Origin of the sequence: Micromonospora sp. NPDC048947, assembly GCF_040649495.1 — a bacterium.
Taxonomy (GTDB): Bacteria; Actinomycetota; Actinomycetes; order Mycobacteriales; family Micromonosporaceae; genus Micromonospora; species Micromonospora alfalfae.
The window spans coordinates 204021-245328 of sequence record NZ_JBEZFO010000001.1 but is presented as its reverse complement, the minus strand read 5'-3'; the positions used below and the strand labels follow the sequence as shown (position 1 = coordinate 245328).

The following is a 41308-nucleotide window of genomic DNA, read 5'->3' as shown; positions in this document are numbered from 1 at the left end:
ATCTATTTCTGGGGGGGGGGGGGGGGGGGGGGGGGGGGGCGCCCCGCGCCGCCGGGGGGGGGGGGGGGGGGGCGGCCCCCCCCCCCCCCCCCCCCCCGCCCCGCTGGCGTACGGCTCAGTGAATCGCGGCCTTTGCCGCCGCCTCCTCCTGGGCGCGTCGTTCGTCCCCGCTGAGGGTGTGCAGCGGCTTCTCCTTGATGAACAGCACGACGATCAGCGCGAGCAGCGCGATCGGCGCGCCGACCAGGAAGAGGTCCGCGGTGGCGATGCCGTACACGTCCTGCACGATGCGCAGCACCGGCTCGGGCAGGGTGGACAGGTCGGGCACCTCGGCGGAGCCACCGCCCGCGGTCGCCGCCGGGCCGAGCCGGTCGGTCGTCAGCGAGGTCACCCGACTCGCCAGGACCGCGCCGAGGGCGCTGACCCCGATCGCGCCGCCCATGCTGCGGAAGAACGTCAGCACGGAGGTGGTGGCACCGAGTTCGTGGGCCGGCACGTCGTTCTGCGCGGCGAGCACGAGGTTCTGCATGAGCATGCCGACGCCGACGCCCAGTACGGCCATGTAGATCGACAGCACGAGGACGCTGGTGTTGGCGTCGATGGTGCCCAGCAGCAGCATCCCGACGGTCATCACCGCGGCGCCGGCCACCAGGTACGCCTTCCACCGGCCGTACTTCGTGATGAGCTGCCCGGCCACCGTCGACGAGACGAGCAGACCGAAGATCATCGGGAGGCTCATCAGGCCCGCGACGGTGGGCGACTTGCCCAGCGAGATCTGGAAGTACTGGGACAGGAAGACGGTGCCGCCGAACATCGCGACACCGACCAGCACGCTGGCGATGGTGGCCAGGGAGACCGTGCGGTTGCGGAAGATGCTCAGCGGGACGATCGGCTCCGCCGCCCGCGACTCGACGAACACGGCCAGCGCCAGCAGGACCAGACCGCCGATGACCATCACTGCCGTCCAGCCGGAGGCCCAGTCGAACTTGTTGCCGGCCAGGGACGACCAGATCAGCAGCGTGGAGACGCCCGAGGTGATGAGCAGGGCCCCCAACCAGTCGATCTTCGCCTTACGACGGACGACCGGCAGGTGCAGGGTGCGCTGAAGCAGGGCGATGGAGATGATGCTGAACGGGACGCCGATCAGGAAGCACCACCGCCAGCCCAGCCACGACGTGTCGACGAGCAGGCCGCCGATCAGCGGACCGGCGATGGTTCCCACACCGAAGACCGCGCCGAAGATGCCGGCGTAGCGGCCCAGCTCACGCGGCGGGATCATCGCCGCCATGACGATTGTGGCCAGCGCCGTCATGCCGCCGGCGCCGATGCCCTGGACGACCCGGCTGAGCAGCAGAACCTCGACGTTCGGCGTGAAGCCCGCGATGAGTGAACCCACCACGAACAGTCCCAGCGACAACTGGATCAGCAGTTTCTTGCTGTACAGGTCGGCCATCTTGCCCCACAGCGGCACCGTCGCCGTCATGGCGAGCAGTTCGCTGGTGACGATCCACGTGTAGACGGTCTGGCTGCCGTTCAGATCCGCGATGATCCGCGGCAGCGCGTTCGCCACCACTGTGGAGGCGAGGATGGACACGAACATGCCGACCATCAGGCCGGAAAGGGCCTGGAGAACCTCCCGACGCGACATGCGCGTGCCGACCTCGGCGGTGTCGGCGGGCGGGACGGTGGTGGTCATTGACGCTCCCTTGTCGGGTTTCTGGCGGAGTGGCTGGCCCCGGAGCTGATGCGGCGGGGAAGAGACTGGCGGGTCAGGAGATGGCCGGTGGATCCGGCAGGCCGGCGGCGATAGCGGCGAACGCCTCGTCGACGAAGTCGTGCAGCGGCCGGTCGTCGTCACCGGCGGCCCAGCGCAGCATCGCGGTGCGGAAGGCAGCACCGGCGACGGCGACGACCAGCGGCGGATGGCCGTGGTCGAGTCCGACGCCGAGGCGGGTGGCGACGACCGCCACCATGGCCTGCTCGGTGGCGCTGTTGCCGGCCACCAGCCGGGGCAGCAGCGCGGGGTTCTGGGTGATGACCGTGAGTCGCAGCCGCCACAACTCCCTGTCGGCCTGGATCGAGTCGACCGACTCGTCGAGGGCGACCCGCACGGCCTGCAACGCCGACACCTGGGCGGGGGCGGCTGCCAGACGCGCCACGACCGGGTTGCCGTCGAGCGCCGGATCGTCGGTGAGCGCCTCGTCCTTGCAGGTGAAGTAGTTGAAGAAGGTCCGTGAGGAAACGTCCGCGGCCTCGCTGATCTCCTCCACCGTGACGTGCTCCAGGCCGCGTTCGGCGACCAGCCGCAGCGCGGCGGCGGTCAACGCCGCCCGCGTCTGCGCCTTCTTGCGGTCGCGACGCCCGGGCGAAGCGTGGTCGGTGTCGGTCACGCTGGCGAGATTAGGAGTGAACTTTCACAGTCTGCAAGTTTTTAGAGTGTGAAGTGATCTTCCTGACTCGTGACCTGGACGGAGACCGAGGGATCCGGTCGCTCGGTGTGGGGCACGGCGCCGGTGGTCTCCAGGATGAGCGCGGCGACCAGGTCCGGGTCGTCGCTCATCGGCACGTGCCCGCAGCGGGGCAGCGTCACCACCCGCGCCGCCGGCAGGCCCGCGCGGGCCCGCTCGGCCTGGTGGACGCCGAAGATCCGGTCGCGGTCACCCCAGCCGATGGTCACCGGCACCGTCGCGTCGGACAGCCGAAGGCAGTCGAAGCGATAATCGCGGGCGGCCCGGGCCACGGCGTTGAAGCCGACCCCGCGTCGCAGGGCGAGCGCGTCGCCCAGCGCGCGCTCGACATCCAGCAGTGTCGGGCGGGCCATCAGCGGCGCGAAGCACAACGCCCGCAGGTACGCCGAGCGCAGCGCGACCCGCATGATCGGCGTGGGCAGGTACGAGTTGGCCCGCAGCATCCGGAGGATGGCCAGCGCCCGTCGACGCTCCGCCGGGGTGAAGAAGCCGGCGGGGGAGAAGGCGGTGGCCGAGGCGACCGCCCCGGTTGCCGCAAGCTCCAGGGCGATCGCCCCGCCGAGGCTGTAGCCGGCGACGTGCGGACGCTCCAGCCCCCACTCGGTCAGCGCCGGCAGGACCCCGGCCACTGTGGTGGCCATGTCGGCGGGCATGCCGGTGCCGGGCACCGGGGAGTTCCCGAAGCCGGGCAGGTCGAGCGCGATCACCTCGTGGTGGGCGGTCAACCGGTCGAACACCGGCTCCCACGCCTGATGGCGGTGACCGATGCCGTGGATGAGCACGAGCGGCTCGCCGCTGCCCGCACGTCGGAAATGAATGCTCATGGCCGCTCTCCCACCGAGGTCCTGCCGAAGGAACGCCCGAGCTGGCGTACCTCGTCTTCCATCTGGCCGACCATGGTCCGGCCGCCGAAGCGGGTGATCAACGCGTCCGAGAGGCCGCTCAGCACCACCGGCCGCAGCGCCTGTACCAGGGCGAGCGCCCGGGGCACGTACACGGTGCGCTTGCGGCGTTCGATGCCGTGCAGCAGGGCCTCGACGCACTGCTCGACGGGTACGACGGTGGACAGCGGCCACGGCAACCGGCGCAGCGTGGTGCGGAAGGACGCCAGGTCGGCACGGATGTCACGGACCAGGTCGGTGTCGGTCCAGATCGGATGCGCGGTGCCGACCGTGACGCCGCGTGAGCGGGTCTCCAGGCGCAGCACGTTGGCGAACTGCTCCACACCCGCCTTGGACGCGCAGTAGGCGGCCATGCCGGGCATCGCAGTGAAAGCGGCAGCCGACGAGACGACCAGGACGTGACCACGGGCGGCGGTGACGTGGGGCAGCGCCGCGCTGACAGTGCGGATCGCGCCGCAGAGGTTCACCTCGACGGTACGGACCAGCGCGTCGACCGGCCCCACGGCGACTGTGCCCAGGTTCGCGATGCCCGCGTTGGCCACGACCACGTCGATGCCACCGAAGCGATCCACAGTGGAGGCGACGGCGGCGTCCAGCGCGGCCTGGTCGGTGACATCACACTCGTACCAGTGCGCGTCGAGGTCGGCGCTCAGCTGCTGGAGCAGCTCGCCTTCCAGCCCGACGAGGGCGACCCGGGCTCCACGGGAGACGGCCGCACGGGCCAGCTGCGCCCCGATGCCGCGCGCCGCGCCGGTGATGAACAGGGTCCTGCCCGTCAGGTCATACCGCATCGGCGTGCTCCCGCTCCGGTTCGTTGGGGGTGCCGCCGGTCGAGGCGACCTGGTAGTCGGCCGGGCGGAACCGGCGCAGCCGCATCCGGAAGCTGGTGGCGAAGCCCGGCCAGATGGTGGTGTTACGGCCGGTGGCGTCGAGGTACCAGCTCGAACAGCCGGTCTGCCAGACGGTGCCGGCCATCTTCTTGTCGACCCGCTCGGTCCAGCGTCGTTGCGCCAGCGCGGTGGGCTCGATGGCCGTGATGCCCCTGGACCGCATGTGACGCAGGGCCGCCAGCACCAGATGCAGCTGCGCCTCGATCATCAGCACCACCGAGGTGTGCCCGAGCCCGGTGTTCGGGCCGAGCAGGAAGAACAGGTTGGGGAAGCCGGCGATGGTGGTGCCCCGGTACGCGTGCATGCTGGGGGTCCACGCGTCGCCCAGGCTGCGCCCGCCCCGACCGTGGATGCGCCGGACGACGGGGGAGTCGGTGACGTGGAAACCGGTCCCGAGGATGATCGTGTCCGCCCGGTGGTGGACGTCGTCGTCGGTGACGAGACCATCCGGCACGATCCGGGCGATGCCGGCGGTGACCACGTCGACGTTCGGTCGGGTGAGCGACGGCCAGTAGTCGTTGGAGATCAGGACCCGCTTGCAGCCCATCGCGTAGCGAGGGGTGAGCTTGTCGCGCAGGTTCGGGTCGGGAACCTGACGCCGCAGCGTACGCACCGACAGGCGCGAGGCGAGGCGGTTGACCGCCGGGTGCAGGAAGCCCAGGCCCATGCTTTCGCGGACCAGATAGAGCCCTGCCCGGGCGGCCCGCTGCGCACCGGGCACGGTGCGGAACGCGGCCTGCTCGACCCCGCTGATCCGGCGCGACAACCTCGGCATGATCCAGGCGGGACTGCGCTGGAAGAGCGTCAGCCTCTCGACAGTCGGCTGGATCTGTGGCACGAACTGGACCGCCGAGGCGCCGGTGCCGATCACCGCGACCCGCCGGCCGGCCAGGTCGTGGTCGTGCCGCCACCGCGCGGAGTGGAACATCGTCCCGGCGAACTCGTCGATCCCGGGCAGGTCGGGGATGGCCGGGTCGCTGAGCGGGCCGGCGGCACAGATCAGGACCCGGGCGCTGTGGTCGCCGCCCGAGGTGCGCAACAGCCAGCGTTGGCGCTGGTCGTCCCACCTCGCCTCGTGCACCTCGTGGCGCAGACGCAACTTCGGGCGGATGCCGAAGCGGTCGACGCAGCCGCGCAGGTAGTCCCAGATCTCCGGCTGGCCGGAGAACGTGTTCGACCAGCCGTGGTTGGGGGCGAAGGAGAACGAGTAGAGGTGCGACGGGACGTCACAGGCGCAGCCCGGGTAGCTGTTGTCCCGCCAGGTGCCGCCGACGTCCGCACCCCTGTCGAAGACGAGAAAGTCGGTGAAGCCGGCCCGCTGTAGGCGGATGGCGGCGCCCAGGCCACCGAATCCGGCGCCGATGATGGCGACGTCTGTTTCCATTCACTCCTCCGTGGGCTCGGGCGCGGCAGGCGGGCCGGCCTCTGGCGGCCAGGGCGGATCGCCCACGCCGGTGATGCGTACGCCGCCCCACGGATCGATCTCGGCCAGTCGGGCCGCCCGGACGCGGTCGGCGATGCGCACCTCGACGTCGCGCCGACCGGAGCGCAGCAGGTGGGCCACCCGCGGCTCGGGCTCGATCCGTCCGCCCCAGTGGAAGCGGCCGTCGACGGGCTCCCACCGCCCGCTGAGGTGCACCCGGACCGGGGTGCCCTCGACACCCGCCGGGCCGTGGTATCTCACGGCACGATCCGCTCGTGGGCGCGGGTGAGCTCGTGCGGCAGGTCCGCGCTGGCCCGCACCCCCTCGATGCCGCTCCACAGCAGGGTGGTCAGGTAGTCGGTGAGGGCCGCCCGGCTGATCGGCTGGCCGTGTGTGGTCCACCAGTCGCCGACCGCCTGCACGAAACCCACCAGGCCGTACGCCCAGGGCTCGGCGGGACCGGCGTCCAGGCCCAGCGTGCGTAGCCGGTCGCCGATCACCCGGGCGAGCCCGGCGGCCACCTGCCGGCTGGTGCCCGCGATCACCTGGTGGATGCCGGGGTCGCCGGACTGGTGCATCAGGAACCGGTAGAGCCTCGGCTCCGACTCGATCACGCCCAGGTAGGCGTCGATCGTCGCTTCGACCAGGCCACGTTCCTCGCGGACCTGTTCGATGGCGGGCGCGATGGTGTCGACCATCCGGGCCGCCACCACCTCGCTGACCGCTACCCAGAGCTGCGACTTGTCGGCGAAGTAGCGGTACAGAACCGGTTTGCTGACGCCAGCGGCGGCGGCCACCTGTTCCATGTCGACCTCCGGCCCGTGCCGCAGCAGCGCCTGCATGGCGGCCCCGACCAACTCCTGCCGTCGTTGCTCACGATGGTCTGCCCAGCGGTCTCGGCGGCCGTTGCCCTTCGCCTTCGGGCTGCCGTCGGGAGGGATGGCCGACGGGTCGGACGCATTGACATCGGTGAACGGCGATTGCATGCTACTACTCGTAACAGTTACCGATCGTCACGTCAATATGGAGGAACCATGGAGGCGGCGGAAACCGAGCGTGCGGCGGTCGCCGAGCGACTGCTCACGTCCTCACTGCGGACCAGCTACGACCCCACCGTCGAGATCGACTGGGACGCCCCGCACACCCCCGGCGCCTACTGGCTCCCGCCGCAGCGCAGCAGCCTCTACGGCACCCCGTTGTGGGAGCAGCTCAGCGAGGAGCAGCGCGTCGAGCTGACCAAACACGAGGTGGCCAGCGCGGCCAGCGCCGGGCTGTGGTTCGAGACGATCCTCATGCAGATGCTGATCCGGGAGTACTACCGCGCCGACCCGACCAGCCGGCAGGCCCAGTACGCGTTGACCGAGGTCGCCGACGAGTGCCGACACTCCATCATGTTCGGCCGGCTGATCGAGGCGATGGGTTGTCCGGTCTACCGCGCCAGCGCCACCGACCACCACCTCGGGCGCTTTCTCAAGGCCACCGCCAGCGGCCCCAGGATGTTCGCCGCGATCCTCATCGCGGAGGAGATCCTCGACGCGTTCCAGCGCGAGATCATGGCGGACGAGTCTCTCCAGCCGCTCATCCGGATGGTCTCCCGCATCCACGTGGTGGAGGAGGCGCGGCATGTCCGGTTCGCCCGCGAGGAACTGGCCGCGGCGGTCGCGGCCACCGGCCCGCTGGGCATGGCGTACGCCCGGCTGTTGGTCGGTCGTGCCGCTTACACGATCGCCAACCGCCTGGTCCACCCCGACGCGTACGCGGCGGTGGGCATCCCGCCGGCTGTCGGTCGTGCCGCTGCCCGCGCCAACCCGCGCTGGCGTGCCACCCTGCGCTGGTCGGCGGCGCGTGTGCACGCCAACCTGGCGGACGTCGGCCTGGTGGCGGGGCCGGGGCGTCGGCTCTGGGCCCGGGCCGGGCTGATCTGATCGTCGCCCCGCGGGCGGGAGCGGCATGGGGCGGGGACCGTCTCCGGCCGGACCCCACGCCGCCCGTGTGGGCTCACTAGCTGCGGGCGAAGCCACCCTTCGGCGCGATGATCTCCAGGTTCGTCCCGTCCGGGTCGTTGAAGTACGCGACATCGGTGCCGACCGCCGCCGGCGGCTCCACCTCGCCGGACGCGAACGTGTACGGCTGGCCGAGGAACTCGAACCCGGCCTCGCTCATCCGGTCGTAGACCGCGCGTACGTCGTCCACGTGGAAGCACAGGTGCATCGAGCCGGGCCGGTTGGCCGCCACCTGGGCGGCGTCGCCGATCGGCTCCTGGAACTGGATCAGGTCGATGCCGAGGTTGTCGAGGTTGAACGTGGCGTACCGCAGCTTCGTCGTCGGCAACCCCTGTGACTGCGCGAACCCCGCGCCGTGCATGCTTTCATCCCGAACGACCGGTTCCGCGCCGAGCAGGGCCTGGTAGAACGCGACCGAGCGGTCGAGGTCACTCACCGCGATCCCGACGTGCGCGGCCTTCTTCAGCCCAATGGACACGGTCGAGGGATTGGGGAATGCCATCCTGACTCTCCTTACCAGCGCTCTTCGTCGCCTGTGTTGATGCTGATCTTCCTGGCGTACCCAGGGCGAGATCAGTTCATGCGACGTGGCTGTCAGGCCCGCTCGACCCGCGCCTGCTGGTGATCTGTCAGCCGCAGCCCCACCCCGCGCACGACATCGATGGTGGCCCCGGTGCCCAGGTCGTGCAGCTTGCGGCGCAGCCGCTTGACCAGCGACTGCACGTCCGCCTTGCGCTCGCGCCCCTCGTCACCCCAGACCGAGCGGTGCAGCTCGGCGTAGCTCCAGACCCGGGCCGGCTCGGTGATCAGGCAGGTCAGCAGGTCGTGTTCCAGGCGGGTGAGGTCGATCTCGCGTTCCCCGCAGCGGGCGCTGGAGCGGGCAGAGTCGATCACCAGGGCGGCGACCGGCGCCGGTTCGGACGGGGCGGCCACCTGCTGCGGAGCGGCGATCAGCCGGCGCAGCTCGTCGAGGTCGGCGACCAGCAGCAGCGGCGCGATGCCGTCCAGAAGCTCAGCGAGCCGGATGCGCTCGGCGGGCGACGGGGTCACCGCGATCAGCAGTGGGAACGGCTCGTCGGCCGGCTCACTCCTGTTCACCGTTGCCTCGTCCTCGGCCACCGCACCACCCGGGATCGATGGGCATCCCTGCCCAACTCTCGTCACGGTCCTGACAATGATTGGCAAGCGTGCCGCCAGCCAGGGCAACTCTTAGCGACAAGTTGCTCACGGCAAGTTCTTGATCGTCCGTTCTTCTCGATCATAGTGTCCACTCGGGCAACCGGCGTGACCCGCGCGGTGCATGGGGAGGTCCACCATGGCCCACTACACCCTGGGTCGTTCTGAGGGAGGCAGCACCGATGTTCAGACGTCCACAATGGCGGCGCGCGGCCAGATCGCTGGTGAGCGCCGGCGCGGCGACGATCCTCGCCGCGACATGCTTGGCCACTGTCAGCTCCGGCGCGCAGGCCGCGCCGGGCGGTGCGATGGGGGCGGGCGCCCCGACCGGGGACAAGATCCGACCGGAGCTCGCCAAGCAGCTCCAGGCCAAGAGTGAAGGGGACTTCTGGATCCGGTTCAAGGACCGGGCGGACCTCAGCAAGGCCAGCGCCATCAAGGACTGGTCGAAGCGTGGCACGGCGGTGGCGGACGCGCTGCGCAAGACCGCCGCCGCGAGCCAGGGCAAGATCCGGGCCGACCTCGACAGCTCGGGCACCAGATACCAGACCTTCTGGGCCACCAACGCCATCAAGGTGAACAGCGGTTCGCTGGCGATGGCCCAGAAGTTCGCCGGGCACTCGGAGGTCGAGGGCCTCTACGCCCCGGTCGCGTACAAGGTGCCGGAGACGACCAAGGGCACCGACGAGAAGACGGTGAACGCCCTGGAGTGGGGCATCGCCAACATCAACGCCGACGACGTCTGGTCCCAGTACGGAGTCAAGGGCGAAGGCATCACCATCGCGAACATCGACACCGGGGTGCAGTTCAACCACCCGGCGCTGGTGAACTCCTACCGGGGCAACAACGGCGACGGGACGTTCGACCACAACTACAACTGGTTCAACGCCGCCAACGCTACCGGGGCCTGCGCCACCGCCCCCTGCGACGGCGATGGCCACGGTACGCACACCATGGGCACCATGGCCGGCTCCGACGGCGCGAACCAGATCGGTGTCGCCCCCGGGGTCAAGTGGATCGCGGCGAACGGTTGCTGCCCCAGTGACGCGGCTCTTGTCGAATCCGGTCAGTGGATGCTCGAACCGCTCGACCTCAACGGTCAGAACGCGGACGCGAGCAAGCGACCGAACATCATCAACAACTCGTGGGGCACCCAGGACCCGTCCAACGAGCCGTTCATGGAGGACGTGACGGACGCCTGGGCCGCGTCCGGAATCTTCGGCACCTGGTCCAACGGCAACAGCGGGCCGGCCTGCCAGACCAGTGGCTCGCCGGGCAGCCTCGTCAGCAACTACTCGACCGGCGCGTACGACGTCAACAACAACGTCGCCGGCTTCTCCTCCCGCGGGGCCGGTCAGAACGGCGAGATCAAGCCCAACATCTCCGCGCCGGGCGTGAACGTCCGGTCGAGCATCCCCGGCAGCGCCTACGGCAGCATCAGCGGCACCTCGATGGCCGCACCGCACCTCGCGGGCGCGATAGCGCTGCTGTACTCGGCGGCACCGTCGCTGGTCGGCGACGTCAACGCCACCCGCGCGCTGCTCAACGGCGCCGCGATCGACAAGGCCGACGACCAGTGCGGTGGCACCGCCGCCGACAACAACGTCTACGGCGAAGGTCGACTGGACGCCCTCGCGTTGCTCAACGCCGCCCCGACCGGCGACATCGGCACGCTGGCCGGCACGGTCACCGACGCGACCTCCGGCGCCCCTGTCGCCGGCGCGACACTGACGCTCACCGGCGCGTCCGCGCGTGAGCTGACCACCGGCGCCGACGGCAAGTTCTCCACCCAGCTCCCCATCGGCGACTACCAGGTCGCCGTCGCGGCGTTCGGGTACGCCAGCACCACCAGAACGGCAACGGTCGCCAAGGCCGCGACCACGACGCTCAACGTCGCCCTCACGGCGGTGCCGAGTGTCAACGTCACCGGAGCGGTCACCGACGGCTCCGGCCACGGCTGGCCGTTGTACGCGAAGGTGACAGTGACTGGCGTGTCCGGTGTCTACGACTACACCACCCCGTCGAACGGCCGCTACAGCATCAAGCTGCCGGCCGGGCAGACGTACACCCTGAAGTACGAGCCGCAGTACCCGGGCTACCAGACCGTCACCAAGCAGGTGGTGGTCGGCTCGGGCAACGCCACCGCCAACGTCGCCGTGCCGGTGGACAGCAGCGTCTGCACCACCGCGCCCGGATACACGACCGGCTCCGACGGTGAGTACGAGACCTTCGACGCCACGACCACGCCGGCCGGCTGGACCGTCGTGGACAACGCGGGCAGCGGTCAGGTCTGGAAGTTCACCGACGACGGAGACCGGGGCAACCTGACCGGTGGCACCGGCAACTTCGCGATGGTCGACAGCGACGCCTACGGAGCGGGCACCAGCCAGGACACCGCCCTGGTCAGCCCGGTGGTCGACCTGACCAGCGTCACGGCCCCGGTCATCCGGTTCAACCAGGACTTCAACCAGCTCAACGACGACACGGCCGACGTGGACCTGAGCATCGACGGCGGTGCCACCTGGACCAACGTGCTCCGGCAGGAGACCGACGTCCGGGGACCGAAGCTGACCGAGATTCCGATTCCGCAGGCCGCCGGCCAGGCGCAGGTGCAGGTCCGCTTCCGCTACTACGACGCCTCCTACGAGTGGTGGTGGGAGGTCGACAACGTCCTGATCGGCAGCCAGGTCACCTGCGTGCCGGTCGACGGTGGTCTGGTCGTCGGCAACGTCCGCGACAAGAACGACGGCAGCTACGTCAACGGCGCGACCGTCACCAGCAAGGACCGGCCCGCCGAGAAGGCCGTCACAGTGGCGACCCCGGACGACCCGGGGCTGGCCGACGGCTTCTACTGGATCTACTCGTCGCTCACCGGCGAGCACCCGTTCACGGCGACCGCCGGCAACTACGTCAGCCAGACCAAGTCTGTCGACGTCGAGGCCGACTGGGCGACCACCGCGAACTTCCAGCTCGCGGCCGGTCGACTGGCGGTGACGCCGACGCAGCTGAGCGCGACGCTCCAGATGCCCAACGGCAAGACCAGCAAGTCGTTCACGGTGACCAACACCGGCGGCGCGCCGGTGGAGGTCAAGTTCGGTGAGCGGGACAACGGGTTCGAGCTCCTGCGGGCGGACGGTTCCACTGTGACCCGGCAGCAGGTGCTCGGGTCCGGTGGGGCGCCGGAGCAGCGGCTCACCGTCCCGACGTCGTTCGCCGCCAAGGCGTCCGGCAAGGAGGCCAAGGCGGCTGCCGCGGCGACCGGCCCGCAGGCGGCGCCGTGGACCGACATCGCCAACTACCCGGCCACGATCATGGACAACCGGGTGGTGAACCTGGACGGCAAGGTGTATTCGCTCGGTGGCGGCGACGGTGAGGCCTCCACCACCAAGAACTACGCCTACGACCCGGCCGCGCAGACCTGGACGGCGATCGCCGACCTTCCCGGTGCGCGTAACGCAGTGACCGCCGGCGTGGTGAACGGCAAGATCATTGTCACGGGCGGCTGGGGCGACGCGGGCCCGGACTCCGCCACCTGGTCGTACGACCCGGGGGCCAACACCTGGACCGAGCTGGCCGACAACCCGGCACCGCGGGCCGCGGCCGGTCAGGCAGTCGTCGACGGCAAGCTGTACGCGGTCGGTGGCTGCACGACGGCGGCCTGTCTGCCGATGTCGAACAGCGTCGTCCGCTACGACCCGACCGGTGACAAGTGGGAGACGCTGGCCAACTACCCGAAGTCGGTGGCCTTTGCCTCCTGCGGCGGGATCGACGGCGTCCTCTACTGCACCGGCGGCAATGACGGGTCCGCGGCGCAGAAGTCCAGCTACGCCTTCGACCCGGGTGCCAACACCTGGACCGCCATCGCCGACGCGCCGACCGACAACTGGGCCAGCTCGTACGCGGTCGCCAGCGGCAAGCTCCTCGTCGTCGGTGGCTCGCAGGGTGGGGCCATCAGCAACGCCGGCTTCGCCTTCGACCCGGCCGCCGGGTCGTGGTCCAACCTGCCCAACTCGAACACCGCGCGGTACCGCGGCGGCGCGGCGTGCGGCTTCTACAAGATCGGCGGCTCGTCCGGCAACTTCAACGCGGCCCCGGACAGCGAGGTGCTCCCGGGCTTCGAGGGATGCTCCGAGTCGGCGGCCGACGTCAGCTGGATGACCATCGACAAGTCGGCGGTCACCCTCGCACCGGGCGCGAAGGTCACTGTCACCGTCGGGCTGACGGCGAACGTGGACCAGCCGGGCACCTACTCCGGCGCCGTCGCGATCTCCGAGAACACCCCGTACTCGGTGGCGCCGGTCGCGGTGACCATGACCGCGAACCCCCCGAAGACCTGGGGCAAGCTCATGGGTACGGTCACCGGCACCAGCTGCCAGGGTGCGACAGCGCCGCTCACCGGTGCTGTCGTACAGGTCGACTCGTGGGCGGCCTCGTACACCTTCGCCACCGACGCCGAGGGCAGGTACGCCTACTGGGTGGACCGCCGCAACAACCCGCTCACCATGATCGTGGCCAAGGACGGCTGGAAGCCGCAGACCCGTCAGACCAGGATCGACACCGCCACTCCGACCGTGGAGAACTTCGGTTTGGCACCCATCAAGTGCTGACGCACTAGCCGATGAGGTCCGGCCCGCCTGGTCCCCGACCAGGCGGGCCGGACCGCGCCCGGGGGTGATTCAGACGGGAGCGAGCCGGAAGCCGACGCCGCGTACCGAGTGGATCGTCGCCGCGGCGTTGAGACTGGCGAGCTTGCCGCGCACCCGGCGGATCACCGAGTGCATGTCGGAGCCCCGGCCGAGGTGCCGGTTTCCCCAGACCTCGAGGTGCAGGCGTTCGTAGGTCCAGACCTGACCGGGCGCGTGCACCAGGCAGAGCAGGACGTCGTGCTCCAGTCGGGTCAGGTCGATCTCCTGGTCGCGCCAGCGCAGCACCCGGCGGTCGGAGTCGACGGCCAGATCCGGTGGCGGTGGCTGTGGGCTCGGCGCCGCCTCGGCGAGCGCCACCCGGGTCGGGGGAGCCGGGGCGGCAGGCGCCTCGACCACCCCGAGGAACTCTCGTGCCTGGTCGACTGTCGAGACGATCAGGAAGGCGTCACTGCCGCCGAGCAGCCGGGCCAGATGTCGCCGCTCGGCCGGCGAGGATGCGATGCCGATGACCAGGCTGGCCACTGGGATTCCCTGCATGTGCCAACACCTTCCGGTTCCCCAACTCACTCCGGATGGATTTTTCGTACCGCCGACCGAAACATCGATCGGCGTCCTGACCCTAGTGGTGGCTGATCTCGGCTGGGTAAAACATAGTTGCATGGAAGCATGTGAATCCCATCGCGCCGTGCAGGTCCACCGGTCCCACCGCCGACGATCCGCTTTCCGGAGGCGGTGGGGGTGGTTGTGACAGAACCAAGACAATCCGAGGACGGGGTACGGACCTGGCGAAGCGAGCATGGTCGCCATGTCCATCGGATCGTTGTACCTCGTAGGGCGGTCGACGCCCGGTCCGGCGCGACCGCTGCCCCACGCCCGCGCGGGGGTTCCACTGGGCCTGCGGCTGCTCGCGGCGGCGCTGTGCGGTCTGGTTGCCCTGACCGTCACCGCCGCCGTCTTCGTGCGGACGTACCCCGGGCAGTGGCTGGACGGGGTGCTCCTGCCGCGCGCCGAGCGGGGCGGAGGGTACGAGCAGCAGACCGTGCTGGTGGGCCCGGCCAAGACGGTGCTGGCCACCTTCGGCAGCCCGAGCCTCATCGCGGCTCTGCTCGGTGTGGTGCTGCTGGTGGGTGTGCTGCGCCGGCGGCTGGTGGCGGGGGCCGTGGGTGTGGGGATGGTCGTCTGTGCGGTGCTGCTGGCCGGCGCCGTGAAATCGGAGCTGCCCCGCCCGGATCTGCAGGTTCTGAGCTCCACCACCCACAACAGCTTCCCCAGCGGTCACGTCGCTGCGGCGACCGCACTGCTGCTGGCGTTCATGCTGGTCCTGCCCGGGTGGGCCCGGCGCTGGCTGGCGGCGCCGGGCGCTGTGGGGGTGTCGGTGATCGCCTCCGCCACGATGATCGCGGGCTGGCACCGGTTCAGCGACGTGCTCGGTGGCGTACTGCTGGGGGTGACGGTGTTCTGCCTGGGCGCGGCCGCGTTGGCGGCCTGGTCCGGCGACGGCGACACGACCGGCGGTTCGGACGGTGGCAGCCTCTGGCGCAGGCTGGCCGAGGCGGGAGTCGGGCTTGTCGTGCTGGTCTGGGCGCTGCTGGTGGTCGTGCCCGGTCTGGCCGCGTCGGTGCAGCGGGGCTTGTTGATCGCCATCGTGGCCGCCGCCGCGTCGACGATGTTCCTGGTGGGCGCTGCCGTGTTCCTGGTGCGTTCGACGGAGTTCGCGGTTCGGGTTCCCGCGCGGAGCCCCGCGCCGCCGCCGTCGACGGGAACCCGAAACATCTCATGATGGGATACTTGACGACATGTCCCAGGTGCTGTTGATCGAAGACCACCAGACGGTGCGCGACGGACTGCAGTTGGCGCTCACCCGACAGGGCCACACAGTGCATGCCGTGGGCACCGGTGAGCAGGGGTTGGAACGGCTGCGCACGACCCCGTCCGATGTCGTGGTCCTCGATCTCATGCTGCCCGGGATGGACGGGTTCGAGGTCTGCCGCCGGATCCGGCAGCTCGGCGACCTGCCGATCATCATGCTCACCGCCCGCAACGACGACATGGACGTGGTGGCCGGCCTGGAGGCCGGCGCCGACGACTACGTGGTCAAGCCCGTGCAGGCCCGGGTACTGGAGGCGCGCATCCGCGCGGTGCTGCGGCGGACCGGTGGCGACTCGCGGCGCGGCGACCGAACCGGCCTGGAACAGCACGGTGCGTTGACCATCGACCGGGCCGCGCTGGTGGTCAGCAAGGACGGAACGCCGGTCAGCCTCGCCCCGACGGAGCTGCGGCTGCTGCTCGAACTCTCGCACACGCCGGGCCAGGTGCTCAGCCGCCAGCAGCTGCTGGAGGCCGTGTGGGAGCACGGGTATCTGGGCGACTCGCGACTCGTGGACGCCTGCGTCCAGCGGGTACGCGCCAAGATCGAGGCCGATTCGTCGGCACCGCTCTACATCCAGACAGTGCGTGGTTTCGGATACCGGTTCGGGCCGCTGTGACACTGTGGCGCCGGGTCGGCGCGTGGGTCTCGGGTCTGCGGGTCCGACTCGTCCTGGCCTTCGCGCTGCTGGGCGTGACCACGACGGTGGCGGTGGCCAGTGGCAGCTACTTCCAGGCTCGGACCGTCATCCTGCAACAGGCGCAGGACGCCGCTGTGACGTCGCTGACCGACCAGCTCACCAAGGTCTACCCGATCGTCCAGCTTCCGCCGACCCAGGACGACCTCGAACTGTTGGCCCAGCGCCTCAGCGACCGGGAAAGCTTCGCGGTGGTCGTCTACCGGGACATGCGGACACAGAGCGGCTCCAAACTCGCCGACCCGCTCACCCCCGAGCTGCGGCAGGAGGTCCGTGACGGTCGCATCGCCTGGCAACGTGTCTCGCTCGCCGGAGAACCCGCGCTGCTCATCGGTACCCAGTTGGCGCTGGACAGCCCGGACGGCACGTCCCGCCCGTCCGGGGTGGAGGTCTACTCGGTGCGCAATCTCGTGCCCGAGCAGCAGAGCATCGACCAACTCGCCAGCAGGGCATGGCTGACCGGCGGGTTGTCCCTGCTCCTCGCCGTCCTGCTGGCCCTGCTGTCCGCCCGCGGAGTCCTGCGGCCCGTCCGCGACCTCAGCCAGGCGGCGCGCCGCCTCGGTGAGGGCGACCTGAGCACCCGGTTGACGATCCGGGGCGCCGACGAGTTGGCGGATGTGGCACGGACCTTCAACGACACCGCGGGCACGCTGGAGCGGCAGGTAGGCGAGCTGCGGCGACTGGAATCCGACGCCCGCCGCTTCGTGGCCGACGTCTCGCACGAACTCCGGACTCCGCTGGCCGCGATGACGGCGGTCACCGACGTGCTCGACGAGGAGGCGGAACACCTGCCCGGGGACGCGGGCCGGGCCGCCCGGCTGGTCAGCCAGGAGACGCAGAACCTCACCCAACTGGTCAACGACCTCATCGAGATCAGCAGGTTCGACTCCGGCACCGCGCGGCTCGCCCTGGACGACGTGGACGTGGCCGCGGCGGTGACCGCGACCCTGCGCATCCGCGGCTGGCTGGACCGGGTACGAACGGAGTTGGCACCCGGCATCGTGGCTCGACTCGACCCCCGCCGACTGGACGTCATCGTCGCCAACCTGGTCGGCAACGCCTTCCGGCACGGTGCCGAGCCGGTGTCGGTACGGCTCAGCGCTGACCAGGACTGGGTCACCATCGAGGTGGCCGACCGGGGACCCGGACTGGATCCGGAGGTGTTGCCACACGTCTTCGACCGCCTCTACAAGGCCGACACCGCGCGAACCCGCTCCGAGGGCAGTGGCCTCGGTCTCGCCATCTCCTGGGAGAACGCACGCCTGCACCGTGACGGCGATCGACGGGGGAGTCTCGTAGCGGGCAACGGCCACCACGGCGGCGCGGTGTTCACCCTCCGCCTGCCCCGCGAAACGGCGGACACCGGAGGTGCCAGGTGACCGGCCGACGGACGGGCCGCGCGCTGCTCGCCAGCGGCCTGCTGCTGACGCTGGTCGCGGCGGGCTGTGGGGTACGACCCAGCGGGGTCATCACCGGTCGCCCCCCGATCAGCGGCCCCGCCCGGGGCACGTGGCTCTACCTGCTCGCGCAGGGCAAACTGGTGCTGGTCCTCCGCCCGGTCAACACGGACCCGTCGCCCACCGCCGCGCTCTCGCTGCTCGCGGCCGGTCCGCAGGAGAACGAACGCGCCCAGGGTTTCACCAGCGACGTTCCGGCTGGCCTGGACCCGGTCACCGTGACGGCCGGTGCCGGTCGGTCCGGTGACCTCACGGTCCGGGCGAACATCGCGGCGCAGGCGTTGTCAGCGCGCGCGGTCGACCAGATCATCTGCACGAGCGTCGCCGCCGCGGCGCAGGTCAGCGCGGCGAACACCGCCACCACCGTCACCATCGTCGGGTCGGACGGCGCCCGAGGGCCCCGGGCGTGCCCGATCAGGTGACCGGGCACCGAGCGCCGACTCACACCAGGTGGTCGACAGCGCGTTCCGGCCGGGGCAACCCGCTGTGGTGACAGTGGTCCTGATCGGCCAGCGCACCGGCGATCAGGATGTCGATCAAGGCGGCGAAGCCGATGCCGGCCTGCTGCCAGATCTGGGGGAACTGGGACGCGGCGGTGAAGCCGGGGAACGTGTTGACCTCGTTCACTATGGGCTCGGTCGAGCCCTCGGTGGGCAGGAAGAAGTCGACCCGCAGCAGCCCACGGCAGTCGAGGGCCTGGAAGGCGCGAATCGCACGGTCCTGAAGCACCTCGGTGGTCGCCGCGTCGAGCGGGGCGGGAATCTGGAAGATCGCCCCGCCGTCGTACTTCGCGTCGTAGTCGAAGAAGCCGGCACCGGTCACCCGGATCTCCAGCGGCGGGCCGGCCTGCACCCGGCCGTCCGGGTGCTGGAGCACAGCCACGTCGATCTCGCGCCCCCGCGCTCCCTGCTCGACGAGCACCTTCGGGTCGACCTGGCGGGCCTGCGCCAGCGCGGCGGGAACTCCCGCCCAGTCGTCCACCCTGACGACGCCCAGGCTCGACCCGGCCCGGGCCGGCTTGACAAAGACCGGCAGCTCCAGCCGACGCTGGTCCTCGGGGGACAACTCCTCGCCGGGACGCAGTGTCACCCCCGGGCTGACCCGCAGGCCCTCCGCCGCGAGGAGCCGTTTGGTGACCCCCTTGTCCATGCCGGCGGCGCTGGCGAAGACGCCGTTGCCGACGTACGGCACACCGAGCCACTCCAGCAGCGACGACACCGTGCCGTCCTCGCCGTACGGACCGTGCAGGGCCGGGAACACCACGTCCTGGGCACGCAGGACGCGCAACGCCGCGGGCAGGGGCGTCGGTCGGCCGCCGACGTGCCACAGGCCGTCGCGGTCGATGAGCACCTCGGTGACCTGGTACCGCTCACGGTCCAGGTGGGCGAGGATGCTCGCCGCCGAGCGGCAGGACACCTCGTGCTCGCCGCTCTGCCCGCCGTACAGCACTGCCAGTCGGGTTGTCATGAGTTCCGTGCCCTTCCGTGGAGGTGCTCGCGGGCCACCCGGGCCCCGATACCGGTCAAGATCTCGTGTGGGTTGGTGTCGGCCCAGCGGGCCCACTCGACGACAGTGGGAGGGTGCTGGTCGTCGCCCTCGGCCGGGCCGAACACCACCACCGGGTCGCCGATCGTCACGGGAAGGTCCCCGGCGTCGACAACGCACTGGTCCATCGCGATGCGCCCGACGATCGGGCACCGCCGGCCGCCGAGCCACACCGAGGCGCGGCCACCCGCGGCCCGGGGGAGCCCGTCGGCGTAGCCGAGCGGCAGCAGCGCGAGCGTGGTCGGTGCGCCGGTCACGTGCTCGGGCCCGTAGGAGACGCCAGTGCCGGCCGGCACCCGCTTGACGTTGACCACGCTCGTCCGCACTGTCATCGCGGGGCTCAGCCCGAACTCGCCCGGACCGTTCACGCCGAACGGGTCCACGCCGTAGAGGGCGATCCCGATCCGGCAGAGGTCGAATCGGGTCCGCGGTGCGGAGAGCGCGGCGGCCGAGTTGGCCAGGTGGACGAGGTCGGGGCTCAGGCCAGCAGATCGTGCGGTCCGCAGCGCCTCCTCGAAGATCGCCACCTGACGGGTGAGCGCGGGGGCGCCCGGCAGGTCGGCGTCGGCGAGGTGGGACCACACCCCGCGCACCCGGATCCCACCCTCTCGTTCGTACTTGCGGGCCCAACCGACCAACTCCGGCCAGTCGTCCCCGGCGGCCCCGTTGCGGGACAACCCGGTGTCCGCCTTGAGCTGCACCATCGCCGGCACGCCGAGCAGACGGGCCGCGTCGGCGACGGCGTGCAGGTGCGTCGTCGTGGACACGCCGACGTCGACGCCAGTCTTGATCAACATACCGAAGTCGTCAGACGGGCCGTGCAGCCAGCTCAACGTGGGCGCTGTCACACCCGCCTCGCGAAGGGTCAGCGCCTCGGCCGTCGAGGTCACCCCCAGCCAGGAGGCGCCGGCGCGCAACGCGGCCCGGGCCACCTGCACCGCACCGTGGCCGAACCCGTCGGCCTTGACCACCGCCATCAGTCCGGTGCCGGTGACCGACGCGATTGCCCGCACGTTGCTGGCGATCGCGTCCAGGTCGATCAGGGCTTCGGCGAGGGCGCTCATCCGGCCGCCTCCACCCGGCGCGCGCCGGGCAGCGCGAACAACCAGCCCGCGCGAACCGCCAGCAGCCCGCGGTGAACGGCCAGGCTCAAACCGATCACCAGCCCGCTCAGCAGAATCGGATAACCGAGCACTATCAGGCCCTGAGCGGACCCATCCAGCCCGGAAACCGGTACGAGCAACAGCCGGTGCAGCAGGGCCAGGACCGGCATGTGAATGACGTAGATCGGCAGTGTGATGCGGCCGAGCCTAGCCAGCGGTTCGCTGAGCGCCGACCACCGCGACAGCCGGGCAGCGGCGGTTATGCCGAAGATCACTGCCAGCACGGAGACCGCCGGCCATACCCCGAACCACTGCTGGGCGCCGGTCACCGCCATCGCGGCGAGCGCCAGGACGTAACCACCAGAGGTCAGCAACAGCCGCCGGCGGCTGGCGGTGGCGGCCCACCGCTGGATCTGCGGCCGCAGGTACAGGCCGGCGAGGAAGAAGACCAGGTTCTGGTAGAGGCCGGCGCGGTTGCCCGGGGTGTCGACCAGGCCGGCGGCGGCGACGGCGGACAGCGCGGCGGCGGGGACCAGGACCAGCGCCCGGGGCGCCCGGCGGGTCACCTTGGCGATCGTGAAGTACAGCGCCAGGGCGTACAGGTACCAGAGGTTGGACGGCGTGACGGTGAGCTGCTCCAGCAGGCCGAGCGCCGAGGTGGCCCGGTCGGTAGGCAGTTGCGGCGCGGCGGCGAGGACCACTGTGTGGATCAGCAGCCAGACGGCGTACAGGTAGAGGAACCCGGCGATCCGGCTGAGGGCGACCACCCGCCACTGCCGCTGGGCGGCGTTCGCCGCGAAGACGCCCGAGATGGTGAAGAACAGCGGCATCCGCAGCGGGAGGAACTGCTCACCCAGCGCTCCCCAGAAGCCCGGCACCGGTACGCCGACGTGCCAGTCGATCTGGAGGTAGTCCTTCACGACGACGTGCCACAGCACGACGAGGATGATGCAGACGCCCTTCGCGGCATCAGCCCACTGCGCCCGGTGTGATCCGGCGGCAGGTGCGGGCGCGCAGGCAGGGGTGGGTCCGATCCGGTGGCGGTGGCGGAACCGGACGCGCGTCGCGTCAGGCTTCAGCTCGACGGGCCGGGGCTCGGTGGGAGACAGCTGTTGGATCACTCACCGAAAGCTGCCAGCCGGATATCCGCGCGTGATCCACGAATTGTCATGGTCCGGTAATGGACGCCGCCGGAGCTGATTCGTAGGCGGTTCCGAGCCGCCCACGGCAGACGCCGGGCGGCACTAGGCTCGTTGCGGAGGTGCAAACATGAAGCTCGGGCTGCACTACTGGAACTACTCGACTCCGGCCGACCCGGCCGCGATCGCACCGACCCTGGCGCAGACGGCGACAGTCGCCGAGCAGGCCGGCGTCGCGTCGTTCACGGTGATGGACCACTTCTTCCAGATGGACGCGGTGTTCGCGGCCGAGGAGCCGATGCTGGAGGCGTACACCACGCTGGGCTACGTCGCGGCCATGACGCAACGGATGACGCTGGGCGTGCTGGTCACCGGCGTGATGTACCGCTACCCGGGGTTGCTCGCCAAGACCGTGACGACCCTCGACGTGCTCTCCGGCGGCCGGGCCCGCCTCGGCATCGGCGCCTCCTGGTACGAGCGGGAGCAGCTCGGGCTGGGCGTGCCGGTCGTCCCGGTGGCCGAGCGGTTCGAGCGGTTGGAGGAGACGCTGCGCATCTGCCTTCAGATGTGGAGTGCCGACGACGGCCCGTTCAACGGGCAGCACTACCAGCTCGCCGAGACCATCAACTCGCCGCAGCCGTTGAGCCGCCCGCGCCCCCCGATCATGATCGGTGGTGGCGGCGAGAAGAAGACCCTGCTGCTGGTGGCCCGGTACGCCGACGCCTGCAACCTGTTCGGCCGCGGCGGCATCGACGACATCGCGCGCAAGCTGGATGTGCTGCGCGGGCACTGCGCCGCCGAGGGCCGTGACTACGACACCATCGAGAAGACCGTGGTCGCCTCCCAGGCGCCGCTGGACGACACCGACGCGTTCCTCGCCGAGGTGTCCGAGTACGCGGCGCTCGGCGTGCGCGAGGTGCAGGTGACGCCGGATCGGGACCCTGTCGAGTTCGCCCGGCGGCTCGGCGACGAGGTGCTGCCCCGGTTGGCCGACATCGGCTGATTCCACAGCGCCAGGACACTGACGAGGGCCGTCCTCCCGGTGGTGCGGAGGACGGCCCTCGTCTGTGCCTGGGTCAGGCGACCGCGGCGGGGAACCGTTCCCAGACCCGGTGTGCGGCCATCAACTGCTGCACGGCGGTCAGCGCCTCGGCGCCCGAGCCCGCCGCCACGACGCCCGGGGTGCCGGCGACGCCGGCCTGCTCCAGCACTGTGACGCCGGAGCCCCAGGCGCCGATCGCCTTGGCGTGCCGCCAGCACTCCTCGACGAGAAGCAGCACGCGGGGGTCCACGGTGGTCGGGGCCGGCGTGCCCGCCTTGGCGTCGCGGGCGGGCAGGGCATCCGGTGCGGGTGCCGGCGCGCCGGCCAGCAGGACCGCGTCGAACTCGACCGACCGGCCGGTGGCGAAGGTGCGCTGCACCGGCAGGTCGCCGACCATGCCTCCGTGCGGGGCGATCAGCAGCGGCACCATCCCGGCGTCGAACACGGCCCTGCGGACCTCGTCGACGCCGTCCAGGTCGCCGTCGGGGTCGACGACGATCCCGACCATTCGGCCGTCACTCGGCCACTCCCGACCGACCTGCGACAGCGCCGGGCTGGGCGTGACGTCGGGAAGCGGCACTGTCGGCTGGGGCGCGGGCAGGCCCAGGCCGGTGGCGACCTGCTCGCACAGCACCGGGTCGATGTTGGCGAGGCTCTGCAGCTGACGCTCCTTGATCGCCTGGTGGTAGCACTTGCCCAGCTCGAAGGTGTACGCCCTGATGATGTGTTCCTTCTCCACCGGCGACATGCTCAGCCAGAACAGGCGGACCTGGCTGTAGTGGTCGTCGAACGAGGCGGGGTTCGCGCGTACCTTCGGCGCCTGCGCCACGGTCACCGGCACGTCGACGAAGGCGTGCTCGGCGTCCCCGGCGGGGAACGGGTTGCCGCCGTCGAGCGAGTTCGGTCGGTACGGTGCGACGCCTGCGTGCACGGCGTGCTGGTGGAAGCCGTCACGCAGCATGTCGTTCACCGCGGCGTGCGGGCGGTTGATCGGGATCTGGGTGAAGTTCGGCCCGCCCAGGCGGGTGAGCTGCGTGTCGACGTACGAGAAGAGTCGGCCCTGCAACAGCGGGTCGTTGGTGACGTCGATGCCCGGGGGCAGGTGACCGAGGTGGAAGGCGACCTGTTCGGTCTCGGCGAAGAAGTTCGTCGGCGTCCGGTTGAGCACCAGCTTCCCGATGGGCTGCACCTCGGCCAGTTCCTCCGGCACGATCTTCGTCGGGTCGAGCAGGTCGATGCCGGCGAAGGTCTCCTCGGGAGTGTCCGGGAAGACCTGGATGCCCAGCTCCCACTCGGGATACGCGCCGGCCTCGATGGCGTCGTAGAGGTCGCGGCGGTGGAAGTCCGGGTCCATGCCGCCGAGCAGCTGGGCTTCCTCCCAGGTCAGCGAGTGCACGCCCAGCTTCGGCTTCCAGTGGAACTTGGCCAGCACCGTCTCCCCGGCCTCGTTGACGAGGCGGAAGGTGTGCACGCCGAAGCCCTCCATCGTCCGGTACGAACGCGGAATGCCCCGGTCGGACATGTTCCAGATGGTGTGGTGCTGCGCCTCGGTGTGCAGCGACACGAAGTCCCAGAAGGTGTCGTGGGCGCTCTGCGCCTGCGGGATCTCCCGGTCGGGGTGCGGCTTGCCGGCGTGGATGATGTCCGGGAACTTGATCGCGTCCTGGATGAAGAAGACCGGCATGTTGTTGCCGACCAGGTCGAAGGTGCCCTCGTCGGTGTAGAACTTCGTGGCGAAGCCACGGGTGTCGCGGACCGTGTCGGCCGAACCCCGCGAACCGAGCACGGTGGAGAACCTGACGAAGACGTCGGTCTCGCGCCCCTTCTTGAGGAACCCGGCCCTGGTGACCGCCTCGGCGGTGCCGTACGCGGTGAAAACCCCGTGCGCGCCGGCGCCCCGGGCGTGCACCACGCGCTCCGGAATGCGTTCGTGGTCGAAGTGCGTGATCTTCTCGCGTAGGTGGTGGTCCTGGAGGAGCACCGGGCCGCGCGGGCCGGCCTTGAGGGAGTGGTCGGTGTCGCGCAGCCGCGCCCCGTTCGCGGTCGTGAGGTAGGCCCCCTGCTGACCGTTGGCGATCGTCGGCGCGCCGGTCTCCGCGCCGGTCGGCGTGCGCGTCTGCGGTGCCCCCTGTTCCGGCTTCGGCGGCAGCGGGTCGTGCGGCGTCGTCGGCTCCTCGAGTGGCGGCGGCGCGCTCCCCGGCGCACCGGGGACGTCCGGGGTGAGGGCGTCGGTGATCTTTTCTGAGGCGGTCTTCACGACGTTCTTGACCGCCTCGGCGGGCTTGCTGGAATCCACTGAATGAACCTCTCCATGGCGCGTGTGCGGGCCGGCGCCTGCCCTGCTACCCCAGGTCAGAGGGTCGAAACACGACTCATCTCGGCATCCTGCGCCGGGACTGGTGATTTCGCCGATGCCGGGATCGGCCAAGCAGCCAAAACTGACACACGTCGATATCCCTCGACTTTAGGGAGTGCCCGACGTGTCCTCACCAACCACCACCCGTCCCCGTTCCGTCGCAGCCCGTGCCACCCGGTTCGCGTTGGCCGCCGTCCTGGCCGCCGGCGGCGTACTGGCCGGATCCTCCGGCGCCGCCCAGGCCGCCGGCCCGTACGAGCGGGGCCCCGCCCCGACCACCGCGATCCTGGAGGCCAGCCGCGGCCCGTTCGCGACGGCCTCGCAGAGCGTGTCCTCGCTGAGCGTCACCGGCTTTGGCGGCGGCGTCATCTACTACCCGACCAGCACCAGCGAGGGCACCTTCGGCGCCATCGCCATCTCGCCCGGTTACACGGCCGCCTGGTCCAGCATCAGCTGGCTCGGACCGCGCATCGCCTCGCACGGGTTCGTGGTGATCGGCATCGAGACCAACACCCGACTGGACCAGCCGGACAGCCGGGGCCGGCAGTTGCTGGCCGCGCTGGACTACCTGACCCAGCGCAGCTCGGTGCGCAGTCGGATCGACAGCAGCCGACTCGCTGTTGCCGGGCACTCCATGGGTGGAGGCGGCAGCCTGGAGGCGGCCTCGTCGCGGCCGTCGTTGCAGGCCGCTGTGCCGCTCGCACCGTGGAACACCGACAAGAGCTGGTCCGAGCTGCGCGTGCCCACCCTGATCATTGGCGGTGAGAGCGACAGCGTCGCGCCCGTCGCGACGCACTCGGTGCCGTTCTACAACAGCATCCCGGCCTCCGCCGAGAAGGCGTACCTGGAGTTGAACGGGGCGAGCCACTTCTTCCCGCAGACCACCAACACGCCGACCGCGCGGCAGATGGTGGCCTGGTTGAAGCGCTTCGTCGACGACGACACCCGCTACGAGCAGTTCCTCTGCCCCGGCCCGAGCGGCTCGCAGATCCAGGAGTACCGCAACACCTGTCCCAGCGCCTGACGGCGGTCACGGGGCGGTCGCCGCTGGCGGCCGCCCCGTCCGCGTGCGCGAAGGGGCATTGAAGGTCTTGACGCCAAACCCGAGAAACGTACACTGCGAGTGTAAATAAACACCCGCCACGACAGAGGGATGGGTGATGGAGCGCGGCCTCGAACTGCACCACATCGGCGTCCGTTTCGGCGGCCTCACCGCCCTCGACGACGTGTCAGTGCGGGTGCCACCCAACCGGGTGGTGGGCGTCATCGGGCCCAACGGCGCCGGCAAGACCACGCTGTTCAACGTGATCTGCGGCTTCGTCGCACCGGAGACGGGCTCACTCACCCTCGACGGCCGGCCGCTGCGGCCACGGCCGCACCGGCTGACCCGGCTGGGCATCGCCCGGACCCTCCAGGGCACCGGACTCTTCGCCGGGCTCAGCGTGCTGGAGAACGTGATGACCGGCGCTTCGCACACCGCCCGTGCCGGCTTCGTCCCGGCGCTGCTCGGGCTGCCGGCCAGCGACCGCGACGAGCGCCGGCTGCGCGGGGACGCCCTCGCCATCCTCGACGAGCTGGGCATCGCCGAGCACGCCGGGGCCGCGCCGACCACACTGCCCTTCGCCGTACGCCAGCGGGTCGCCCTGGCCCGCGCGCTCGCTGCGCGGCCCCGGCTGCTCCTGCTCGACGAGCCGGCCGGTGGCCTCGGAGCGGACGACATCGCCGAGCTGGCGGAGCTGGTCCGGCAACTGCCCCGGCGGGACACCGCCCCCTGCGCCGTGCTCCTGGTCGAACACCACATGGACCTGGTGATGGCCGTCTGTGACGAACTCGTGGTGCTCGACTTCGGCCGGGTCATCGCCGCCGGCACCCCGGACGAGATCCGCGACGACCCCGCGGTCACCGACGCGTACCTCGGTGTCACAGTCGAGGAGGCATCCCCATGAGCGCGACCGACCTGCTCGTCGTGCGGGGGCTGGTCGCCGGTTACGGTGCCGCGCCCGTGTTGCGGGCCATCGACCTCACCGTCCCGGCCGGCACCATCGCCGCTGTCGTCGGCGCGAACGGCGCCGGCAAGACCACTCTGCTGCGCGCGCTCTCCGGCATGATCCGCCCGGCCGCCGGCCAGGTCCTGCTGGCCGGGGAAGACCTTCGCGGTACGCCGGTGGAGCAGCTCGTCCGACGCGGCATGGCGCACGTGCCGGAGGGTCGGGGCGTGATCAGCGAGCTGACCGTCGACGAGAACCTGCGGCTGGGCGGGCTGTGGCGACGCGACCGCGCCGACGCCGGGCGGGCCCTCGACGAGGTCTACCAGCTCTTCGAGCCGCTGGCCCGACGCCGCCGGCACCTCGGTCACCAGCTCTCCGGCGGCGAGCGGCAGATGCTCGCGCTCGGTCGGGCCCTGGTCGGCAGACCCCGCCTGCTGCTGCTGGACGAGCCGTCGCTCGGCCTTGCGCCACGGGTGGTCGCCCGGACCATGGCCCTGCTCCGCCAACTGCGCGACCGCACCGGGCTGACCGTCCTGCTGGTCGAGCAGAACGTGCGCAGCGCGCTCGCCGTCGCCGACCAGGGCGTCGTGATGTCCCTCGGTCGGGTGGTGATCGCCGCTCCGGCGGTGCAGCTACGCGACGACGTCGACCTGCGCCACGCGTACCTCGGTTTCTGACCACCACCTCGTCCCCCAAAGGGAGGACTGTTGGACCGCTTCGTGTTCCTCACCGTCGACGGCCTGTCCCGGGGCGCGGTGTACGCCGCGTTCGCGTTGGCCCTGGTGCTCATCTGGCGGGCGGCGCGGGTCGTCAACTTCGCCCAGGGAGCGATGGCCGTCGCCGCCGCGTACGTCGCCTACACGGTCAGCACCGCGACCGGTTCCTACTGGCTGGGTTTCGTCGTCGCGATCGTCGCCGGCCTGCTGCTCGGCGCGCTGGTGGACCGCGTGGTGATGCGGCACGTCGATCACGCCTCACCGCTCAACCCGGTGATCGTCGCGCTCGGGCTGGTGCTGCTGATCCAGGCCGTACTGGGCATGGTGTACGGCAGCGAGTTCCGCCCGGCCGAGGCCCCGTTCAGCCGGTCCGCCCTCACCGTGGGCGGGGTCGCCGTGCTGTCCCCGTACGACCTGTTCGTCTTCGCCACGATCGGCGTGGTGGTCAGCGGCCTGGCCTGGATGTTCGCGCGTACCCCGGTGGGGTTGCGGATGCGCGCGGCGGCCTTCGCTCCGGAGGTCTCCCGGCTGCTCGGGGTCAACGTCGGTGGGATGCTGACCCTCGGCTGGGCGCTCGCCTCCGGGGTGGGCGCGCTGGCCGCCATGCTGGTCCTGCCGACCGAGTTGGGCCTGCACCCGCACGCGATGGACCTGGTGTTCGTCTCGGCGTTCACCGCGGCGGTGGTCGGCGGGCTGGACAGTCCACCGGGGGCGGTGGTCGGTGGGCTCGTGGTGGGGCTGCTGCTCTCCTACGTCAGCGGTTACGCCGGCAGTGACCTCACTCCGCTCGCGGTGCTGGTCCTGCTGCTGGCGGTGCTGCTGGTCCGGCCCGGTGGGCTGTTCGCCCCGGTCGCGGCGAGGCGGGTGTGAGCGCCACGAGGGCGGCATCGCCGCCGAGAGAGCAGCTGGACGACCGGGGCGGCCGACCGGTCGACCGGCGACGCGGCTCCACACTGCTGCGTCACCTCGCTGTGGTGCTGGCCGCCGGGTTGCTGTTGGTGGCGGTCAGCTACTCCGTCGAGCCGTTCCGCAACTTCCAGCTCGCCACTGTGGCCGCCTACCTCTGCGCGACGGCTGGGCTGACCGTCCTCACCGGGCTCAACGGTCAACTGTCGCTCGGGCACGGCGCGTTGATGGCCACCGGGGCGTACACGGTGGCGCTCTGTCAGACCGCGTTCGCCGACCGGGGGATGACCGGCGGCTGGCTGTTGCCGCTGTCGTTGGGTGCGGCGGTCGTCTGCACTGTCGCGGTCGGCGCGGTGGTCGGTGTGGCCGCGGCCCGGCTGCGCGGCCCCTACCTGGCCGGGGTCACCCTCGCGGTGGCCGTGGTGGTGCCGGCGCTGGCGGTCACCTTCGACGGCGTGTTCAACGGCGAGCAGGGGCTGTCGGTGCCGGTGGAGCCGCCGCCGTTGTCGCTCGGCCCGTACTTCCCGTACGAGCGGTGGCAGCTCTGGGTCACCGGCGCGGCCACCCTGCTCGCGTTGCTGCTGTTGGCGAACCTGATCCGCAGCCGGTACGGGCGTACCTTCCGGGCGGTCCGCGACGACGAGGTGGCGGCCCGCCTGGCCGGCATCCACGTGGCCCGCACCCAGGTCCTCGCGTTCGTTGTCAGCGCCGCCACCGCCGGGCTCGGCGGCGCGCTGCTGGCGGTGCTCGCGCAGAGCGTCTCACCCGGCGCGTTCTCGCTGACCCTGTCGCTGTTCCTGCTGATGGCAGTGGTGATCGGTGGCCTGGGTCGACTGACCGGCGCGTTGTGGGGAGCCGTCCTGCTGGTCGCCCTGCCCGATCTGACCCACTCGGTGACCGAGATGCTCACGCTCTCGCCCGCTGTGGCGCAGCGGCTGGAGGGCAACCTTCCCCTGGCGATCTTCGGGCTCACCCTGATCGTCGTCATGATCGCCGCCCCCGGCGGTGTGCAGGGTCTGCTGTCGCGTCTCGGCCGGGCGTTGCTGGCCAGGCGGCCGACCCGGCGTTCCTGAGCTGTCCTCGGTCCGGCCTCGGCCGGGCGCCCCACCACCACACCGTTCCCCGACAACCGGACCGAGAAAGGTCGGTGTTTCCCATGCACCGTAAAGCGCATCGCGGCCTCGCGATCGCCAGCACCCTTGCCCTGCTCATCACCGCAGCCGGCTGTAGCGGCGACGACGGACCCGGCTCCGGCGGGGCGTCGGTGCCGGGTGTCACCGCCACCGAGATCGTCGTCGGCACCCACATGCCGCTGACCGGGCCGGCCTCGGCCGGCTACTCGAAGATCGCCCCGGCGACGAAGGCGTACTTCGACTACGTCAACGCCAACGGCGGAGTGCACGGCCGCAAGATCACCTACAAGATCATGGACGACGGCTACAACCCGGCGAACACCCAGCAGGTGGTCCGTCAGCTCGTCCTCCAGGACAAGGTCTTCGCCGTCCTCAACGGCCTGGGTACGCCGACGCACACCGGTGTGCTCGACTTCCTCAAGAGCAACCGGGTGCCAGACCTGTTCGTCGCCTCCGGCAGCCGCAGCTGGGACCAGCCGGACAAGTATCCGGGCACGTTCGGGTTCAACCCGGACTACACGGTCGAAGGCAAGATCCTCGCTAACTACGCGAAGCGGGACCTGGCCGGGCAGAAGGTCTGCTTCCTCGGTCAGGACGACGACTTCGGGCGGGACAGCCTGGCCGGCGTGGAGAAGGTCCTCGGCGCCACGGCCGTGGCGGTCAAGCAGACGTACGTCACCAGCAACACCAACGTGGCGCCGCAGATCGGCGCGTTCAAGGCGGCCGGTTGCCAGGTCGTCGTGCTGGCCACAGTGCCCGGCTTCACCGCGCTCTCCATCGGCACCGCGGCGCGGCTGGGCTTCAAGCCGCAGTGGCTGGTCTCCAACGTCGGCGCCGACCACCCGACACTGGCCAAGCAGCTCGGCGCCGCCGCGCCGCTGCTGGAGGGCATGGTCGGCACCAACTACCTGCCGATGCAGAACGACACAGCGAACCCGTGGATCCAGCTCTTCACGAAGGTCAACAAGGAGCACAACGGCGACGCGCCGTTCGACGGCAACACCGTCTACGGCATGTCGGTCGGCTACCTCTTCGTGCAGGTGCTGCTCGCCGCCGGCAAGGACCTGACCCGGGAGAAGGTGCTGGAGGCAGTGCAGAAGGGCGGCTTCCAGGGCCCCGGGCTGGTGCCGCTGCGCTTCTCCGCGAAGGACCACTCCGGGTACGGCGGCCAGCGGTTGAGCCGGGTGAGTGGGGGAGTGCAGAGCTACTTCGGGCCGGCGTACGAGACGGACGAGGCGGACGGGTCGGTCAACGAGTACACCGCCACCCCGGCCGCGCCGCCGGCGAACGGGGTGCCGACCGTCTCCTGAGGCCCCGCAGCCCCGACGTCCGACCGGGCGTGGTTCCGCCCGACCACGCCCGGTCGGACGACTGCGCGCGTGCTGTCGGCTCGGCCTGCCGACCGGTCGCCGGAGGCGTTGACCGATACCGATCGACGCTCCTACTATCTGCACCGTGAATGCATATTCGGACCGACTCGCGGGCCGGGTCGCCATCGTCACCGGCGCCAGTCGGGGGATCGGTCTGGCCATCGCCCAACGCCTCGTCGCCGAGGGCGCGCGGGTGGGTCTGACCGCCCGCCGCCCGGAAGGGCTGGCCGAGGCGGTCGCCACCCTGGGCGGTCCGGCGCACGCCCTTGCGGTGCCGGGCCGGGCCGACGATCCCGAGCACCGGGCCGCCGCGGTGCGCCAGGTGAGCGCGGCGTTCGGCCCGGTGGATCTGCTGGTCAACAACACCGGCATCAACCCGGTGCACGGCCCGCTGGTCGAGCTGGACCTGGCTGCGGCCCGCAAGATCCTCGACGTGAACGTGGTCGCCGCGCTCGGCTGGGTGCAGGAGGTCTGCGCCGCCGGCATGACCGAGCGCGGCGGCTGCGTCGTCAACGTCTCGTCGATCGCCGGGCTGGGCCCGTCCCCCGGCATCGCCTGCTACGGGGTGAGCAAGGCCGCGCTCAACCACCTCACCGCCAGCCTCGCCGTGGAGCTGGGGCCGACGGTACGGGTCAACGCGGTCGCCCCCGGCGTGGTGAAGACCCGCTTCGCCGCCGCCCTCTACGACGGGCGGGAGGCCGAGGTCGCCGCGCGGTACCCGCTCGGACGCCTCGGTCTGCCATCGGACGTGGCCGGCGCTGTCGCCTTCCTGGCCTCCCACGACGCCAGTTGGATCACCGGGCAGACCATCGTCTGCGACGGTGGCGTCTCGCTGACCGGCCGGGCCGGATGACGACGTCGGCGGAGCGTCCGGAGCCGCTGATCAACGGCTGTCTAGACTCGGCGGTGCGTCGGGGGACGCCATGGCGGTGAGGGGGCGGGGGCGGATGGACGGGGTCGATGTGGCGGGCCGGGTCGACGGGCGCACCGCCCGCGCCGAGCGGACCCGCGCGGCCATCGTCGAGGCGCACCTCGCGCTCATCTCCGAGGGTGACCTCCGCCCGACCGGGGAACGCATCGCCGAACGGGCCGGGATCTCGTTGCGCACCCTCTGGACCAACTTCAAGGACATGGAGACCCTCTTCGAGGCCAGCGGCGCGGAGGTGCTCCGTCAGCAGGACGCCGCCTACCGGCCGATCTCGACCGGGCTGCCGTTGACGAAGCGGGTCGACGCGTACTGCCGACAGCGGGCCCGGCTGCTCCAGCTCATCGCGCCGTCGGCGCGGGCCGCCCAGATGCGTGAGCCGGTCTCCGAGCAGCTGCACCGCAACAAACTCAAGCACATCGAACGGGTCCGCGACGAGATCGAGGAGCTCTTCGCCGTCGAACTGGCCGAGGCCGGGCCGGGCCGGGAGCAGTTGCTCAACGCCCTGGTGGCGGCGAGCACGTGGCAGGCCTGGTCGATGCTGCGCTACGGGCTCGATCTCGGCGTCGACCAGGCCCGCGCGGTGATGTCCCGGACCGTGGGCGCCCTGCTGGCCGAGGTCGCGCCCGACTGATTCCGGCCCGGCCCGATATCGCCCCCTCTTTCCATTCGGTTTCCGATGGGTAACACTGGCAGGCGTGGTTACTGCATCAAGAGTGCAACTAACCGTGCTGCGTGGCCGGGACGACGAGTGCCGGGCTGTCCGGAGCCTGCTCGACGGCATGACCAACGCCGGCGGTGCCCTGCTGTTGCGCGGAGAGCCCGGATCGGGCCGGACTGCGCTGATCGGCTACGCCCACCGGCACGCCGAGGGTGGCTGCACCGTGCTGGCCGGCAGCGGGCTCGCCGAGGAGGCCGCCCTGCCGTACGCCGGCCTGCAACGTCTTGTCGACCCGGTGCTCGACCGGGCCGCCGCGCTCCCCGGTGAGCAGCGCCAACTGCTGCGGCGCGCACTGGCCGGGGAGAGCTGCCCGGCCGACCGGCGCTTGACCCTGTCGATGGCGGTGCTCGGGCTGCTCGCCGCCGCCGCCCGGGACCGGCCGCTGCTCGCCACCATGGACGACATCGACCGGGGTGACCCGCAGACCGCGCAGGTGCTGGCGTTCGTGGCCCGCCGACTGCGGCACCTGCCGCTCGCCGTCCTGCTCACCGCGGACGTCACCGCCAACCTCGACGGGATACCGGCGCACCGACTGCGCGCGCTGAGCGAGCACGAGAGCCGCGCCGTCCTCACCGATCGACTCGATCGGCTGACCGAACGCGAGGGCGTCAACCGGCTCCCCGACCGGCCAGCCGCGTCGGCAGTGACCGCCTTGGCCGCGATCGGCGGCGGCAACCCGCAGGCCCTTGTGGACCTCGCCGAGGTGCTCACCGCGGGGCAGTGGCGGGGGGAGGAGTCGCTGCCCGCCGCGCCACCGGCGGACGGAGCGCTGGGTCGCGCGTACCGTGCCCGGCTGGACCGGCTGCCCCCGGAGACCCGGCGGGTGCTGTTGCTCGCAGCGCTCGATGAGGACGGCGAGCCGGGCACCCTGATCCGGGCCACGGCTGCCGCCGGCGCTGAGGTCGAGGCGCTCGCCCCGGCGGAGGTCGCCGGCCTGGTCCGCGTCGAGCAGCGCGGCGTCACGTTTCCGCAGCCGCTGGTGCGCATGATGATCGCGGCCAGCGCGCCGCTCGCGGAGCGCCGCGCGGCGCACCGACTGCTCGCCGAGGTGCTGGTCGCGGACGGGCAGCGGCTCCGCCGGGCGATGCACCTCGCCGCCGCGACCGCCGGTGCCGATCCGACCCTCGCCGCCGAGCTGGAACAGGCGGCGGTCGGCGGATCCGACGGCTGGGTCGCCGCCTCGGTGGCCCTGCGGTGGGCCGCCGAACTGAGCGACCAGCCGAGGCTGACCGCCACCCGCCTGCTGACCGCAGCCCGGTACGCCTGGGCCGGGGGACAACCCGACGAGGCCCGGCTGCTGCTCGACCGCCTCCGCGCGGTGTGCGTCGACCCGGTCGTTCGAGGCCGCGCCGATCTGCTCCGCGGTGAACTGGAGCTGCGCTGCGGCACCGCGATGAGTGCGTCGGCCACGCTGCTGGCCTCCGCCGCGGCGGTGGACGGCACCGACCGTGCCCTGGCGTTGACCGGGCTGGTGCGGGCCGGGGAGGCGGTCTGCTTCACCGGCGACCAGTACCGGTACGCCGAGATCGGCCGGCGGGCGCTGGCGTTGCGGCGACCGGACGACCCACCGGCCATCGAGGTCATGGACTGTCTGGTCGCCGGGGTGGCGGCGACCCTGCGGGGCGACCACGAGCGAGCCGGGCCCGCGCTGCGCCGCGCCGTGGTGCTGGGCGACCGGCTGACCGGTTGGGCGTTGACCCCCACCGCGCTCAGCTGCGCCGCGGCGGCCGGACTGCTGGTGGCAGTGGACGGCGCGGCCCACCGGCTCGCCGAACGCGCCGTCGAGCTGGCCCGGGAACGGGGTGAGTTGTCCATGCTGCCGCGGGCGTTGGAGCTGCGGGCGGTCGCCGAGTACTGGCTGGGTCGGCACGAGGCGGCGGCGGAGACCTCCCGCGACGGGCTGCGCGTGGCTCGGGCCACCGGGCAGGTCAACTGCGCCAACGTCCATCTGGGCATGCTCGCCGTCCTCGCCGCGATCCGGGCCGATCGGGAGACCAGCCTGCGGCGGATCCGCGAGATCGGCGAGTCGCCGACGCCGGGCAGCCGCCCGCATGCGCTCGCCGCGTGGGCCCTGGCGGTGCTCGACCTGGTTGACGGCCGGCACGCCGAGGCGGCGGAGCGGCTGGCGTCGCTGGCTCGGCTCGGCACGCGCCGAGGTCAGGTCCTCGTGCAGGTGATGGCCACCCCGTACCTGGTGGAGGCGGCGGCGCACCTGGCGCACCGGCCGGCGGCGACGGCCGCGCTCGCCGCGTTCGACAGGTGGGCCAGCAGCACCGCGAGCCCGTTGCGCCGGGCCCTGTCCGCGCGGTGTCACGCACTGCTCGCTCCTCGGGGCGGCCCTGAGGCGGAACGGGACTTCCAGGCGGCGCTGCGTCTGCACCCGACCGAGGCCGGCACGTTCGAGCGGGCCCGCACCGAACTGCTCTTCGGTCAGGAGCTGCGCCGCAGTCGACGCCCTCGCGACGCGCGGACGCACCTGCACCAGGCCCGCGAGATGTTCAGCCTGCTCGGGGTGGAGTGCTGGGCCGAGCAGGCCACCACGGAGCTGCGGGCGGCCGGGGAGTCGATCGGTCCGCCGGACCTGCCCGCGGCGCGGTTGTTGACCGGCCAGCAACTGCGGATCGCCGAGTTGGTCGCCGAGGGCGCCACCAACCGGGAGATCGCCGCCCGGATGTTCCTCTCCACCCGCACCGTGGATCACCACCTGCGCAACGTGTTCCACCGGCTGGGCATCCGTTCGCGGACCGAACTGGCCCGCGCGTTCACCGCCGAACGGCACGTCGGTCTGGCCTCCGACCGGTGAACGTCCGGTCTGGACGCGTTTAACTATCACCGCTAGTTTGAGCGTCATGGACCTCACCCTCTCCGCCGAGCAGGCGGCGGTCCGCCAGCTGGCCGCCGAGTTCGCCGACCGCGAGCTGCTGCCGCACGCGGCCGTCTGGGACCGCCGCGAATCGGTCGACCCCGCCATCGTCGGCATGCTCGGTGACCTGGGCTTCCTCGGGCTGACCATCGCCGAGACCGACGGCGGTTCCGGCGGCGACCACCTCGCGTACTGCCTGGTCCTGGAGGAACTGGGCCGGGGCGACTCGGCGGTGCGCGGCATCGTCTCGGTCTCCCTCGGCCTGGTCGCCAAGTCGATCGCCGCGCACGGGAGCGCGGAACAGCGGGCCGAGTGGTTGCCGAAGCTCTGCGCCGGCAGCGCACTCGGCTGCTTCGCGCTGACCGAGCCGGACAGCGGCTCGGACGCGGCCGCACTGCGCACCCGCGCGGTCCGCGACGGCACCGACTGGCTGCTCACCGGCACCAAGATGTTCATCACCAACGGCACCACCGCCGACGTCGCGCTGGTCTTCGCCCGCACCGGCGGCCCCGGGCACCGCGGAATCACCGCGTTCCTGGTGCCCACCGACAGCCCGGGGCTGACCCGGCGGGAGATCCACGGCAAGCTCGGCCTACGCGGTCAGGCCACCGGCGAGCTGGGCTTCGACGAGGTACGCGTGCCGGACACGGCCCGCCTCGGTGCCGAGGGCGCCGGGTTCCGGCTGGCCCTGGCCACCCTCGCCAAGGGGCGGATGTCGGTGGCCGCCGGCTGTGTCGGCATCGCCCAGGGTTGCCTCGACGCGGCGGTTGGTTACGCCGGGCAGCGCACCCAGTTCGGCAAGCCGATCGCCGCACACCAGCTCGTCCAACAACTGCTCGCCGCCATCGCTGTCGACACGGCCGCCGCCCGGCTGCTGGTGTGGCAGGTGGCCGACCTGATCGACCGCGACCAGCCGTTCGCCACCGAGGCGTCGACGGCCAAGCTCTTCGCCAGTGAGGCCGCCGTCCGCGCGGCCAACAACGCGGTCCAGGTCTTCGGCGGGTACGGCTACATCGACGAGTATCCGGTCGGCAAGTATCTGCGCGACGCCAGGGTGGCAACGCTCTACGAGGGCACCAGTCAAATTCAGCAACTCCTCATCGGACGCGCGCTCACCGGCGTCAACGCCTTCTAACAGCTGTAGGGAGATCCGGCATGAGAGTCTTCACCTCCGTCGAGGAGTTGGCCGCCGCGACCGGCGAGAGCCTCGGGCCCGGTCCGTGGCAGCGCATCGAGCAGAGCCGCGTCGACCTCTTCGCCGACGCCACGGACGACCACCAGTGGATCCACCTCGACCCGGTCCGAGCCGCGGCGGGGCCGTTCGGCGGGACGATCGCCCACGGGTACCTCACCCTGTCGCTGTTGCCAGCCCTGGCGGGCGGGCTCTACCGGGTCGAGGGGGTGGCGATGGGCGTCAACTACGGGCTGAACCGGGTGCGCTTCCCCGCGCCGCTGCGGGTCGGCGCCGCCGTACGCGCCACCGCCACCATCGTCGACGTGTCGCCGGTGAGCGGCGGTGTGCAGCTGGTCGTGACGGTCACAGTGGAGAGCGACAGCGGCGGCAAGCCCGTCTGCGTGGCCGAAACCGTGAGCCGGCTCTACCGCGCCGTGGAGCGGTGACCGCCCAGAGCTGGCCGAGGCGCCGGAGTCGCCCGATGGCGCGTTCCCGCACTGCCTCCTGAGCACCTCCGCAGGTTGATGGGGCGGCGACGGACTCCGTCGCCGCCCCATCGCCTACGCCGCGCTCTGGTTCCTTACTGACTCGTGTTGTTGTTGAGGCCGGAAGGCAGATTCCGGAAGCCGCAGTGGCGGGGACGTTCTCGTCCACCCTCCGGGAATGCTGACGCTTCAGCAATGGACTTTCCTCGGTAGCGAACTCGAAAACGAATACCCCCTCTTCAATTCGGGGATTGCGTGACGCCCCCCGTATCCAGAACGGCCATCGGTGCTACGGGTAACAGCGCTGATGCCGTTTCTGGCGCGCATCACACACCCCTTCCAGTCCTCCTCGGTGTCGCCGATCGTGTTGGGTCGTCAATCGGGGCCGTGCGCCCTGGTCGGGCTGTGGCTGCTATCCGACACTCGCCGATCGGCGTTCACGGAACTAGATATAGTCGCCAATGGATTGTTTGCCAATCATGTCGCCAGGCTGACAAACAACTCTGTGACGGGGGACAACGTGGGAAGACCCGAGCGGCCGCTCGACCCGGAGGCAGGCGAGCTGGAACGGTTCGCACTCGACCTGCGTCAGCTGCGGACAAAGGCCGGGTCGCCGACGTACCGCCAACTGGCCAGACGTGCGCACTTCTCGGTGACCACGCTGGCGAAGGCGGCCAGCGGCGAGACCGTGCCAAGCCTTCAGGTGACACTGGCGTACGTGGCCGCGTGTGGCGGCGATCCGACCGAATGGACCGAACGGTGGCACAGCCTGATCGCAGGCGTGACGTCCGCCGAGACGGCGGCGCTCAACCGCGGACCGTACTGGGGAATGGCAGCGTTCCAGCCGGAAGACTCAGAATGGTTCTTCGGACGCGAGCGTCTGGTGACCCAGCTCTGTGCAATGCTCACCCGTCTCCGGTTCGTCGCGGTTTTCGCCCCGTCCGGTGCGGGCAAGTCATCCCTGCTACGAGCGGGTCTGATAGCGGCTGTGGTCGATAATCCGGTGAAGGGTCTGCCGACCTGGGCGTCACTGCTGATGACGCCCGGCGACCATCCCATCGAGGAGTTCGCGTTCCAGCTCGCCAATGAACACGACCTGGCCCGTGACACGGTCCAGCGCCACCTGGCCGATGACCCGGCCAGCATTCGTGGAACGATCGAACAGATTCTTGGCGCCCGTCCATCGGTCGCGAACATGCTCATCGTGGTGGACCAGTTCGAGGAGCTCTTCACGCTCTGCCGCGACGAGCAGGAGCGTTCGGCGTTCATTGCCGCGCTGCTCGCCGCGACGGAGGTCCCCAGGGTCCGCGTGGTGCTGGGAGTGCGAGCCGACTTCTATGGTCGGTGTGCCGCCTATCCGGCCCTGGTGGCCGCTCTCCACGAGCACCAGCTGTTGATCGGCCCGATGGACGATGAGGATCTGCGTCGGACGATCACCGGCCCCGCCGAGCGCGCCGGGTTGCTCGTCGATCCGGCATTGGTGGAGATGGCAGTGGCAGACGTCGGCGGTCAGACGAGCGCGCTGCCGCTGCTGTCCCACGCGCTGTTGGAGACGTCGCGCCTGCGGCAGGGTAAACGGATCACACTGGCCCACTACCGCGAATCAGGCGGCGTGAACGGCGCCATCACGCGTACCGCCGAGGGGGTGTACGCGCAGTTCGACGAAAGGCAGCGAGGGCTGGCACGGGACATCTTCCTGCGCCTGACCGCCCTCGGTGACGGCACCGAGGACACCCGACGTCGAGCGCCCCTCGCCGAGTTGGTGGGTGGGTCGGACCCGTTGGCCGCGGCTGAGGTGCTGGGCAGGTTGACGGCCGCGCGGTTGGTCACGGCCGATGAGAAGGGCGTCATGGTGGCCCACGAGGCCCTGATCCAGGAGTGGCCCCGGCTGCGTCGCTGGCTGACCGAAGATCGGGAGCTGCTGCGCTCCCATCGCAGGCTGACGGGGGCTGCCGCCGAGTGGGATCGGCATGACCGCGTGGACGGATTCCTGTATCGGGGGGTCCAGTTGGCGCTCTGGGGAACGCACCAGGTGATGGACCTCAGTGACCTGGAACGGGACTTTCTGGAGACCAGCCGTGCCCGAGAGAGCCGGCGCCGGGCAGCCCGACGGCGGCGGACCAGCGTGGCGTTGACCGCGCTCGCGGCGACCGTTGTCGTGGTGAGCGTCCTCGCCGCAGTGGCACTGGTGCAGGCGAACAGGGCGGCCGCCGAACGAGACCTCGCTGTTTCGCGGCAGCTGACGGTCGAGGCCAACAACCAACTGCAGATCGATCCACAGCAGGCGCAGCGCCTCGCCCAACGTGCTCTGACCACACGCCCGACCGTCGGTGCGGAGATGGTGCTGCGCCAGGCCGCCGCCGATGACCGACTGCAGGCGATTGTGCCGATGAACGGCAAGAAGGCATTGGGGGTGGCGTTCAGTCCGGACGGAGGGCGGGTGGCGGCCACCGGGACCGACGGCGAGGTGCGGGTGTGGACCTGGGCCGGGCACGGCATCTCCGGACCGGGCCTGGCTCTCACCGGCGGACCCGAGGGACAGGTCTGGAGCCCGATGTTCAGCCCGGACGGGAAGCGACTGGTCACCGCCGGGTCGGACGGCACCGTCCGGATCTGGCAGGTCGATGGAACCGCCGGTCCCATCGTTTTACGCGGGCACGAGGGCCCGGTCTGGGGAGCGGCCTTCAGCCCCGACGGACGGTTGGTCGCCAGTGCTGGCGAGGACACCACCGTTCGGGTCTGGGATGCCCGCGGCGGCTACCCACCGGTGGTGCTGCGTGGGCACAGGAAGGTAGCGGTCGGTGTGGCCTTCAGCCCTGACGGGCGCCAGTTGGCCAGCAGCGGCCACGACGCGACGGTTCGACTCTGGGACCTGGCCACGCGATCCACCAGAACGATTCTCACCGGGCCACGCGAGGCCACCAGGACACTGGTGTTCAGCCAGGACAGCACCCGCCTGGCCTGCTCCAGCGCCGACGGTACGGCCTGGGTGTGGCCGCTGACCGGGCCGGAGGCCCCGGTGGTGTTGCGCGGGCATGAGGGCACCGTGGAAGGGCTCGCGCTGAGCCCGGACGAGCAGTGGGTCGCGACCACCAGTGACGATCTGACCGTACGGATCTGGAACGTCAACGGCGCCGGTGACCCGTTGGTGCTGCGCGGCCACACCAACCGGGTCTGGGCGTTGGCGTTCAGCAGGGATGGATCCCGGTTGGTGAGCGCCGCCGATGATGGCACGTTACGGATCTGGGACCCGGGCAGCGATCGTCTGATCCTGCGGGGCCACAAGAAGGCCACCTGGTCCGCCGCGTTCACCCCGGACGGGCAGCGGGTGGTCAGCGGCGGCGAGGACGGCACGGTGCGGGTCTGGGAACTGGCCGCACCCGCCGAGCCTCGGGTGCTCGGCAGCCACGACGGCGACGTCTACGGTCTCACTGTGAGTTCGGACGGGACGAGTGTGGCCACCGGCGGCCGCGACGGCAGCGTACGGGTCTGGGACCTCGCCGGCAGACACGATCCGGTGGTGCTTCGGGGGCACGAGAAGCAGGCGTGGACCGCTGACTTCAGCCCTGATGGCCGCCGCCTGGCCAGCGTCAGCAACGACCGGAGCCTGCGAATCTGGGACCTCAGCGGTCAGAGTGCCCCGGTAGTCCATCGGGTCGCCGAGGAGATCCGGTACGCCGCCTTCAGTCCGGACGGCACGAAGGTCGCCACAGCCGGCGCGGAGGGCACCCTACGGATCTGGGACGCTCTCGGCACTGCCGAACCACTACTACTTCCCGGTCACGAGGGACTGGTGTGGGCCGTGGCGTTCAGCCCGGACGGACAGCGGGTCGCCAGTGCCGGCTTCGACGGCACCGTGCAGATCCACTCCGTCGCGGGCGGCAGCGCGCCGATCGTGTTGCGAGGGCACGAGGGTCCCGTCTGGCACGTGTCGTTCAGCCCGGATGGGCAGTGGGTGCTCAGCTCTGGAAAGGACGGCACCGCTCGGCTGTGGCGCGCTTCGGAGGCCGCGCAGTCAGTGACCTTCGGGGGATTCGGCGCCTCCGTGGAGACCGTCGACTTCAGCCCGGACGGCGAGCGGCTCGTCTCGACGCATGACGACGGCACCGTACGCGTCTGGCCCTGCCGTGCGTGTGTTCCGGTCCAGAACCTGATGGAGCCGTGAGGGCCACCGTTCACGGCGTTGACGCCCGACGCGGGGTCTCGTCGACGAGCGGATGCCGGGGGCGGGGGCGGGGCCCCCCGCCCCGCCCCCCCCCGCGCGGGGGGGAAGGGCCCCCCACGCGCGGGGCCGGGGGGGGGAAACCCGGCGG

Annotated in this window: 33 protein-coding genes; 19 read left to right on the top strand and 14 right to left on the bottom strand. The window is 71.1% G+C overall.

Features of this window, described 5'->3' with window-relative positions; all coding sequences use genetic code 11:
• Window positions 1-115: 115 nt before the first annotated feature.
• From AB0B98_RS01095 to AB0B98_RS01065, 7 genes are all read right to left on the bottom strand, one after another.
• Complete coding sequence (locus AB0B98_RS01095; RefSeq protein WP_238669465.1) at window positions 116-1696, bottom strand: MDR family MFS transporter; 1581 nt, start codon at window positions 1694-1696, stop codon at window positions 116-118.
• Between the two features lie 73 nt (window positions 1697-1769).
• Window positions 1770-2390 (bottom strand): TetR family transcriptional regulator, encoded by a 621-nt coding sequence (locus AB0B98_RS01090; protein WP_357359769.1) that lies wholly within the window; start codon window positions 2388-2390, stop codon window positions 1770-1772.
• Window positions 2391-2431: 41 nt separating this feature from the next.
• Window positions 2432-3292, bottom strand: a complete 861-nt coding sequence (locus AB0B98_RS01085; RefSeq protein ID WP_357359767.1) for an alpha/beta fold hydrolase — start codon at window positions 3290-3292, stop codon at window positions 2432-2434.
• Window positions 3289-4161 (bottom strand): SDR family oxidoreductase, encoded by an 873-nt coding sequence (locus AB0B98_RS01080; RefSeq protein WP_357359765.1) that lies wholly within the window; start codon window positions 4159-4161, stop codon window positions 3289-3291. The genes AB0B98_RS01085 and AB0B98_RS01080 overlap by 4 nt, the downstream gene beginning before the upstream one ends.
• The gene (locus AB0B98_RS01075; RefSeq protein WP_357359763.1) at window positions 4151-5644 is read right to left on the bottom strand and encodes an NAD(P)/FAD-dependent oxidoreductase; all 1494 of its coding nucleotides are present in this window, start codon (window positions 5642-5644) and stop codon (window positions 4151-4153) included. The genes AB0B98_RS01080 and AB0B98_RS01075 overlap by 11 nt, the downstream gene beginning before the upstream one ends.
• The gene (locus AB0B98_RS01070) at window positions 5645-5944 is read right to left on the bottom strand and encodes a DUF4873 domain-containing protein (RefSeq protein ID WP_357359760.1); all 300 of its coding nucleotides are present in this window, start codon (window positions 5942-5944) and stop codon (window positions 5645-5647) included.
• Complete coding sequence (locus AB0B98_RS01065) at window positions 5941-6669, bottom strand: TetR family transcriptional regulator (RefSeq protein WP_238669459.1); 729 nt, start codon at window positions 6667-6669, stop codon at window positions 5941-5943. Before AB0B98_RS01065 ends, AB0B98_RS01070 begins: the two co-directional genes overlap by 4 nt.
• 48 nt (window positions 6670-6717) lie before the next feature.
• Between AB0B98_RS01065 and AB0B98_RS01060 the strand changes: the two genes are divergently transcribed.
• Complete coding sequence (locus AB0B98_RS01060) at window positions 6718-7608, top strand: diiron oxygenase (RefSeq protein ID WP_357359757.1); 891 nt, start codon at window positions 6718-6720, stop codon at window positions 7606-7608.
• 76 nt (window positions 7609-7684) lie between these two features.
• Here the strand turns inward: AB0B98_RS01060 and AB0B98_RS01055 are convergent, their stop codons facing one another.
• Window positions 7685-8188, bottom strand: a complete 504-nt coding sequence (locus tag AB0B98_RS01055; RefSeq protein WP_357359756.1) for a VOC family protein — start codon at window positions 8186-8188, stop codon at window positions 7685-7687.
• Between the two features lie 92 nt (window positions 8189-8280).
• Window positions 8281-8784, bottom strand: coding sequence for a winged helix-turn-helix domain-containing protein (locus AB0B98_RS01050; protein WP_238669456.1), 504 nt, complete (start codon window positions 8782-8784; stop codon window positions 8281-8283).
• A 260-nt stretch (window positions 8785-9044) separates the two neighbouring features.
• Here AB0B98_RS01050 and AB0B98_RS01045 point away from each other — a divergent pair, with 260 nt between their 5' ends.
• Window positions 9045-13469, top strand: a complete 4425-nt coding sequence (locus tag AB0B98_RS01045; RefSeq protein ID WP_357359753.1) for a S8 family serine peptidase — start codon at window positions 9045-9047, stop codon at window positions 13467-13469.
• A gap of 69 nt (window positions 13470-13538) precedes the next feature.
• Here the strand turns inward: AB0B98_RS01045 and AB0B98_RS01040 are convergent, their stop codons facing one another.
• Window positions 13539-14045 carry a winged helix-turn-helix domain-containing protein gene (locus tag AB0B98_RS01040; RefSeq protein ID WP_357359751.1) on the bottom strand — a complete coding sequence of 169 codons (507 nt, stop codon included), beginning with the start codon at window positions 14043-14045 and terminating at the stop codon, window positions 13539-13541.
• Between the two features lie 268 nt (window positions 14046-14313).
• On the opposite strand from AB0B98_RS01040, the gene AB0B98_RS01035 reads away from it, so the two are divergent.
• From AB0B98_RS01035 to AB0B98_RS01020, 4 genes are read left to right on the top strand one after another with little or no spacing between them, the layout of a single operon-like run.
• Window positions 14314-15288, top strand: coding sequence for a phosphatase PAP2 family protein (locus tag AB0B98_RS01035; RefSeq protein ID WP_357359749.1), 975 nt, complete (start codon window positions 14314-14316; stop codon window positions 15286-15288).
• Between the two features lie 16 nt (window positions 15289-15304).
• Window positions 15305-15994 (top strand): response regulator transcription factor, encoded by a 690-nt coding sequence (locus tag AB0B98_RS01030; RefSeq protein WP_357359747.1) that lies wholly within the window; start codon window positions 15305-15307, stop codon window positions 15992-15994.
• Window positions 15991-17451, top strand: a complete 1461-nt coding sequence (locus AB0B98_RS01025) for a HAMP domain-containing sensor histidine kinase (RefSeq protein WP_357359745.1) — start codon at window positions 15991-15993, stop codon at window positions 17449-17451. Before AB0B98_RS01030 ends, AB0B98_RS01025 begins: the two co-directional genes overlap by 4 nt.
• Window positions 17448-17951, top strand: coding sequence for a hypothetical protein (locus tag AB0B98_RS01020; protein WP_357359742.1), 504 nt, complete (start codon window positions 17448-17450; stop codon window positions 17949-17951). Before AB0B98_RS01025 ends, AB0B98_RS01020 begins: the two co-directional genes overlap by 4 nt.
• 19 nt (window positions 17952-17970) lie before the next feature.
• On the opposite strand, the gene AB0B98_RS01015 is transcribed toward AB0B98_RS01020, so the two are convergent.
• From AB0B98_RS01015 to AB0B98_RS01005, 3 genes are read right to left on the bottom strand one after another with little or no spacing between them, the layout of a single operon-like run.
• Window positions 17971-18996 carry a D-alanine--D-alanine ligase family protein gene (locus AB0B98_RS01015; RefSeq protein ID WP_357359740.1) on the bottom strand — a complete coding sequence of 342 codons (1026 nt, stop codon included), beginning with the start codon at window positions 18994-18996 and terminating at the stop codon, window positions 17971-17973.
• A complete protein-coding gene (gene alr / locus AB0B98_RS01010) occupies window positions 18993-20138 on the bottom strand; it encodes an alanine racemase (RefSeq protein ID WP_357359738.1) in 1146 nt (381 codons plus the stop codon). The genes AB0B98_RS01015 and alr overlap by 4 nt, the downstream gene beginning before the upstream one ends.
• Window positions 20135-21298 carry an acyltransferase gene (locus AB0B98_RS01005; RefSeq protein ID WP_357359736.1) on the bottom strand — a complete coding sequence of 388 codons (1164 nt, stop codon included), beginning with the start codon at window positions 21296-21298 and terminating at the stop codon, window positions 20135-20137. The genes alr and AB0B98_RS01005 overlap by 4 nt, the downstream gene beginning before the upstream one ends.
• A 148-nt stretch (window positions 21299-21446) precedes the next feature.
• On the opposite strand from AB0B98_RS01005, the gene AB0B98_RS01000 reads away from it, so the two are divergent.
• Window positions 21447-22319 carry an LLM class F420-dependent oxidoreductase gene (locus tag AB0B98_RS01000; RefSeq protein WP_357359734.1) on the top strand — a complete coding sequence of 291 codons (873 nt, stop codon included), beginning with the start codon at window positions 21447-21449 and terminating at the stop codon, window positions 22317-22319.
• Window positions 22320-22392: 73 nt separating this feature from the next.
• On the opposite strand, the gene AB0B98_RS00995 is transcribed toward AB0B98_RS01000, so the two are convergent.
• On the bottom strand, window positions 22393-24654 hold the full coding sequence (locus tag AB0B98_RS00995; protein ID WP_357359732.1) for a catalase: 2262 nt from the start codon (window positions 24652-24654) through the stop codon (window positions 22393-22395).
• Window positions 24655-24838: 184 nt separating this feature from the next.
• Between AB0B98_RS00995 and AB0B98_RS00990 the strand changes: the two genes are divergently transcribed.
• From AB0B98_RS00990 to AB0B98_RS00935, 12 genes are all read left to right on the top strand, one after another.
• Window positions 24839-25738 (top strand): alpha/beta hydrolase, encoded by a 900-nt coding sequence (locus AB0B98_RS00990; protein ID WP_357359730.1) that lies wholly within the window; start codon window positions 24839-24841, stop codon window positions 25736-25738.
• A gap of 136 nt (window positions 25739-25874) precedes the next feature.
• Entirely contained in the window at window positions 25875-26660 is a 786-nt protein-coding gene (locus AB0B98_RS00985) for an ATP-binding cassette domain-containing protein (protein ID WP_238669444.1), read from the top strand.
• Window positions 26657-27379 (top strand): ABC transporter ATP-binding protein, encoded by a 723-nt coding sequence (locus AB0B98_RS00980; RefSeq protein ID WP_357359728.1) that lies wholly within the window; start codon window positions 26657-26659, stop codon window positions 27377-27379. The genes AB0B98_RS00985 and AB0B98_RS00980 overlap by 4 nt, the downstream gene beginning before the upstream one ends.
• A 30-nt stretch (window positions 27380-27409) precedes the next feature.
• Entirely contained in the window at window positions 27410-28288 is an 879-nt protein-coding gene (locus AB0B98_RS00975; protein WP_091399163.1) for a branched-chain amino acid ABC transporter permease, read from the top strand.
• Window positions 28285-29397, top strand: a complete 1113-nt coding sequence (locus tag AB0B98_RS00970; RefSeq protein ID WP_357359726.1) for a branched-chain amino acid ABC transporter permease — start codon at window positions 28285-28287, stop codon at window positions 29395-29397. Before AB0B98_RS00975 ends, AB0B98_RS00970 begins: the two co-directional genes overlap by 4 nt.
• 83 nt (window positions 29398-29480) lie before the next feature.
• Complete coding sequence (locus AB0B98_RS00965) at window positions 29481-30767, top strand: ABC transporter substrate-binding protein (RefSeq protein WP_357359724.1); 1287 nt, start codon at window positions 29481-29483, stop codon at window positions 30765-30767.
• A 145-nt stretch (window positions 30768-30912) separates the two neighbouring features.
• Window positions 30913-31680, top strand: coding sequence for an SDR family oxidoreductase (locus tag AB0B98_RS00960; protein WP_357359722.1), 768 nt, complete (start codon window positions 30913-30915; stop codon window positions 31678-31680).
• Window positions 31681-31774: 94 nt separating this feature from the next.
• Window positions 31775-32386, top strand: coding sequence for a TetR/AcrR family transcriptional regulator (locus tag AB0B98_RS00955; protein WP_357359720.1), 612 nt, complete (start codon window positions 31775-31777; stop codon window positions 32384-32386).
• Window positions 32387-32468: 82 nt separating this feature from the next.
• A complete protein-coding gene (locus tag AB0B98_RS00950) occupies window positions 32469-35276 on the top strand; it encodes an AAA family ATPase (RefSeq protein ID WP_357359718.1) in 2808 nt (935 codons plus the stop codon).
• 46 nt (window positions 35277-35322) lie between these two features.
• Window positions 35323-36471, top strand: a complete 1149-nt coding sequence (locus AB0B98_RS00945; protein ID WP_357359716.1) for an acyl-CoA dehydrogenase family protein — start codon at window positions 35323-35325, stop codon at window positions 36469-36471.
• Window positions 36472-36491: 20 nt separating this feature from the next.
• On the top strand, window positions 36492-36956 hold the full coding sequence (locus AB0B98_RS00940) for a MaoC family dehydratase (protein WP_357359714.1): 465 nt from the start codon (window positions 36492-36494) through the stop codon (window positions 36954-36956).
• Window positions 36957-37515: 559 nt separating this feature from the next.
• A complete protein-coding gene (locus AB0B98_RS00935) occupies window positions 37516-41160 on the top strand; it encodes a hypothetical protein (RefSeq protein ID WP_357359712.1) in 3645 nt (1214 codons plus the stop codon).
• Window positions 41161-41308: the final 148 nt, after the last annotated feature.

Excerpts from the sequence above, each read along its gene's own strand:
- AB0B98_RS01095 (WP_238669465.1), bottom strand. The coding sequence starts at position 1,696 with ATGACCACCACCGTCCCGCCCGCCGACACCGCCGAGGTCGGCACGCGC.
- AB0B98_RS01085 (WP_357359767.1), bottom strand. The coding sequence starts at position 3,292 with ATGAGCATTCATTTCCGACGTGCGGGCAGCGGCGAGCCGCTCGTGCTC.
- AB0B98_RS01080 (WP_357359765.1), bottom strand. The coding sequence starts at position 4,161 with ATGCGGTATGACCTGACGGGCAGGACCCTGTTCATCACCGGCGCGGCG.
- AB0B98_RS01075 (WP_357359763.1), bottom strand. The coding sequence starts at position 5,644 with ATGGAAACAGACGTCGCCATCATCGGCGCCGGATTCGGTGGCCTGGGC.
- AB0B98_RS01065 (WP_238669459.1), bottom strand. The coding sequence starts at position 6,669 with ATGCAATCGCCGTTCACCGATGTCAATGCGTCCGACCCGTCGGCCATC.
- AB0B98_RS01060 (WP_357359757.1), top strand. The coding sequence starts at position 6,718 with ATGGAGGCGGCGGAAACCGAGCGTGCGGCGGTCGCCGAGCGACTGCTC.
- AB0B98_RS01055 (WP_357359756.1), bottom strand. The coding sequence starts at position 8,188 with ATGGCATTCCCCAATCCCTCGACCGTGTCCATTGGGCTGAAGAAGGCC.
- AB0B98_RS01045 (WP_357359753.1), top strand. The coding sequence starts at position 9,045 with ATGTTCAGACGTCCACAATGGCGGCGCGCGGCCAGATCGCTGGTGAGC.
- AB0B98_RS01040 (WP_357359751.1), bottom strand. The coding sequence starts at position 14,045 with ATGCAGGGAATCCCAGTGGCCAGCCTGGTCATCGGCATCGCATCCTCG.
- AB0B98_RS01035 (WP_357359749.1), top strand. The coding sequence starts at position 14,314 with ATGTCCATCGGATCGTTGTACCTCGTAGGGCGGTCGACGCCCGGTCCG.
- AB0B98_RS01030 (WP_357359747.1), top strand. The coding sequence starts at position 15,305 with ATGTCCCAGGTGCTGTTGATCGAAGACCACCAGACGGTGCGCGACGGA.
- AB0B98_RS01015 (WP_357359740.1), bottom strand. The coding sequence starts at position 18,996 with ATGACAACCCGACTGGCAGTGCTGTACGGCGGGCAGAGCGGCGAGCAC.
- alr (WP_357359738.1), bottom strand. The coding sequence starts at position 20,138 with ATGAGCGCCCTCGCCGAAGCCCTGATCGACCTGGACGCGATCGCCAGC.
- AB0B98_RS01000 (WP_357359734.1), top strand. The coding sequence starts at position 21,447 with ATGAAGCTCGGGCTGCACTACTGGAACTACTCGACTCCGGCCGACCCG.
- AB0B98_RS00985 (WP_238669444.1), top strand. The coding sequence starts at position 25,875 with ATGGAGCGCGGCCTCGAACTGCACCACATCGGCGTCCGTTTCGGCGGC.
- AB0B98_RS00980 (WP_357359728.1), top strand. The coding sequence starts at position 26,657 with ATGAGCGCGACCGACCTGCTCGTCGTGCGGGGGCTGGTCGCCGGTTAC.
- AB0B98_RS00965 (WP_357359724.1), top strand. The coding sequence starts at position 29,481 with ATGCACCGTAAAGCGCATCGCGGCCTCGCGATCGCCAGCACCCTTGCC.
- AB0B98_RS00955 (WP_357359720.1), top strand. The coding sequence starts at position 31,775 with ATGGACGGGGTCGATGTGGCGGGCCGGGTCGACGGGCGCACCGCCCGC.
- AB0B98_RS00945 (WP_357359716.1), top strand. The coding sequence starts at position 35,323 with ATGGACCTCACCCTCTCCGCCGAGCAGGCGGCGGTCCGCCAGCTGGCC.
- AB0B98_RS00940 (WP_357359714.1), top strand. The coding sequence starts at position 36,492 with ATGAGAGTCTTCACCTCCGTCGAGGAGTTGGCCGCCGCGACCGGCGAG.